At 67.0% G+C, this 57,671-nt stretch carries 45 protein-coding genes and 1 pseudogene (1 of these 46 running past the window's edge); 38 read left to right on the forward strand and 8 right to left on the reverse strand.

Annotated elements, in window-relative coordinates:
• The 13 genes from ACFV2O_RS21955 to ACFV2O_RS22015 form a co-directional block, all read left to right on the forward strand.
• On the forward strand, nucleotides 1-716 hold a 716-nt coding region (locus ACFV2O_RS21955), incomplete at its 5' end, for a hypothetical protein (protein WP_379253389.1).
• Nucleotides 716-1,540, forward strand: coding sequence for an ESX secretion-associated protein EspG (locus ACFV2O_RS21960; RefSeq protein WP_379253391.1), 825 nt, complete (start codon nucleotides 716-718; stop codon nucleotides 1,538-1,540). The genes ACFV2O_RS21955 and ACFV2O_RS21960, both read left to right, overlap by 1 nt.
• A gap of 41 nt (nucleotides 1,541-1,581) precedes the next feature.
• Nucleotides 1,582-3,183 (forward strand): hypothetical protein, encoded by a 1,602-nt coding sequence (locus tag ACFV2O_RS21965; RefSeq protein WP_379253392.1) that lies wholly within the window; start codon nucleotides 1,582-1,584, stop codon nucleotides 3,181-3,183.
• On the forward strand, nucleotides 3,180-3,962 hold the full coding sequence (locus ACFV2O_RS21970; protein WP_379253394.1) for an ESX secretion-associated protein EspG: 783 nt from the start codon (nucleotides 3,180-3,182) through the stop codon (nucleotides 3,960-3,962). Before ACFV2O_RS21965 ends, ACFV2O_RS21970 begins: the two co-directional genes overlap by 4 nt.
• Nucleotides 3,955-4,458, forward strand: a complete 504-nt coding sequence (locus ACFV2O_RS21975) for a hypothetical protein (RefSeq protein ID WP_379253395.1) — start codon at nucleotides 3,955-3,957, stop codon at nucleotides 4,456-4,458. The genes ACFV2O_RS21970 and ACFV2O_RS21975 overlap by 8 nt, the downstream gene beginning before the upstream one ends.
• Nucleotides 4,459-4,505: 47 nt before the next feature.
• Entirely contained in the window at nucleotides 4,506-4,751 is a 246-nt protein-coding gene (locus tag ACFV2O_RS21980) for a YbaB/EbfC family nucleoid-associated protein (protein ID WP_379253396.1), read from the forward strand.
• A 152-nt stretch (nucleotides 4,752-4,903) separates the two neighbouring features.
• Nucleotides 4,904-5,224 carry a type VII secretion target gene (locus tag ACFV2O_RS21985; protein ID WP_356967663.1) on the forward strand — a complete coding sequence of 107 codons (321 nt, stop codon included), beginning with the start codon at nucleotides 4,904-4,906 and terminating at the stop codon, nucleotides 5,222-5,224.
• Nucleotides 5,225-5,241: 17 nt separating this feature from the next.
• A complete protein-coding gene (locus ACFV2O_RS21990) occupies nucleotides 5,242-6,561 on the forward strand; it encodes a hypothetical protein (RefSeq protein WP_379253398.1) in 1,320 nt (439 codons plus the stop codon).
• A gap of 13 nt (nucleotides 6,562-6,574) precedes the next feature.
• Nucleotides 6,575-6,880, forward strand: a complete 306-nt coding sequence (locus ACFV2O_RS21995; RefSeq protein WP_379253399.1) for a PE domain-containing protein — start codon at nucleotides 6,575-6,577, stop codon at nucleotides 6,878-6,880.
• A 36-nt stretch (nucleotides 6,881-6,916) separates the two neighbouring features.
• Nucleotides 6,917-7,921 carry a PPE domain-containing protein gene (locus ACFV2O_RS22000; protein WP_379253400.1) on the forward strand — a complete coding sequence of 335 codons (1,005 nt, stop codon included), beginning with the start codon at nucleotides 6,917-6,919 and terminating at the stop codon, nucleotides 7,919-7,921.
• Nucleotides 7,918-8,700, forward strand: coding sequence for an ESX secretion-associated protein EspG (locus ACFV2O_RS22005; RefSeq protein ID WP_379253401.1), 783 nt, complete (start codon nucleotides 7,918-7,920; stop codon nucleotides 8,698-8,700). Before ACFV2O_RS22000 ends, ACFV2O_RS22005 begins: the two co-directional genes overlap by 4 nt.
• Before the next feature lie 78 nt (nucleotides 8,701-8,778).
• Entirely contained in the window at nucleotides 8,779-9,096 is a 318-nt protein-coding gene (locus ACFV2O_RS22010; protein ID WP_356967654.1) for a WXG100 family type VII secretion target, read from the forward strand.
• 42 nt (nucleotides 9,097-9,138) lie between these two features.
• On the forward strand, nucleotides 9,139-9,432 hold the full coding sequence (locus ACFV2O_RS22015; RefSeq protein ID WP_379253402.1) for a hypothetical protein: 294 nt from the start codon (nucleotides 9,139-9,141) through the stop codon (nucleotides 9,430-9,432).
• Nucleotides 9,433-9,489: 57 nt separating this feature from the next.
• Here the strand turns inward: ACFV2O_RS22015 and eccE are convergent, their stop codons facing one another.
• The gene (eccE, locus tag ACFV2O_RS22020) at nucleotides 9,490-11,253 is read right to left on the reverse strand and encodes a type VII secretion protein EccE (RefSeq protein ID WP_379253403.1); all 1,764 of its coding nucleotides are present in this window, start codon (nucleotides 11,251-11,253) and stop codon (nucleotides 9,490-9,492) included.
• Between eccE and eccB the strand changes: the two genes are divergently transcribed.
• The 11 genes from eccB to ACFV2O_RS22075 all read left to right on the forward strand — a co-directional run bounded on the left by eccB (nucleotide 11,199) and on the right by ACFV2O_RS22075 (nucleotide 34,149).
• Entirely contained in the window at nucleotides 11,199-12,782 is a 1,584-nt protein-coding gene (gene eccB / locus ACFV2O_RS22025; protein ID WP_379253404.1) for a type VII secretion protein EccB, read from the forward strand. The two genes, eccE and eccB, sit on opposite strands and share 55 nt — an antisense overlap.
• A gap of 110 nt (nucleotides 12,783-12,892) precedes the next feature.
• Nucleotides 12,893-13,975 carry a hypothetical protein gene (locus ACFV2O_RS22030; protein WP_379253405.1) on the forward strand — a complete coding sequence of 361 codons (1,083 nt, stop codon included), beginning with the start codon at nucleotides 12,893-12,895 and terminating at the stop codon, nucleotides 13,973-13,975.
• The gene (locus ACFV2O_RS22035) at nucleotides 13,972-14,436 is read left to right on the forward strand and encodes a YbaB/EbfC family DNA-binding protein (protein WP_379253406.1); all 465 of its coding nucleotides are present in this window, start codon (nucleotides 13,972-13,974) and stop codon (nucleotides 14,434-14,436) included. The genes ACFV2O_RS22030 and ACFV2O_RS22035 overlap by 4 nt, the downstream gene beginning before the upstream one ends.
• Entirely contained in the window at nucleotides 14,433-14,837 is a 405-nt protein-coding gene (locus tag ACFV2O_RS22040) for a YbaB/EbfC family nucleoid-associated protein (RefSeq protein WP_379253408.1), read from the forward strand. The genes ACFV2O_RS22035 and ACFV2O_RS22040 overlap by 4 nt, the downstream gene beginning before the upstream one ends.
• Before the next feature lie 101 nt (nucleotides 14,838-14,938).
• Entirely contained in the window at nucleotides 14,939-16,555 is a 1,617-nt protein-coding gene (locus tag ACFV2O_RS22045) for an MFS transporter (protein WP_379253409.1), read from the forward strand.
• A gap of 185 nt (nucleotides 16,556-16,740) precedes the next feature.
• Nucleotides 16,741-17,031, forward strand: coding sequence for a hypothetical protein (locus tag ACFV2O_RS22050; protein ID WP_379253410.1), 291 nt, complete (start codon nucleotides 16,741-16,743; stop codon nucleotides 17,029-17,031).
• A gap of 147 nt (nucleotides 17,032-17,178) precedes the next feature.
• The gene (locus tag ACFV2O_RS22055; RefSeq protein ID WP_356967639.1) at nucleotides 17,179-17,838 is read left to right on the forward strand and encodes a response regulator transcription factor; all 660 of its coding nucleotides are present in this window, start codon (nucleotides 17,179-17,181) and stop codon (nucleotides 17,836-17,838) included.
• 9 nt (nucleotides 17,839-17,847) lie between these two features.
• Complete coding sequence (locus ACFV2O_RS22060) at nucleotides 17,848-19,248, forward strand: sensor histidine kinase (protein WP_379253411.1); 1,401 nt, start codon at nucleotides 17,848-17,850, stop codon at nucleotides 19,246-19,248.
• Nucleotides 19,249-19,319: 71 nt separating this feature from the next.
• A complete protein-coding gene (locus ACFV2O_RS22065) occupies nucleotides 19,320-20,870 on the forward strand; it encodes a hypothetical protein (RefSeq protein WP_379253412.1) in 1,551 nt (516 codons plus the stop codon).
• Nucleotides 20,870-33,592: a C2 family cysteine protease gene (locus ACFV2O_RS22070; protein WP_379253413.1), complete on the forward strand. Its 12,723-nt coding sequence runs from the start codon at nucleotides 20,870-20,872 to the stop codon at nucleotides 33,590-33,592. Before ACFV2O_RS22065 ends, ACFV2O_RS22070 begins: the two co-directional genes overlap by 1 nt.
• A gap of 26 nt (nucleotides 33,593-33,618) precedes the next feature.
• Nucleotides 33,619-34,149: a type VII secretion system-associated protein gene (locus ACFV2O_RS22075; RefSeq protein WP_379253414.1), complete on the forward strand. Its 531-nt coding sequence runs from the start codon at nucleotides 33,619-33,621 to the stop codon at nucleotides 34,147-34,149.
• Nucleotides 34,150-34,194: 45 nt separating this feature from the next.
• Here ACFV2O_RS22075 and ACFV2O_RS22080 read toward each other — a convergent pair whose 3' ends face one another.
• Genes ACFV2O_RS22080 through eccD form a run of 4 tightly spaced genes read right to left on the reverse strand, consistent with a single transcriptional unit; the run spans nucleotide 34,195 to nucleotide 41,407 of the window.
• The gene (locus ACFV2O_RS22080) at nucleotides 34,195-34,488 is read right to left on the reverse strand and encodes a hypothetical protein (protein WP_379253415.1); all 294 of its coding nucleotides are present in this window, start codon (nucleotides 34,486-34,488) and stop codon (nucleotides 34,195-34,197) included.
• Between the two features lie 25 nt (nucleotides 34,489-34,513).
• Nucleotides 34,514-38,548, reverse strand: coding sequence for a type VII secretion protein EccCa (gene eccCa / locus ACFV2O_RS22085; protein ID WP_379253416.1), 4,035 nt, complete (start codon nucleotides 38,546-38,548; stop codon nucleotides 34,514-34,516).
• Between the two features lie 11 nt (nucleotides 38,549-38,559).
• Nucleotides 38,560-39,972, reverse strand: coding sequence for a type VII secretion-associated serine protease mycosin (mycP, locus tag ACFV2O_RS22090; protein WP_379253417.1), 1,413 nt, complete (start codon nucleotides 39,970-39,972; stop codon nucleotides 38,560-38,562).
• Nucleotides 39,950-41,407, reverse strand: a complete 1,458-nt coding sequence (eccD, locus tag ACFV2O_RS22095) for a type VII secretion integral membrane protein EccD (RefSeq protein ID WP_379253418.1) — start codon at nucleotides 41,405-41,407, stop codon at nucleotides 39,950-39,952. Before eccD ends, mycP begins: the two co-directional genes overlap by 23 nt.
• 226 nt (nucleotides 41,408-41,633) lie before the next feature.
• Here eccD and eccA point away from each other — a divergent pair, with 226 nt between their 5' ends.
• From eccA to ACFV2O_RS22160, 13 genes and pseudogenes are all read left to right on the forward strand, one after another.
• Nucleotides 41,634-43,454, forward strand: coding sequence for a type VII secretion AAA-ATPase EccA (gene eccA, locus ACFV2O_RS22100; RefSeq protein ID WP_356967624.1), 1,821 nt, complete (start codon nucleotides 41,634-41,636; stop codon nucleotides 43,452-43,454).
• A gap of 489 nt (nucleotides 43,455-43,943) precedes the next feature.
• Nucleotides 43,944-44,759 (forward strand): SDR family oxidoreductase, encoded by an 816-nt coding sequence (locus tag ACFV2O_RS22105; RefSeq protein ID WP_379253419.1) that lies wholly within the window; start codon nucleotides 43,944-43,946, stop codon nucleotides 44,757-44,759.
• A gap of 91 nt (nucleotides 44,760-44,850) precedes the next feature.
• The gene (locus ACFV2O_RS22110) at nucleotides 44,851-46,077 is read left to right on the forward strand and encodes an acyl-CoA dehydrogenase family protein (protein ID WP_356967620.1); all 1,227 of its coding nucleotides are present in this window, start codon (nucleotides 44,851-44,853) and stop codon (nucleotides 46,075-46,077) included.
• 11 nt (nucleotides 46,078-46,088) lie between these two features.
• Nucleotides 46,089-46,226, forward strand: coding sequence for a hypothetical protein (locus ACFV2O_RS22115; RefSeq protein ID WP_379253667.1), 138 nt, complete (start codon nucleotides 46,089-46,091; stop codon nucleotides 46,224-46,226).
• Complete coding sequence (locus ACFV2O_RS22120) at nucleotides 46,186-47,262, forward strand: phosphotransferase family protein (RefSeq protein ID WP_379253420.1); 1,077 nt, start codon at nucleotides 46,186-46,188, stop codon at nucleotides 47,260-47,262. The genes ACFV2O_RS22115 and ACFV2O_RS22120 overlap by 41 nt, the downstream gene beginning before the upstream one ends.
• 81 nt (nucleotides 47,263-47,343) lie before the next feature.
• Nucleotides 47,344-47,755, forward strand: a pseudogene (locus ACFV2O_RS22125) (alcohol dehydrogenase catalytic domain-containing protein); the annotation flags it as partial.
• A 96-nt stretch (nucleotides 47,756-47,851) separates the two neighbouring features.
• The gene (locus ACFV2O_RS22130; protein ID WP_379253655.1) at nucleotides 47,852-48,541 is read left to right on the forward strand and encodes a TetR/AcrR family transcriptional regulator; all 690 of its coding nucleotides are present in this window, start codon (nucleotides 47,852-47,854) and stop codon (nucleotides 48,539-48,541) included.
• Nucleotides 48,542-49,146: 605 nt separating this feature from the next.
• The gene (locus ACFV2O_RS22135) at nucleotides 49,147-50,031 is read left to right on the forward strand and encodes a hypothetical protein (protein ID WP_379253421.1); all 885 of its coding nucleotides are present in this window, start codon (nucleotides 49,147-49,149) and stop codon (nucleotides 50,029-50,031) included.
• 35 nt (nucleotides 50,032-50,066) lie between these two features.
• On the forward strand, nucleotides 50,067-50,990 hold the full coding sequence (locus ACFV2O_RS22140; RefSeq protein WP_364433993.1) for an alpha/beta hydrolase: 924 nt from the start codon (nucleotides 50,067-50,069) through the stop codon (nucleotides 50,988-50,990).
• Nucleotides 50,991-51,123: 133 nt separating this feature from the next.
• Nucleotides 51,124-51,834, forward strand: a complete 711-nt coding sequence (locus ACFV2O_RS22145; RefSeq protein ID WP_379253656.1) for a hypothetical protein — start codon at nucleotides 51,124-51,126, stop codon at nucleotides 51,832-51,834.
• A gap of 50 nt (nucleotides 51,835-51,884) precedes the next feature.
• A complete protein-coding gene (locus ACFV2O_RS22150) occupies nucleotides 51,885-52,220 on the forward strand; it encodes a hypothetical protein (protein WP_379253423.1) in 336 nt (111 codons plus the stop codon).
• 64 nt (nucleotides 52,221-52,284) lie between these two features.
• Entirely contained in the window at nucleotides 52,285-53,814 is a 1,530-nt protein-coding gene (locus tag ACFV2O_RS22155; RefSeq protein WP_379253424.1) for a long-chain fatty acid--CoA ligase, read from the forward strand.
• A gap of 144 nt (nucleotides 53,815-53,958) precedes the next feature.
• Entirely contained in the window at nucleotides 53,959-54,108 is a 150-nt protein-coding gene (locus ACFV2O_RS22160; protein ID WP_379253425.1) for a hypothetical protein, read from the forward strand.
• 386 nt (nucleotides 54,109-54,494) lie between these two features.
• Here ACFV2O_RS22160 and ACFV2O_RS22165 read toward each other — a convergent pair whose 3' ends face one another.
• From ACFV2O_RS22165 to ACFV2O_RS22175, 3 genes are all read right to left on the reverse strand, one after another.
• Nucleotides 54,495-54,728 (reverse strand): hypothetical protein, encoded by a 234-nt coding sequence (locus ACFV2O_RS22165; RefSeq protein ID WP_379253668.1) that lies wholly within the window; start codon nucleotides 54,726-54,728, stop codon nucleotides 54,495-54,497.
• Entirely contained in the window at nucleotides 54,662-55,009 is a 348-nt protein-coding gene (locus ACFV2O_RS22170) for a CSLREA domain-containing protein (RefSeq protein WP_379253427.1), read from the reverse strand. The genes ACFV2O_RS22165 and ACFV2O_RS22170 overlap by 67 nt, the downstream gene beginning before the upstream one ends.
• 153 nt (nucleotides 55,010-55,162) lie before the next feature.
• On the reverse strand, nucleotides 55,163-56,518 hold the full coding sequence (locus ACFV2O_RS22175; RefSeq protein WP_379253428.1) for an MFS transporter: 1,356 nt from the start codon (nucleotides 56,516-56,518) through the stop codon (nucleotides 55,163-55,165).
• Between the two features lie 533 nt (nucleotides 56,519-57,051).
• Here ACFV2O_RS22175 and ACFV2O_RS22180 point away from each other — a divergent pair.
• On the forward strand, nucleotides 57,052-57,671 hold the beginning of the coding sequence (locus ACFV2O_RS22180; RefSeq protein ID WP_379253430.1) for an ABC transporter substrate-binding protein. It continues 1,036 nt past the right edge of the window; 620 of the gene's 1,656 nt are visible here — the first part of the coding sequence; the start codon lies at nucleotides 57,052-57,054; its stop codon lies off the right edge, out of view.

The raw sequence follows: 57,671 nt of genomic DNA on the forward strand, positions 1-57,671 counted from the left end.
GGGGAACCGGAGACAACAACAACGGCAACAACAACGGCAGCGGCAACAACAGCGGCGCAGGCAACAACAGCGGCAAATCCAACGCAAACGGAAGCGGTGGCACAGGCGGCGGATCCGGAAGCGGACCCGGCGGCAGCGGCAACGGATCGGGCGCGGGTTCGGGCAGTGGAAACGGCGGGTCCAGTGGAAACGGCGGCCCGAGCGGCGCACCCTCGGGCGATCCCGGCCAAGGTACCGGTCCGAGCGGTGCCCCCGGGACCGGCTCCAGCGGCGCTCTCTCCGCCTCCGAGATGCTCAGTATGTTCTCGGAAGTGTTGCAGCTCATCACTTCCGGCATCACGACTCTCGCGCAACTCGGTAATCAACTTGCCGCCCAACTCGGCCCGGGATTGCAAGCGCTGACCAAAGCCGTCGAGGACGGCACCCTGACGGTGAAGCAGGCATTGGCCGAGGCTGCCGAGCGGATCGGCGAGGATATAGCTGAGGTCGAGGAGCTACTCCTCCCACCGGGTGCGACCGGGCCGGTGGACTCGCGGGCGCTGTTGCCCAGCCCGAACGAGGCGCTCGAACTACTTCAGCTGGGGGTACCAGGACGTGCGGCGGGCAATCAGCCCGCGGTATTCCAGGATTTCACGACGGCGAGGTCGACTGATGACGTCGTCGGCGCGCCCGGATCGGCGGGCGTCCCGGGTATCACGGCGGAGGGTGGCAACTGATGGCACGGACCTGGCGGCTCACCGGCCTCGAATACCTGGTGCTGCGTGAGCGATTGGTAGGACGCCGCACGAGCTGGCCGTTCGCCTACGTCGCCGACGTGAAGGGACATTTCGACTTCCAATTCGTCAAGGCTCGGGTCTGGGGTGAGCTGCAGGCCGCGTGGGACCCGGCGCTGGCCGAGGCGATGGTGAAGTCGATGCAGGCCGATGTGCGGATCGCGGTGCTCGCCAATGATGAGAGCGCTCCCCATGATCTGGCCCGGCAGTGGACGATGGCGGGCAAGCTGTTCGGCGACCGAGCGATCCTGGTCGAGGGATTCCGCGTGCGGTCGCCCTATAGTCACGACGAACTGGTGATCACCGAGTGCGATGCGTTGGAGCTCGCACGAGTGATCGTGGACAAGCTTCCCCCGATGGTGGCGGGCGGCCAGTCGCCGATCGAATTGCTGAGCTCGACGGCCGAGCCCGTGTTCGATCACTGGCACGGTCGCAGTTCGCTGTTCGACGAAGGCGACCGCGATGTCGACACCCGGAGCCGAGGTTGGCAGGCCGCGCCGAAATCCACGGTCGGACGGATCGAGATCACACACGGTCACTCGAATTTCGGCCCGAGCGGGCAGGTGACCAAGTGGATCTTCTGGGAAGACCATCCCGGCGATGGCCGCTACATCGTCGATGCCGGGCCGCCGGTGGCCGCGGTCGCGACCGATGCCGAGCGGCTGGTGCGGCTCATCGAACGGGAATGCGGTGAACTGCAGCGCGTCCGGGGAGACGAGTCGCGCGGTGGAATCTCGCGACTCAGCGTCTACGACGACGGCCGTTGAGACGACCGATCCGAACCGATTGCGCTGATAGGAGTTGCGACATGGCACTTGATTCCGATGTCTCGGACAACACCAAATGGGCGAGCTTGGGCGGCGCGGAGCTTCTGCTCGAGGCGGGGACGGCGCAGAAGTGCGCGCAGCACGTCGAGGACATGCTGAATGTCGTTGTCGGCGTGCACAGCTGGGTGCAGGGCAACTATGAACGCGCGAGTCCGGTGTTCGCCGCGTGCGCCTCGGGGGTGCAGATGTGGGCCCTGTTCAACTCCAAGATCGCCACCGAGTTGCTGGAACGCATGGATCGGCATCGCAACATCCTCACCAATATGGGCAACACGTTTCTCGCCGCGGGCAAGAAATACGCCCGCACCGAGCACAACTCGGCCGTGAGCTTCGAGGGGATCTCCTTCGACAACCCGCCGGGCACGCCACCCAGCGGAGCGCCCAAATCGGTGCAGATTCCCCGGCATTCGAACAAGCCGGATACCACGACGCTCTACGACCCGGCCTTGTTCTGGCCCGAGGCGGGCTCGCAGCTGGATTGGTCGATTTTGTACAACGTCGGCCAGTCGATCAATGCGCAGGCGGTCGCCGACGCGGGTGGTGTGTGGTACTGGCTGTCCAAGGGGTTGGACCGTGGTTTCGACACCCTGCGGACCGCCATCGCCGGTGCGTCGGATCAATGGACCGGCGCGGGTGCGGACGCGGCGATTCTGGCGACCACGCAGTACGTATTCGCCTCCGAGCAGCTCACGACGGATATGAATCTGTTGGGTGACTCGCTGGTGTTCAGCTCGGGCTGGCTGCAGCGGACGAAGAACGGCATGCCGCAGACCCCCGAACCACCGCCCTCGACGACCAGGACGCAGAACGACGCGGACCTGCTCCGGTTCCAAGAGCATTTCCAGACGCATTACACCGAGAACTACACGCATTTGACGACCCATATCGTGGCGCTACCGCAGCCGAACGAGGTGGTGACGCCGAGCCTGGACGTCGGCGGGACCGCGCCGATCGAGGCGCTCGACACGCCCGGTGCAGACGGGTCCGGCGGTGATTCCGGCGACGAGCCGCCGACCGGCCCTGACGACAACGGCGGTGACGCGACGCCCGTCGGCGACAATCCGACGGGCGGTGGCAACCCGCCCGTCGACGGCGGCGATCCCTCCTCCGGGCTCCCGAATCCCCAAACCGAAACGGGACCGAACACCTCGAACCTGCCGGAAGGGCTGAAGGACAAACCATTCGAGACGTTGAGCAACCTGCCCGACGACCTGACCTCGAAAGAATCGGGCAGCACCCCGTGGCTGATGAATTCCGCCCTCCTGCCGCCAGGAAACGTCCCGTTCGTCGGCAAGGGCGGTGGCGGCGGAGGTGGGACCGGTCGCGTATTCGCCCTGGAACAGCTGAAAAACCAGGAGGCCAAGCTGTTCCCCCGCCTCACCGCCGTTCCGGACGAGAAGTTGACCGGACGGGCCGGACCCGCTGGTGGGCGCGAACCGGGTGTCCCGTTCGGCGGTCACCCCGGCCGCCCGAATGGCGAGGAGAAGGAGAAGAAGCGGTCCGAGCTGCTGGATTCGACCGAGCATCTCGACGAGGCGCTCGGGCAGCCGGGGCTCGCGATCAGACCGGTGCTCGATCGGTGAGCCGCACCTGGCAGCTCACTGATACGGAACTGATCGCCCTGTGGGACAAGCTGTTCCAGGACCGGCTACCGTTGCCGCTGTTCGCGCTGAATCGTGGCGACAACACGCGGGACTGGGCGCGACTGGCGGCGGCGGCGCTGGCCGGGCTGGACGAGACGGCTGACGGCGCCCTGCACGCCGCGCTCACCCGGGTCGCCCACGCCGATATTCGGGTCACAGCGGTGGCGTTCGACCCGCGCGATTGCGGCGACCCCGCAGGGGAGCTTCGTCTGGTCGGAGCCCGGCAGGGCGACGTGGCGGTCCTGATTCGCCAGCTGCCCGGCGAAACGCGTTGGCACAGTGGCGGTTATGTGATCACCAGCGGCGATGCCGATCGGCTCGCCGGTGCGGTGGTCGGCGCGCTCCCCGCTCGGGCGGCCGGGCGCGGGCCGGATACTCCGTTGATCACCAGCCCGGCGAGCGCGGAGGCCGACCACCACTACGGCCGGTCTCCGGTCTACGACAACTATGCGGCCGATCACGCCAGCGCGGCGTGGCTGCGACGGCCCGCGGAGCGGCTCGGAGTGATCGAAACCCGTATGGGTAGTTCGATCTTCGGGCCGCGCGGCATCACGCCCTACCGCATCGAATGGCGAGATCTGGTCGACGACGGCCGCTACGCCGTCGCCGAGACGGCAGGACCGGTCGCGACAGCGGTCGATCGGACGGCGCTGGCGTCCATGATCGCCGCCGATATCGCGACCGTGTCACAGACCATGGAGGACGAGCGACGTGTCTGAACAACCCCCGAGAATCGACGCCGAGTGGTCCGCGGACTCGATGTTCGGCGCGACGATCCATGAGAGCCCGGTTTTCGACGGAGCCGAGGCCGGGCGAGACCCGGAGACGACGCTCGATCGGGACGCGCCGGAACTGGAAGCACCGAAATCTGATTTCACGCCCTATTCGACCGGCGAGGCCGCATTGCGCGGTGGCGACATCATGGTGAGCGCGACCGATTCGGCTGTGCCGCTGGCGGTTCGGCTCACCGCCGACCAACTCCGGCGCGACCCGGATGATCTCGGTGACGACATTCTGCGGTTGTGCAAGCTCGCGGCCAACCGGGCCGGCTTGCTCCGGCGTGCGTACCTGGCCGAGATCGGTGTCCCGGAATCGGCGCTGGACCTGCTCGAACTGCCGTCCCAGGACGCGGTCGAACACTACGAGCTCGCAGCGGAATCGGAGCACGGGTACGAGCCGCACAGCTGGCTCGACCGGGATGGAGATTCGTGGTGACAGATTTCGCTGCCCTCGAGGCGGGTGCTCGCGCACGACTGGATCGGATGCGACGGCTCGCCGCGGATCTCGCCGCGATCCGGGTCGACCACACCGATGCCGACGGGGCCATCACCGTGTCGGTCGACGGGGTGGGCCGACTGCTCGATGTCCGTCTGACACAGGCGATTGCGATGCTGTCGCCGTCCGAGTTCGAAAGGGTGCTCGTTGCCACCGCCGCTGCGGCGGTGCGGCGGGCTTTGGGAACGCGCGGACAACTGATCGATGAATTCAACGGTCAAGTGAACAGCTAGCGCTGCCCTGCCCGGAGGGCCGAGTCAACGGGCAGGTGAACAGCGGGGGTCGCCGCTCGCGCACCGCTTGCGGACACCGCGGCCCGAATTAGATTTCTGACGCGAGCCGTCTAGGTATCGAGATCACAGAACCAGCCCAGGAGGGTACCGCGATGAACGTCCTCAATGTGCAGCCGCAGACATTCCGCCGATACGGCGAGATTTCGGACGGGATGGCGGCGACGGTCGCCGTCGCGGGGGCCGTCGACCAGGCCGCTGTCATAGCGGCCATCGCTCCGACCTTCGGGTTGATCGGTCACGAATTCCTGACGAGTTTCGCCTACGCTCAGGCCAACCACTTCGCCGCACTGACCAAGCTCGTCGAAATCCTCACCACCACCGCCGATACCGCGCGGGTGGCCGCGGCGTCCTATGAACTGACCGAGCAGCACAGCGTCGCTTCGTTCGGTACGCTGACGGGCGCCGAACAGTGACTCCCGCGCAACCCTCTGTGGCGCCGCTACATCCGACCGTTCTCGACGCGCTCCGAAATACGCCGGCTGCTCCGATTCTCGATCAGCCGACCCAGCAGTTGCTGGCCGGCATCGGCTTGCCGCAGTTTCCCGCTCTTCCGCCGCTGCCGGGTCTGCCGGTCCTCCCGCCGCTCGACCCGGCGGCACTGTTCAAGCCGGTAACCGACCTGATCAGCGGCTACGGCAACGGCAACCTGGGCGCGGGGGAGTTCAATCCGCAGACGTTGATGCGGAATGTCACCGACGCGGTGCGCACCGCGATGCAGCTGGCCTCCACGGGCATTCAGCTGCTGCAGTCGATGGAGAGCTCAGGGGCAACGGCGGCGACGGCGGCGGCGGTCGACACCGTGGCGACGTCCGCATCGATCTCCGAGCAGGCCGCGCGGATCAACCTGACCACCGGTGGCGCCGCGGGCACCGTCGCTACCGGATATGCGCAAATGGCGGCGGTAGCGACGCGTTTCGCACTCACCACCGCAGCGCTCGGGCCCACGCTGGTGACGCCGCCCGGCCAGGCGGCGCTGCTGGCCACCGCCATCGAGGCGGGCACCGAGGCGACGGCGATCACCGCCCAGACCAAGGCGCAGTTGCTGGCGCAGTCGGCGGAGATGACCGAGGCGGGCAAGCCGGTGCCGACTCGCAGCCCGAAACGTGCGGACCTCGGCAAAGTCCAGCGTTCGCTCACCCAGACGGTTTCGGCGGCCGGTCCCTCGGCGCCGGATGTGTCGGCGGTCGGTTCGCGGTCCTCCTCGGGATCGGCGTTCGCCACCGCCGGGGTCGCGCCCTCCTCGCCGAACCAGCCCACCGTGACGCAGTTGCTGTCGCAATTGCAGCAGGTGGTGACGCCGTTGATCTCGGTCGCGCAGACCGTCGGCAAAGAGGTCACCGCGCAGTTCCCGGCCAAGCCTGGCGCCGACCCCGCGGCGCCGGCTCCGACGCGCTCCGCTGCGGCAGCCGCGCCGGTCGGGTCGACGAGCGGGGGAGCGGCGGTCGCCCCGGCGGCGGCTCCGCTGGGCGTGTGGCAAACCGAAGGCGTCATCGCGGCGACCGCGAGCCCGATCGGCACGCCGCTGATTTCGGCGTCGGCCTCCACGTACTCGCATGAAGTACTACCGCCTTTCGCACCCGGTGCCAGCTCGATCGGCGACGACCGGGCCCGCCCGGCGGGCGGCCGCCAGGAGTCGCCTGTCGATGCCCGCTATGGCGACGAACTGGTGGGAGGCCGCCTGCCCGAGACCGCAGCACCCATCATCGGCGTGGAAACGACCGCCGACCCGGATACGCCATTCAGCCTGTAAGAGGAGAACGTTGATGAGCAGCATCGCGATAGATCACCAACTCGCCAGGATGGCGGCCGGTCGGCTGGACATGCTGGCCGATGACCTGGAGGGCGGGCTACTTCAGCACAGTGACGCGCTGCGTCCGGTGCCGGCCGCCGCCGACCCGGTGTCGCGGCACACCGCGCAGGTGCTACGACAAGTCAGCGCTTCGTTCGAGCAGTCCTGCCTGGGGGGCGTCGGCGAACTGCGCAAGATCGCCGCGAACCTGCGTTCCCACGCCGACCTCGTCGGGGATTCCGATGACGACGCGGTGCAGTCGTTCCAGCGCCTGGCGTAGCACCGCGCGCCGACCACCGAGACGAGGAGTGACGCGATGGTCGAACTTCCGCACGCCGGTTTCACCGGCACGATGTGGGACGCCGTACCGGCCGAGCAGCTGGCACGCGAGCTGACGACCGGTCCCGGCGTCGTGCCGATGGCCGAGGCGGGGCTTGCCTACGCAGCGCTCGCACTGCACCTGGGTGAGGCCGGTGCCGAGTATCGCGCCATTCTCGCCATTGTCGGGAACGCGTGGGGATCGGATTCCAGCGCGGAGGGCATCGCCCGGTTGGCGCAGCTGGCCGACTGGTTCGACGATCTCACCACCGCCGCCGAGCACAATGCTGCCACGGCCGCCGAGCAGGCCGCGGCCTACGAGATCGCTCAGCTCACGATGCCGCACGTGGACGAGGTGGCGGCAGCGGTGCGGATGGCCGAGGAGACGGTCAGCGGCACGCTGCTCGGCGCACCGCTTGCCGGACTGTTCGACACTGCCGAGCATCAGGTCGATGCCTTGCGCGACCACGCCGCCCAGGTGATGCGCACCTACGAGGCGGGCAGTGCGAAGCTGTCCGCAGCGTGGGAGCAGGAGACGGCCCCCATCGTCTCCGCGGGAGCCGCCCTACTCGCCGAGCAGGCGCCGAAGCCGGTCGGCGACGGGTCATCGGGGCCGCCGCCCGACGCGCAGGCCGTTTCTTCTCCCGCACTGCGGGGTTCGCCAGTCGTCGACCTGTCGGCATTGACTCTCGCTCCGACTCCGACCCTGACAGTCGGCGGTGAGTCGCTGGTGATCACGCCGATCCCGCAACCCGTCTCGCCGATCGTGGCGGCAACGGCCGGCGCTCCTGTCGTGACAACGGCCTCGCAGGTATCGCCACCGTCGATGCTCGCGCCGCCCACGAATCCGCCGGGTCCGGTGTCGCCGCAAGCCGGTCAGCGGGCGGTGGCAGCCGAGGCCGGAGCTCTCGGCGAGCAGATCGTCGTCCAGGCCGGGATCGCCACCGCACCACCGGTTCTGGGCGGCGTAGCGCAGTCTCGTACCGCCGGGGCGTCGCAATGATGACCCTGACCGTCGATGCCGCCCTCGTCGTCGCCGAAACTCTCGGCGCGCAGATCCTTCCGGTGGTTCTCGCCCTTCGCACACAACACAGCGAGTACGCCGACTTCCTTGCCGCCCGCGTCGCCGCTGTCGCGGAGCTGCGTGCGCGCGGCGTGCTCGACGAGGACGGGAACGTCCTCGACGACGAGCTGACCACGGCGATATCCGCCCTGGCCCGTCCGGAAAGGCAACTGGCCCTACGGATCCGGCGCGCCGACGTGCATCGAATCTGTTTGGCCCGGCGCGGCCTGGACCACGCGGTGGCGGTGCGAGTGGGCGACGAAATCCAGATCGGCACCGTGTGGGGTGACGAGGATCCGGTCGTGCTGGCCCGGCCGCTGCTGGCCGCACTCGGCGCCCGCCCACCCGCGGACATCCCGGTGCTCGCCGCCCCCACCGCCGAACTGCGTCGACGGCTCGACGACACGGGAACCACCGAGGCCAGCGCCGCCTACCAGCTCGGCATGTCCGAATCGGACGCGCTGGCCCTGGGGCTGGCACTGCGCCAGTGTATTTCGGTCGCCGAGTTGGTGTGCTACTCCCACCGTGACGGCAGCGCGGAGCGATCGCCCGCCGCCGTCGCCGTGTACGACACCGCGGCCGGCCGGATCATCGGCGGCGGCAGCATGGCCCCTGACGGGCAACCGTGGACGACCTTGGCCCCCGGCAGTGATCGCCGGTTGGCCCATGTCGTGGGTGCGCAGATCGAAGCGCTGCCCGAGGGCCGCTGGATGCCGTAATCGGTACGCGCATCCACTCATCGTCCGGAGTCACTTCTCCGGAATTTTCAACACATCATCATCCGAAAGGAAATGTCAATGGCCGGCGCAGATGCCCTCCACCTTGATTTCGCCATATTTCAGAAGTATGCGAACGCGTACGCCGACGTGATCCCGCCCATCGACAAGAGCGTCGACAACCTCGAGGCCACAGTGATCGCCGCGAAGAAGGATTGGGAAGGTGAAGCCAATGTCGCGTTCACCAAATTCGCCGACGAACTGCAGGCGAGGATCCGCAAAGTGAATGTCGATCTGGGCCAGGTCTCGGAGGCGTTGCGTACCGGTGAAACGAAGGTCGCGGCAACCGAAAACGAGAGCATGGGCGGATTCACCACGCTGAACACGAATTACCTCTGACCGGAACCGACCGAAACCACTTCTGAGAACGGAACCAACACAATGTTGTACAACCCGCCGGGCGTGATCCAGCTGATCACCGATATGGACAACTACCACGCGGCCATCACCACGGAGCGGGAAAACGCGGAGAACGCGGCGACCTCGCTGGTGCGGGAGGGCTGGCAGAGCGGCGAAGGCGGCGCCGCCGGCTCGTTCCTGGCCAAGCACAAGACCCTGATCGCCGACCTGGACGAGCTGCTCGTACTGCTGAAGAAGGGACGTGACAACGTGCAGGCCGCGCTGGACAAGGCCCGGGCGACCGATCAGCACGTCGCGGACGACTTCGTCTGGTAGATCCGGCACCGAGGACTCCCCGGGGGCCCGCCGCCAACTGGCCGCGGGCCCCCGTTTTCATGCGGAACGCAGGGTCGGCTCTGATCGCGGCCCGACGTCGGTTTCGGCGTCGGTTCCAGCGCCCTCGAGGTACTCGACTTCCTCCCGGATCGAGACCACCTGGACGGTCAGTTCCTGGCCCGCGCTGCGAATGTGCACCCGCCCGGGCACGTCCGCCGATTCGATCAGCGCGACATCGGCGCCGAGCAGAACCGCCGCTGACTCCCGCGGCGAACGGACATGCACGGCCGTCGCTTCCGACACCTGTCCGGCCGAGGCGACACCGTCGAAAACGATCATCGTCGCCGTGGCCGTGTATCGCGCGCTACCGGAGGCGGGCAACGACAGCGCGGCAGGCGCGCCGACCGCCGCGACCAGGCATTCCCATTCACGGGGGCGAACGCTGTGCACGATCACCCGCGCACCCACCGCGATGGCGCGCAGCACCATCAGTTGGGTCAGCCGCAGCGACCCGACGATTTCCACCCGCCGGACCGCGGGCCCGAACAGTGGCACCGCGACACCGAGCCCGTCATCGGTAGCGCCGATCACTTGACCACACCCTACGGCCTGCACCGTGAATCGCGACATCGCCGCTGGTACCCCGCGTAGCGCGGCGGACGGCTCGAGGTTCCCGCCGTCGAGCAGGACCTGGCGCTGCAGTCCGCGCAACGGACGCAACCCGAGTTCGGCGGGCGGTTCCTCGGCGTCGTGATGACCGACGCCGGCCAGGTCGCGCCGCACGACCGCGCTCAGCGCGACCATGGCGCCGCGCCGGCCCGGCGAGTCCGATTCGACGGCCGGTGTCATGCGCAAGCGGGTCAGTACCGACTTGCCGGGCAGTGTCCACACCGCCGCCAGCATCTCCGGTTCGAGCCGGTGCGGCCGGACCGCGTAACCGGCCAATTCGATGCCGCCGCTGCGCAAGACGCGCCAATCCTCAGCCCACTGCTGTGGGTCGTTGTCGTGCAGGACCGCGGCATCCGCGGCCGCCAGTTCGTCGGCGGTGAGGATCGATACCCCGACGCCGCTGGCGGCGATGCGACCCGCGACCCGGCGCGTCGCGACCAGGGCGGTGCGGATCACGCCTTCCTGTGCGTTGCCCCGGTTGTCGATCGCGCCGACGTTGTCGAGCGGGTCGAAACGCAGGACCAGCCAGACGTTCTGGGTAGCGGCGGCAGGCAGTGGCCCGAGCAGCTTTTCATAGACCCGGACGACGTTGTGCGGGCCCTGGGTGCGGACACCGAGCGTGACAACGTCGACGGCGGCCAGCCGAATATCGAACTGGGACAGGCACCGCGCCACATCGGCGAGTGAGATGGCCGCGCCCGCCTCGATCCGAGCCGATCCGAGCAGGGTCGGCCGCACTACGGTGTCGCCGAGCCCGACCATGGTGATCAGGTGGCTGCCGTCCCAGCGCATGCCACAGCGGGCGCCACCGGAGTCCGGGATATCGACATCGAACGACTCGGGGCGTGGTTCATTACCACTACCGCGCCGGTTGCGCCACCAGAGCGAGCCGCGCATTCCCAGAATTCGCCAAACATTGGTTTTCCAAACTCGGACGCCACCGAGCAACGCAATTGTGATCCCGATGCCGAGCGCCACTCGAATATCTGCGCAGAGGGCGATGGCTATGGTGGCGGCCGTTGTTCCCGCAGCCGCTGAAGGCAGCACGATGGACAATGGAATCCGCGTGAACAGTTCGCTCGGACCCGAAGTCGGCGATGGCACAACAGGTGATTCCCGGGTATCTTCCGGCGGCATTATCTCGCTATTCATTCAGAACATCTCCATTCGGCGCTCGCCTGTGTGGTGCGGTAGCCTCTCATATGTCGTACGAGTGTGCACATTCAGGCACACGGTGTTCATGCGCACGTGTTCGTGCGCACGGAGGAGTTGAAATGCCGGCACAGTTGACGACCCGGGCGCAGGTCAATGGATACAGATTTCTGTTGCAGCGTTTCGAGCACGCGCTGGTTCGCCGCGATGTGCGAATGCTGCACGATCCCATGCGCATCCAATTCCGTTCGTTGCTGACGGGTTTGGTGCTGGCAGTGCTGGTGACGGCCGGCTGCGGCGTCCTGGCGTTCCTGCGGCCGCAGGGGCAACTCGGCGATGCCAAGATCATCATGGCCGGCGACAGCGGTGCCCTCTACGTCATGGTGGACAAGACCATGCACCCGGTGCTGAATCTGGCGTCGGCCAGGCTGATCACCGGCACCAGTGAATCACCGACGTCGGTGCAGGATTCCAAGCTGGCCTCGGTACCGCGCGGACCGATGCTCGGCATCCCCGGCGCACCCGCGTCGCTGCCGGGGGCGGTCGATCGCGATCGCTCCGAGTGGACGCTGTGCGAAGACGCGACCGACGGTCTGCGCAGTACGGTTCTCGACGGCGTGCCACAGCTCGGCCCGCAGATCCGGCCCGCCTCACCGGATGAGGCGGTGCTCGCGACCTATGACGGCGCCACCTACCTGATCTACGACGGCAAGCACGCACGCATCGATATGAGCAGTGATGCGGTCGTGGCTACCTTGCAGATTCGCGACATGCGGCCGCGGCCGATCGGTGCCGGACTGCTCAACGCGACCGTCGCCGCCCCCGAACTCCTCGCTCCGGCGATACCCGACGCTGGTGCGCCCAGCGCCGTGCGCGTCGCCAATGTCGTTGTGGGGTCGGTAATCCGGGTCCAAGGCGTCAACGGTGCGCAGCCGTATGTGGTGCTCGCCGACGGGGTGCAGAAGATTTCGGAGTTCACCGCGCAGGTACTGCGCACGTCGAACTCGATGGGGCATACCGTCATTCCGCTGCTGTCCCCGGACGCGATCGGCGGTCTGCCGGTGCTGAACACCCTGCCGATCGGGCAGTTCCCGGTCGGCGTCCCGTCCATCGTCGCCATGGATACCGATCCGGTGGCCTGCGCGAGCTGGGCGCGTAGCGCGAGCGACCAAGCCGCCACCCTGCGCTTGCTCGTCGGCCGGCAACTGCCGCTGGCGTCCGGCCGGACACCGGTGCGTCTCGTCGGGGGCGAGGCTGCCCACACGGCCTATATACCCGCTGCCAGCGGCGAATTCGTGCAGGCCACCGGTATCGAGCTGGACAGCACCCGGCGCGATGGCCTGTTCTATGTCACCGACACCGGTGTTCGATTCGGTATTCCGGACGCCGCGACGGCAGTCGTGCTCGGACAGACCGCCGAGCCGAAGCTGGTGCCGTGGCAGATCATCAGCCAACTGCCCGCCGGGCCGATGCTGGATCGCCGATCCGCCCTCATCGCCAGGGATGTCGTCCGCACCGGCGGGGCGTAGCCGGTGTCCGCGGGTGACGAGAAGGTGAACGGCTGTGGCGACCAGATCATGCCCGGTCGCCGCCCGTGCGTGGGCCGGGTACCTTCCGGGCAGTCGAGCGCGAAGGGAACTTGCTGATGCCGCGGATTGTGGGCAGGCGAAGCGATGGCGGCGTGGTTGTGGCTGCCGGCGGGGTGTGTGTCATCGTCGGATCCGACACCCTCGACGCCGCCGGGCACTGTGCGACACCGCCGGAGCAACTGCGGGTGATGTTGGTCAGCGCCACGGCCGACGACGGCGATTGCACCGTTACCGACGAGCCGATGCCCGCCGGTCTGCTGTCGGCGGCGCAGCTCGCGACGATCCTGGCCTGGGAGGTCGGGTTCGTCGAGGGCGAACCAGGCGACAGTGAGCGGCCCGGACTGAGCAGTGCCGAAACCGAGCTCTACCTACGCTATCGACCTGATACCGGGGACGACTATCCGAACAGGCCGGCCGTGGCGGAGGTCGACCGCCCGTTCTTCTCGCTCGAACCCGTCATCGTGCCCGCACCGGTCGGGCCGACCGATGCGCCCGAGTTCGCCGACTATGCGTCCGCGGCGCTGGTTCAGCTCTGCGCATCGATGGCCCATGTCGACGATCTGTCCGCTGCCGAGGTCGTCGGCGCGGCAGCCGAAGACCTGATCGACCGCGTCAGCTATGCCCAGACGGTCGAGGAGTTCTATCCGGCGCTGGCGCAGGCCGTTTCGGCGCAGACGGTGCCCGATCCCGCCGTCGAGGCGGCCGACGGCGTCGACCGCGACGAGATCCTGGGCTTCTTCGCCCGCCTGCTGGCGGAGCTGGATCGGCGGCGGCCCTGGCCCGGCCCGGTCACGGTCGCGGTCGACCCGCGCACCTGGCCGACGCCGGGGTCGAGCAGGCTCATCGGCTGGCTGGATATCGGCATCTCCGCCCTGGAGTGGGCGGTGAAGGCGGGCTTTGCGGCGGTTCCCGACGACGATCAGGCGGTGCTGGTCTTGCGTTTACGGAGCGGCCAGCTGATCGCGCTGGTGGGGGAGCAGGACCCGGACCCGGCGAGGTTCATGGTGCTGCTGCCCGATCTCGACGGCCAGCAAGACCCCGTGGCGGTGATCGCGTATCTATCGCGATACGCCGGACTGCGGGTCGAATTCGATGAACGGGCGGCAGCGATGGCAGAGGTGGCGGCACAGTGATACGACCGGAGAACGCGAGCACGGCGGCCGATGCCGCTGAACTGATCGATGCGGTGGGCCGGGCGCTGAGCCAGATGCGCAGTCTGCGCGGTGCGCGTGACGCGCTGACCGCGTCCGCCACCGTGGAACACGGCCGAATCACCGTCGTGGTCAATGCTTCGGGCTCGATCATCGAGACGTACTACGCCGACGACATCAACACCCTCAGCTATGGCCAAATCGCCCGCGCGACAGTGCAGGCGGCGCAGGCGGCGGCCGCTAAGGTGGCCGCCGAGCAGGAAACGCTCCTGGCCCCGGCGGCCGAGTTGCGGTTGCGAATGCCCAAGCCAGAGGATCTGTTCGAAGGGCTGGCAGCGCTGCGGGCGCAACTGCCGAAGCACATCCCCGCACCGCTTACTTCGCCGTCGCAAAACACGCTGAATGACTGTCGAAACGATAATCATCGGATTCTCGACCGATGACGCCCGACCGCCGAATTGTGAGCGCGACAGAAGGACTCGACACGATGGATGATGATTTCAACGCTGCCGTCGAGGAATTTCAGGCCAGGATGGCCGAAATCGCCGATCTGCAAGCCGAACGTGCGCTACTTGCCGGCGTCGCCACCACTGCGCGACGGCGGGTGCGCGTCACCGTGAATGCCGACGGGATCGCCACCGACATCAAGTTTTCCGGCGCGATCGGCGAATTGACCCCGGCGGAGCTCGCGGACGCGGTCACCGCGGCGTCGCGGGCGGCGGTGCTCGAGGTCGCGCGCAAAGCCAAGGAACTGATGGCACCGCTCGACATCGATCAGGCCGAGGCGCCCGAACCGGACGATCTGTTCGCCACAATCAACTCACTGCGCGATCACCTGGGCTGACGCCGACCGCAGTGGACCGGCACCGCGCCGATTGGCGGGATCGCCACCGATAGTCGAGACTTCGATCGGGGGTGGCCGAGCTATCGAGTCGAGGGCGCACCATGGCAGTCGAGATCAGCCGTCCAGGCCGAGTGACCCGGACGCAACCGGCGCTGCCGTCGAGCCGCGGGCGGCGCGCACTCGTCCTGTCGCTCGTCGGCGGCACCGGATTCCTGATCAGCCAGGACGTTTCGTTGCACAGCATCGCCGTGTCGACCTTGCTGCAGCAGCTGGGTGACCGGGACGTGCTCGAGTTCTCGCTGTGGATCCCGAAGTCTTATGTGTTGTCGCTCATCGTGTTTCTGCTCGTCGGTGGTGTGCTCACCGACCGATGCGGCGCCAAGCGAGTGCTGATTGCCGGGTATGTCACCTTTCTCGCTGGTCTGCTGGCCCACATGCTGCTGGCCGCGACCTCGATTCCCTTGCTGGTGGCCAGAATCGTCATGGGTGCGGGTGTCGCCGCAATCGTCCCAGCGTCGTTGTCGATCCTCGTGCTGGTCAGCAATGCCGGTCGGCAACGCGCCCAGGCGCTGCTGTTGTGGGCAGGCTGTCTGGCCGCGGGCGTGACAGTCGTTCCGCTGGTCAGCGGCCTGCTGTTGAACAATCTGTGGTGGCCCCGGGTCGCTCTCGCCGATGCCGTGGTCGCGGTGGCGCTGCTGGTCGGCATCGTCAAGTTCGTCCCGCGGTGCCCCGGCGATCCGCAAGCTCCGGTGGATTGGCCGGGTGTCGTTGCGGCGACGATAGGTTCAGGGCTGGTCGCGCTCGGTCTGTTCAAGGCGCCCGACTGGGGTTGGACCGCGGCTCCCGTCGTGGCGCTGTTGGGGGCAGGCGCCGTCCTCTTGGTTGTGGCGGCGGCCACCCGCCGTGGCGGCGAGTTGCCGCACGACATTCTGTTGCGAGCCGATCCGCGGGCGCAGCCCGCGATGTTCGCGCTGTCCGCGGCGGTCGTGGCGGAATTCGGCATTGTCTTCGTGACGATCCAATACCTGCAGGCGGTGCGTGGTACCGACCCGGTCGTGGCGGGCGCGCTCATCTTCCTGCCCGCCTGCGTGGCCTCCGCGCTGGGTGCCAAGGCCGGTGCGATGCTGCAACGCCGTACCGGCGCGACAACTCCGCTGATCATCGGCTTGACGATGGTGCTGGATGGCCTGGCTGTCGGTTTGACCGCGGACGCTGCGGGCAGCCTGGAGCGGATCGTGGGGATGGTCGCGGTGATGAGCGTGGGTATGGGCGTTGTCATGGCGGTCGCGCTCGATGCGATCGCTACCGCGCTGCCCCCGACTCGCAACGGCGTCCTGTTCGGGGCGCAGTCGGCCGTCGTCCAACTCGGTAGCCTGCTCGGTTTGGCAGTAGCCGGTGGTCTCGTGGACCAGGGATATCAAGCGGAGCTCGTCATTCCGGCCAAAGTCGCCGCGCACGAAAGCATCGTCGCGGTCGGGCAACCGCTCGGCAAGAACGTGGCAACGGCGGCCTCGGTTGACGACACACTCGGTGGGCCGCTCGCCCAAGCGGTGCAGAACGCGTTCTTGGTCGGCTACCGGCACGCATTGCTGGCCACCATCGTCGTGGTCGTGGTGATGATGGTCGTAACCGTCGCCCTGACCGCGCGCGCCCGCCGGCGGAGTGCTGGGAACTCGAGGGGTTGTCAAGAGATTCCAAAGAATATTCGAGATATGTAAATAATCGCAAAGTCGATATCAATAATTCGCGGCGAGGTTGATCGCTTTCGATGCGGTGCGCATAATTCATTTTCGGGGCGCATTGACTATTCTATCGAGAGGCTGGGGTTGTCGTGAAAGAGGTTGACGATGGCACTCCCGTTCCGCGCCGGATCCGGCCGAGTGCTGCCACGGCCCGATCGGCTGTGTCGCGAACCTCGGCCGAAGAGATCCTGACCCGCGCGCGCGCCGAACGGGCCCAACTCGAGCAGGGTCGCCACTTCTATGCCCAGCTTGTCGATCAGGCGGAACAGCTACACCACGAGATCCGTAGGCTGCACGAGGAGCAGCGCGAGGTCTATCGGCAGCTGAACAACCTGCGTCGACGATTCACCAGCCTGCCGCCCGTCCCCCGGCCGAGCGGCTATCCGCCGATCGCGGTCGCATCGGCCGCGCAGGCCGAGCCGCGCGCCGGTGCCGGTAGAGCGACTGCCTGACTTCGGATCGCCTCGATGAGGACCGTTGCCGGACAACAATGTTGACCGATCGGCGACGCTCCACTCCGCGACGGCAGGCGTGATCGTCTGCGGTAGTCTCACCTCGTGTTCAGGTGCGGGTCTGGACGTGTGGAAGGGACCGGGTTCGTGCGTGTGGTGGTGGTGGAGGACGACGCGGGCGTAGCCGGCGCTGTTGTCGACGGCCTCCGAGCGCACGGTTTCCCGGCCGTCGACCATTTGTCACACGGGCTCGATCTGCTGACTTCGCACGCAGGCTACGACGCGGTCGTGCTCGATATCGGGCTGCCCGATGTCAACGGTTACCTGGTGTTGCGCCAGCTCCGCAAGGTCAGCACGGTTCCGGTGATCATGCTGACCGCGGAGGGCGACGAGTTGGCGGTGGTGTCGTGCCTGCGTGCCGGAGCCGACGACTACATGGTCAAACCGCCGCGGCTCGGTGAACTCGCCGCCCGCCTGGAAGCGGTCGTGCGACGCAGGCAGACAACGGAGTCCGCTCCGGCCGTGGTGGTTACCGGTGATGTCGCGGTAGATCTGGGAGCTCGTTCCGTCGAGGTGGCCGGTCTGCCGGTACAGCTGACCCAGAAGGAATTCGCCATAGCACGCGTGCTGGTCGAGCGCGCGGGCGTCGCGGTGGCCCGGGACACGATCATGGACGAGATCTGGGGCGAGAAAACCCCGTCCACGTCTCGTTCGCTCGACGTTCACATGGGCGCGCTGCGGGCCAAACTGAACCGCCCAGGACTGATCGCCACCATTCACGGCTTCGGCTACCGCTGGACTCGGTGACCTCGCCGGATGCGCGTTCGGTTGGTCAGTGTATTCACGCTGCTGGCGGCGATCTGCATGATCTGCTTCGCGATCGGGATCGGGATGGAGTTGGCGTCGAGCCGGACCCAGGCGATGGTGATCGATCGGATCCAGGTCGCCAACCAGTTCGCGGCGACGGCGTCGGTTGATCCGGCACGCCTCGAGGGGGAGGCGCAGACCTATTTCGAGCAGACCGGCAACGGTGTCCTGGTGATCGCGGGCAGCGGCACGGTGATGGTCGATGTCGGGGTGAACCGCGCCGACCCACGGGTCATCGAGGTATCGAACAACGCACACCGGTTCATCCCGCCGGAGACGCTGTATCCGTGGAGTACGCACCCGATGGTGGTCGGCCAGCCCATCGGAACCTCGCAGCAAGCCGGCGGTGTGGTCGTCATCGCGATCTCGACCTCGGCGACTCGCCGTGGTATCACCGACAGTTGGATTCAACTCGCCTGCGTGACCGCCACCGCCCTGTTGGCGTTCGGCGGCGTGGCGCTCGGGGTATCAGGGTGGATCCTGCGACCGGTGTCCAAATTGCGCCGCGATGTCGACGCGCTGACCTCGACCTTGCCGGTGCGGCGCGCGGAGCCGGGGGGTTCCCCGTCCAGAGGCCGGGGGCCGCGGGAGATCGTCGAACTCGCGGTCGGTGTCGCGTCGATTACCCGAGCCGTCGCCGACCTGGCCGCGGCCGAGCGAAAACTGGTGGTCGATACGGCGCATTCGCTGCGAAATCCACTGGCCGCGCTCGCGGTTCGGTTGCAGGCCCTACAGCCGATGATCGCCCAGGATCACGCGTCGGCCACCTTCGCCGGTGTGGTGAGCGAAGTGGACCGGCTCACGGAGTTGCTGGACGGCTTGCTGGCCTCGGCGGTGGCCGATGCCGCGCCCGGACACGCCGCCGCGCGCTCGAACACGTCGGACTGTGACGCGGTAGCGGTGGCACGGGATCGAGTGGACGCTTGGCATGCCGCGTTCCAGCGCGCCGACATGACCCTCATCCTCGACGCGACTACCGAGGTTGCCGAAGCCGGTGTTCCGGCGAGTGTGCTCGCCCAGATTCTCGATGTCGCGCTGAGTAACTCCGTACGCTACGCGGGCCGAGATGCCCATACCGCGATCACCGTCAGCCAAGAATGCGAGTCGGTTGTCGTGTCGGTCCGCGACGACGGTGTCGGGGTGTCACCCGATGAGCTCGATCAGCTGACCACTCGATTCTTTCGCGGAGCACAGGCGACGGCCGGCGGTTCCGGTCTCGGCCTGCCGATCGCGGCGACCATGGCGGCCCAGTACGGGGGATTGTTCTTCGTCGACGTAGCCGAACCGTGCGGTCTGGTCGTCACGGCCAGCTTTCCGGCTGCGGTCGCGCCGAATCTTACATCCGGGTGAACGCCTGAAGGTTTGGTGAACTCCGTCGGCGCGCCGCGCGAGCGACACGAGGGCGACGGCACGATCGCCCTGTGGCACCTAACCCTGACGCCGGTAGCAACCCGTTCCTTTCGCTGTTCGGTGAGTCGGGGCGGTTCGAGTTGCCGGCGGGGTTGTCGTTCTTGGATCTGGGTGAGGACTGGCAATCGTCGGGATTGCCCTGGGATCTCGATGGCGAAGGCAAGCCCGAAGACGGAAAGCGCGTCAAGGACGCGGATAAGGACGACAAAGATAAGAAAGATAAAGACGAGAAGAATCCGAAGGGCGACAGGGACGATCGCGCCCCGGCGCCAGGAGGCGGGTCCGGCAAGGGCGGCTCGGGGAAGCCCGCGCCGAAAGGCGGCGGTGCGGGGCCGAGCGGCGGCCCACCGGTCAACAACCGCCCGAGCGGTGGGAACCCGAACACTGGCGGCAAGCCCAACAGCGGTTCGAACCCCTACGGCGGCCCGGCCAATTACAACGCCGGTGGCGACCCGATCAAGGTCGACCCGCAGGATCTGATCAACAAGGGTAAGCGGCTCGCCGAACTGCCGAGCGCACCGAAGGGTCTGTTCGACATTCTCAGCACACTGAGCGACTCCTTGCAGCGGCTGGGAAGTCCTTGGGGGGCGGACGAGTTCGGTAAACAGTTCGCCGAGGGCGCGACAGGCTATTCGGCATCGGCCGAAGCGCTGGTGGGCAACGCGAGTCTGGAATCGGACGCCACCGGGGCGATTCCGATCTTCGGACAGCTACTGGTCAACTATGGCACCACAATCGAGCAGGCGGGCAGAGCATTCGCCGCGGGCGAGGACCTGTACGCCCAGTGGATTCTGAAGAACTACGTAGACGAGAACGCCAGTGGCGACCCCGGTCCGTACAAGGGCCCGCTCAGCTCCGAACCGAACTTCGGCAAGAACACCGGAAACAACAACCCGTCCGGCCTGCCGCCGGGTGATCAGGACCAGCAGTCCGGCAATGGAGGCGGACAGAATTCGGGTGGATCCACCGGCGGTGGTTCTGATCCCGCTGGTTCCTCGGCCGGTGACCCGGATGCCGACCGGCCGAACATGCCTTCCACGCCGAATCTCGCGGCTACCGGTACTCGCGATCCTGCCGCGCCACTGAGCGTAGAGGCTTCCTCCTCGAACCCGATCGACGCACTCGCGACGCCGGGACCGACGCTCGGCGGCATCCCGGCACACCCCGGCGTGCCCGCACTCCCTGGTGCTCTCGGTCCGAACGTGTACCGCGCGACCGATCCGGGAACGGTTGTGCCGGTTGACAAGACCGGTGGTCCGACGACGGGCGGCAAGGGTGGAGGCATTCCGTCGGCGCCGCTGCCGCGGGTGCTCGGGGCGGCCTATGACGGGGAGAAGCTGGTGCCGAAAGCCGGTGGCATCGGCGCCCAGTCGCGTGCGGGCGTACTGCCCCAGGCCGCGATGCCGGGGATGCCGGGGACGCCCGCGATGGGGAGTAGTGGTCAGTCGGTCTCTGGCAAGGAGAAGCGGCAAGAGCGTCGTGAGCCGCCGGTCGAGGAACAGTTCGAGCCCGACGCCGCCGACCCGTGGCATGGGCCCGGTCTGCGAGACGGCGGCCGGTGATGTCGATTCCCGATGCGGTACGGCAATCCGATATCAACCTGCCCGAGGACCTGCGGTGGTTGAGCTGGGTCGCCGGTAGCGCTTGGCCGGAGGGCAGCGAGAACGGCATGTTCGCCCTCGCCGACGCCTGGTCGGACGCCTCGGCGGGATTGACCGGGCTGGTCTCGGCTCTCGACGACGCGGTGGACGATATCCTCTCGGCGTATCCGTCGGCCGGTTCGGGTTCGGCCATGTCGCGCACCCTGCGGAACCTCACCGATGAGTCGGATCAGGCCTCGTTGCAAGCTATCGCCAAATCACTCGGTCAGCTTGCTGATTCGTGCGATCAGGTCGGTTGCGCGATTCAACAGAACAAGATCATGATCATCGTCGGCCTCGTCCAGTTGGTCTACGAGATCGCGCTCGCGTGGCTGTTCCCGCCGACCGCCGGCCCGACGCAGGCGGCGTTGATCGGGTGGTACCGCATTGTCTTCCAATACCTGAAGCAGCTGTTGCGGCAGATGCTCGTCGCCGCGCTGAAAGCCATGGGGCAGCAGGTGATTCTGACGCTCCTGATCCAGCTGGGACAAATGGCGGCCGGACATCGCGACGGTGTCAACGGTAAGGATTTGTGGTTCGCGGCGCTGGGCGGCGCGCTGGGTGGTGCGTTCGGCGCGATGTTCGGCAAGCTCGGTGGTGATCTGTTCGAGCTCCTGGGCGGAAAGATCACCCGTTCGCAATTCGACAGCAGGTTCCAGCAGCTCATGCGCGGCGCCGTCGAGGGCGGCGCCGGTGGTGTCGGCGGAATGATCGGCGGTGGCATCGCCAACCAGGTCATCAACGGTGGCGAATTCGAACTGGACCCGAGGATGCTCGGCGCCGGTGCCGCGGGCGCGTTCAGCTCCGGCGCGGGACGTTGGCGTGGCGCCGGCGCCGGCAAAGTGCACGTCGATCCCGTCGGCGGCCCGCGCAGTCCGGCCGGATCGACACCACCGACCAAAGTGCCGCCCTCGGATACCGGGCCCGCGGCTGCACCCAAGAGCGTTTCGGACTCGCCGAATGGCAACGCGGGGAGAGGGAGTGGCGCGCAGCCGAACGAATCGCTGTCCGAACACCGCAGTGGGTCCTCGGCATCCAACCAGGGCGGTGATCAGACCGATGACTCGATCGTGAGCTCAACGCACCGGAACACCGCCGAGGACAACCTGTCGCAGCAGTCGTCGTCCGCGAAATCGGGTGGTGACGACTCTTCCGCACCGAACACCGGTCACGCGCTCGCGAACCATGAACAATCGGAATCGACTGCACAACGACAGTCTTCCGAGCCGGCCGAGCCCGCGTCGCAGCAGCACGACGGCGGTCAGCTCGTACCGCAGCCGCACAACGCGGCAACCGCATCCCAGCAGGCGGCGTCGAACGCCACCGGCGGGGACAAGTCCCCGAGTTCGTCGCCATCCGCCCAACGTGGCGCGGACACCAAAGTTGTTGCAAGCCGAGACGACATGCCGACGGCACCGAGGAACGACGTATCCGGTGACCACTCGGCGCGTGCGCAACCGCGGGCGGGTGGCGCACTCGATGCTCCGGAGTCCATTCAAGCGAAACAAGTCGACTCGACCGTCGCGACCAAGTCGGACGAGGTGCCTTCGAACCCGGTCCAGCGGCGTGCGGAATTCGCGCAACCCGAGATCGATTCGGTGTCCCCGAACCGGCCGGACGCTCCGCAGGGAACCCGGCCGACCTTTGAGAATTCGGCCGCGGCAACCGACAAGACAACACCGGTCAAGGAACCAGCCGGTGCTCCGAATCCCCAGGGCGACAAAGGGGAGAAGGCTCCGGCGCGCGACACCTCGGCATCGCCCGTGGCCGAACCGCGGGCCCGCGCGGGCGCCAAAGGCATAAAGGGCGTCAGCGACGACCTGGCTCTCGTCGGAAGGATCGACGAGGCCACCGGCCTGCGCTGGCGGCTGGTCGAGACATCGCTGCTCGATCCGGCCTGGCCGGGCGGCAAGGCCTTCATCCGGGAAGTCCTGGGCTTCGAGCAGACAATGCAGATGCTCCGTGGCAACAAGTCCCCGCACGAAGGCCGGGAGCTGTTCCGGCCATTCCAGGACGGCGACTTGCCGATGCGCCCTGGCTTCGGCCAGAAGAAGACGGCCGTCACCGACGATCTCGGCGAGGGCGCGGGCGGCGGCGTCCGCGGTTACGACGAACGGAACTCCCGGGGTGTGTTCCGGTTCAACACCGACGAGCTGCCCGATCACCGGTACACGATCGACAAGGACGGCCTCTGGTCCAAAGCCTCCGATCCGGAATCCAACGGTAAGCCGGATCCCGAATCGGACGTGATCCCGCGCAAGGGCGCCACGACGATCGAGGTGCCGCGCCAGGGCCCGATTCTGAAGCGCTGGGCCGAAATATCCGCGCCCGCAATGCGGACCGTGGTCGGTGACCATGACGGCAACTGGTACGTCGGCAAGAACCTGCATCACGAGCAATTCCACAACGCGGGCGTCTACGTGGCTTTCCAAGCGCAATTCGTCAACGGGAAAATGGTCGCGGTGCACGACTGGGCAGGTGCGTACCAGCCCTCGCCGACTCGGGTGAAAGCCGCGCTGGAAAAGCTCGGGATCTACGGCGACCTGGACCATTACGACCAGCAGGGACGCAAGTACACCGATTCCGATCGCGAGGGGTGGACGCAGGCCGCCGAACCGACGCCGACTTCGCGAAAGACGTCTGCGACAGAGGTTGATTCGACTGAGCCGCCCGAGCCGTTCACCCGTGCCGTCTCCGATGAGCCGCAGCGGGACTTCCTCCGGGAAGCCGAAGACATCACCCGGATGTACAAGCGTGAAGATTGGGAGAACGCCACACCCGAGGACCTGCGGGAGGCGCTGCGAGGCAGCGTCCACCACGATGCGCGCGACGCGGAAAGCGTTGCGAAATATCACCGCGCGGTGACCGCCGCCGTCGAAACCATCCGGCGGGGGACAACGAAGTTCGACGACGACGGTGCGGAGGTGGCGCCGGGCAAGGTCCTGCGCTGGACCCAGGTCATGGGCACGATGGGAATGCGCGAGGGCCCCATCAATATGGACGCGGGCGAGGGCAAGACGTTCGTCTTCCTCGCCGATTCGATTCTGAAGGCCGCCGCCGGTGACTCGGTGCACGTTTTCACCACTCGCGACACTCTGGCCAACGATGCGGTCAACCTGTACAAACAGGTTCTCGGGGTGCTAGGTCCGGACGTGTTCAACGTGGTCAGGATGAATCCGAACGGCGCCGACGAGACCGGCCTCGATCCGGCGAAGCCGACCATCTATATCGGCACCCTCGACGATGCGGCATTCGGGCAACTCCGTGGCAAGTTCATGCGCGGCGATATCGCCGTCATCGACGAACTCGACGAGGCGCTGTACTACGCCGACACCACCTGGATCATCTCCGACGGCCCCAGCCTGGCCGCGGATCCGCATATCGCCTCCCGCATCATGGCGGCTCGGCACTTCCTCGACAATCGGCTTGCTTCCGGGGATCTGAGCCCCGCGGACTTCGATCGGACGGGCGGGCAGATCGGCGGCCCGGCGAAGCTCAACGCCGAAGGCGCCGAGAAGGTCAGAAGGCTGCTCGCCGAGGAGGATCCAGGTGCGAGCCCCGACGACCTCGCCGTCCAGATCGACCGGGTGAATTCCGCCGCCTCGGCGCACTGGGAGTTCGTCGAGAACGACCACTACATCGTGCACCGAGGTGGCGACGGCGTCGACAAGGTCTACATCATCGACCAAACCACCCACAAAGTGATGTTCGATCCGGCGACCTCGACCGAGAGCCGGTGGAACGGCGGTTTGGCGCAGGCCATCGAGGCCAAGCACGGGATCACGATCCGGGGCGACTCGGTGTCTTCACAAAGCCTCACCGCCAAGACCATGCTCGCGGAGCGGTACGAATGGCTCTCGGGCGCTTCGGGCACGGCCGAGGGGGTGTCCGGCCACCTCGTCGACAACTACGGGATGAAGCCGGTAGTCACAGTTCCGCGCTTCACGGAATCGAAACTGGACACTCTCGAGGCGAATCTGGCTCCGAACCAGTCGGCCAAGCACGATGCGATCGCCGACAAACTCATCGGTCGGCACCGTGCCCAGGCGCGTCCCGAACTGGTGATCACCAACCGCAACAGTGAGGTCGCCGAGATCTCGGTCCGGTTGAAGCTCGCGGATATTCCGCACGAGGTCGTCGATGCCCGGTGGTTCGCCGACCGGGGCCCCACCGCGGAAGCCGACCTGAAAGCGATCTTCGACAAGGCCGGTCAGCTCGGCAAGATCCTGATCATCAACCGTCAAGGCGGCCGTGGCGTCGATATCGAGATCAGCGATGCCGTCAACGCGGCCGGTGGCCTGCATGTCAGCATTTCGGGCAAGTCGGATGTGCGTGACATCGATATCCAGGCCGAGAACCGCGCCGCGCGCAACGGCCAGCAGGGCAGTGTCGAATACTTCCTGGCCGCCGATGACGCGCTGTTCGCCACCGCTCCGCACCACGCCCAGACCATAATCCGCTACACCGACGCGATCACCAGCCATGAGAACGCGACCGTCCGGCTCGATGAGGCACGGGCCACAAAGGACCTCGCGGAGCGTGCCGATGCCGTGGGTAGCACCGTGCGAACCCGCACGGTCCGGGACACGGCCCTCGGCGAGTACACCATCGCGCGGGACGCGCACCGGGCGGCGACGGCCGAACGCGAAGCCGCCGAGGCCGCGGTGCGGGCCGCGGCGTCGCACCTGCAAGCGGAAAACGCCGCACGGCGGATGGGCCGCACCGTGCTGCCGCCGACCGCCGTCGTCGCGAACGCCACGAGCGTGGCAGCACACACATCCGCACGGGACCTGGATATCCCGTCGCCGATACCCGAGCAGGCGGACCTCGGGCAGCAGGATACCGATGTCTCTCAGTCGGCTGCCGGTTCGTTCTCGGACGACCTGACCGGTGCCGAACTGCCGCAGCTGTTCGGCGACGATCAGTTCGGTCCGCCGGCGCCGCTCGCCGTCGTCGACTTCCCGGGCCTGTTCGTAACCGACACCACAGGGCATCTGGTCGCGATCGGGACCGAGGAAATGCCGGTGGTGCGGACCTATTCGCACGAGCAGAGCCTCGTGCACGAAATCGAACATCCGATCTCCGGTCCGGTGGCGCTCGACAGCGTACTGGTGGCTGAGCTTTTCACCACCCGGACACGCGATGACGGCACGGTGGTGGTGAGCTCGACGGCGACGGGGGCGCATGTCGTCACCGCCGGAAAAGCGTCGATGTTGCCCGCCGGGTCCGTCTACGGACGTCCTGATCCGCTCGACTCGACCAAGTTCACGCTGTACGGCGGGTCGACTGTCGGCTGGTTGTCCGTGGACGCGAATCGGATCGGCGTGACGCCGCGCCGGGCGACCGGCCCGCTCCAGCGTGACGATGTCCCCGAGGCGGCGATTGTCAACGGCCACGTACCCGCGCCGGCGGTAGTGTTCGCGGACCCGCGGAGTCGTGTGCTGGGCGAGCGGCTGGCGGAGTTGGCCGACGAGATCAAAGCCAGTCGCAACGATGCCGTACTGCGTGACGAGTTGACGGCGCGGCGGACGGCATTGCACGACGAGTTGGAGAATCACTTCGCGACGCTGCCGGTGGAGCAGCGCACCATCGCTGTGGCACGCGCGAAGCAGCTGGGGAGCATCGATCGGCACACGGTGAAACTTGCTGCCGAGCATCAAATTTCACTCGAGACGGCGCGCGCGGAGATGAAGGCCGAGCTGGTCGCGGTGCTCGCGGGCAAAGATATCGCCGTCCGGATCTTCGAGGAGTCGCTGCTGGAAGTGCTGCGGGATGGCCGGTTCAAAACGATATTCGATCTGGGCGACACCGGCACCGGAATGAATGACCGAGCGCTGCTCGAAGCCCGCTGGTTCGGCCATGACGTGAATGACCATCCGATCGATGAGCGGGCCGTCTACGGGTACGTTCGCGTAGGCGGTGAACAGCCGGTCGGCGAGCTGAACGACGAACGATTGAATGCCTACGGCGACGTCGTGGTCGTCCTGAAGTCCACGGTGCGGGCCCGCACGACGGTGTGCGTGGGAGATTCCATCGAGCATCAGCAAAATGTCTATCCTTCGAGCCTCGAGGACCCCGCACCGGAGTCCTTCGGCGTCTACCCGCCACGCAGGCCCGGCCTGCCGAGCGCCCATGTCGGCCTGCGGCGAGACCTGACGCATCCGGATTTCCGGAAGTGGGGGTATGTGGAGGCGCAGGTGCACGGTGGCGTCACCACTGCCGACATCGATCATGTGGTCTTCGAGTGGGAGCCGGAATCAGCCCTGCGGGATCAGCTCCGTGCGGCCGGAATTCCCTGGAAGGTACTCGAGTACACGGCCCCGCCGATAGTGAACAAGCCGGGGCAGGCGGACCCCGCGATCAGCAGCGGATGGAAAACCTATCTCAACTCCTCGCGCGTAACCGATGATCCGAATGCGCTGCACGGCAAGAACTTCCTGGGCGTCACGGTCAATTTCACCTTCGCCGACGTGGTAACCCAGGACCTGATCGGACCGGCGGGGACGCCGATCGGCGTCAGTTACAAGCACGTCGAGTCGGAGATCGAGGGGGCCGAGCGCTGGGCGGGTGCGCAGCAGTGGCACGACAAGGTGGTGCGTACCCGGCCCGGTCAAACCGGCAAGGATGTCTTCGCTGGTCAGACCAGGGTCGGGCACGAGGTCGTCGCGGCGCCGTGGGCGGCCCAATACGGCGGGGTCGGCCGGGAACCGATTTTCGTCAACGCCCACGCTGGTCCGAACGCCTTCGAGATCCGGCTGCGAACCGGAACGACGCTCGAGGTGAGCGGCGCGACATTCGCCAAGCTCGTCGAGCAGTCCCCGGCGCTGGAAGCCGCGCGCGCCGCCGGCGGTCCGAGCTCGGTCGTGCTGGTCGCGTGTGAGCCTGCGAAAGGTTCGGCGGCCACCGACTTCGCGGCTACGCTGCACCAGAGGTTTCCGGCCGCGCCGGTGCACGCCGCCGCCAGCGCGGTCTGGATCTCCAACTGGCGGAACCCGGCCGTGCCCACTGTTCGTTACCGCTACCTCGCCGCCGACAACAATGCCGGGTGGGTGAGTTTGCACAGCGACGGCACCCGCGTCGAGCACGCCGGCACCCGCTATCCCACCGGCGCGACCGGATCGTCCACGACCGTCGCCACCGAGCTCGCAGGGTCGAATTCATCGGTTTCCAGCCGCAATCCGATCGTGCGGCAATGGAAAGAAGTCCTCGATCCACCGGTGAGCTCGCCCCTGACGACGACCACCGCGGAAGGCGTGCGCGGCGCGAGCAAGCAGCGCACCGAGTTCGAAGTCTCGGACGTACTCAGCCGAGCCCTGCTCGACAAGAACGGCACAACGATCGGAGTGTCGTTCGTCCTCAAGTCGGAGGGGCAGCGCGAGGCGATCAAGTGGGCGCGCGCGGCATCCGGGCAGGACATGGTGGTACTGACCGACAGCGGTCAGGACGTGGACGACGTCACCAAACGGCGCTTGGTATTCGGCAAGGATGTCGTCGACGCGCCATGGAAGACCGACTATGCCCAGGACGGTCCGGGTCCGGTCTATATCGACGCGCACGCGGACTCGAAGGGGTTCATGGTCGAGATCATCTGGAAGAAGGGGACGAAGCAGGAGTCGACTCGATCGGTGCGGGTCGACGGTGCCAACTACGCCAAGATCGTGAAGGCCGCCGAGTACTTCCAGGAGGCGCTGCGGACGGGTGGTCAGGCGACGGACCGGTCGTTGGTGCTGATCTCGTGCAAGGCGGGCAAACGGACGGCGGCGACCGATTTCGCGCTGGCGATGCGCGATCTGCTGCCCACCGCCCCGGTGCACGCGGGCGCGGGCGTGGTGATGGTCAGCGTCAAGAAGGCGGGGAAGACCTTCGCCACTCTCGGCGTCAACGACAACCGGGGCTGGGTCACCATCGGTTCCGATGGCGCGAAGGTGGTGCAGGAGAACACGATCAAGCATGCGCCCGCCGCGGTGAGCGGGACACCCGGGCGGTCTACGGGGACGCGGACCGGCGCGGTGCCCGAGGTGCCCGAGGTGGCCGACACTTCCGCGGAGTCCGGGGCACTCGTCGCCCCCGCGGTGAGCAGTGGCTGGCGCACGTATCTGAACTCGTGGCGGGTATCCAACGATCCGGACGTCCTGCACGGCAAGAACGCCTTCGAGTTGCCGATCAATTTCACCTACGCCGACGTCGTCGCGCACGAGATGTTCGGATCGACCGGAGCATTGACCGGTGTCTGCTTCCAGCACGTCGATCTGGAACTCGACGCGAATCGACGCTGGGCGGCCGCGACGGAGTGGCACGACAAGGTAGTGCGCACCCAGCCGGGGCAGACCGGGAAGCAGGCCTTCCACGGTCCGCTGAGGGTCGGACAGGAGGTGGTCGACGCGCCGTGGGTCGCCGAGTTCACCCGGACCGGACATCGACCGGTCTTCGTCACCGCCCACGCGGGTCCGAATACGTTCGAGATCCGGCTTCGGACCGGAACCACGCTCGAGGTGAACGGCACGACGTTCGCGAAGATCGTCGAGTGGTCGGGACTGCGAGGCCCGCTGAGCGTCGGTGCGGCGACCTCGATCGTTCTGCTGGCCTGCAAACCCGCAAAGGGTTCGGCGGCAACGAAGTTCGCGCGCACACTGCACCAGAACTTCCCGCATGTGCCGGTTCATGCCGCCGCTACCTCGGTGTGGCAGTCGACCATGCGTTATCCGGCACGGCCGGATGTCAACTATCGCCTGATCGCGGCGGACCGCAACGCCGGTTGGGTGACATTGCACAGCAACGGCACTCGAACAGACCATGCGTCCACTCGCTACCCAGCCCCGGCCGCCGCTTCGAGCGGCGTGGTCGACTCCGGATCGACCATCCATGGCGCGCTCAGCGCTCCCCTGCGTTTTTCCTCGGACCAGGAAGTCACCGAGGTGGTCGCGGCGGCAACTCCCGAGGAGGCGGCCGCGAACGACGCTCGACTGTGGAAGTGGCTGACCCGCAACATGTTCGACGACGCGTTCGACCACGCGGTGCGTGGACGCACGCTGCGCGACGGGTCCGGTCTCGAAGAACTGGCCGATCTCGAGGATATGTCCGAGGATGCCCGGCACCCGGCGCCGGGCGCGGGCTTGCTCGCCGACAACGCCGAGATCCATTGGAGTGATGACGAACTCGCCGCGCTGTTCGCCGACCCGGACGAAGGCTCGACGGCAACGGCGCTGAGCCCACCCGCCGCGATGGCGGAGCATCACCCACCGACCACGGAAACCCTGGGGGCGTTGCCGTTGCACGTCGCCCCGGCCGCCGAGGCGTTCGTTCGCGGCGATCGATGCGTGCTGATCGACGGACTCGGTACCGCGCACCGGCTCGACGTCGGCAGCGGCTGGCGCGCCGTGCAGGGAACGTTCAGCCATCCTGGCACCGGAGCCGAATACATCGGGCTGGTTCCGCTGGATCAGAAGCACGATGCCAGTCCGATCCGGATCCGTAAGACGTTGCTCGCCGAGGCATTCGAGGAGAATGCCGCCACATTCTTCTGGGAGACCACCTACTTCCTGGCCCGTGCCGGTATCGGAATCGACGGGTCCGGCGACACCCAGGTCTGGCTACCTCCGCGTGCCGTTGTGGCGGTGAAACACGCGCAGAATCCCGGTGGGACATCGGATCCGAGCCGGACGATGCTCGGGCGTCCGAAGGCAGCTACCTGGCACACCCTGGACAGCGACATCCTCGGTCCACTCGTGCCCGAGCTGCGCCGGTCGAACAATCCCCTCTGGGATGAGATCAGTGGCCCCCGGGTGTCGGACGTGCGGCAGGGCGCGCTGGGCAACTGCTTCCTGGCCGCCAACATGATGGCGCTGGCCCGCAGCTCGCTGCCCTTGCTCCGCGAAATGATGACCGATCTCGGTGACTCCGTCGCCGTCCGGTTCTTCGACAAGAACGGTGACGCGGCTTGGGTGCGGGTCTCCAAAGATCTCTATGTCAACGGCGACAACAGCACTCGCTACGCCGCCGACCTGGGCGTGTTGTGGCCCGCGGTCCTGGAGAAGGCCTACGCGGTCTTCGTCGGTGAATTCGGCTACGCCGGACTCGACGGCGGCAGTCCCGGCACCACCGCCGCGACGATGCTGCCCGCCACGCTGCCCGGCGGATTGCGGTTCCAGCCGTCCCGGGCGGTCACCGATGCCTATTTCCATCATCCGATGCGGATGGACATCGACGAGCTCCGCAGCCTGGCCGGCAACGATGACGAGTTCGCTCGCGCGGTCTGCGCATTGCGTGGCGAGTGGGAAGATCGGGTGCGCGATCATCGCGCACGCGAGGCGAATCCGATGGGCACCGACGCGGATCGCGCACAGGTGCTGGCACTGGTGGCCGGCAATGGGAACGACGTGTGGGCGGCCGTGCGTGAGTTCTACCGGCTGATCCGGCCGGACAACCCCGGCTCGACCGAGGGGTTCCGGCGCTTCCTGAACCATGAGTTGAGCCCGCAGCAGCGCACGCGCTGGACTTCGAACATCGAGCGCCTCGTCGATTCCGTGGACCGGGCGGCGTCCTGGCGCACCCGTGAGCTGGACGAGCAGACCGGCAGGCACATCGCCGAACGCGTCTACTTCGCTTTGGGCCGAGGCGATCTGGTGATGCTGGGTACGCGCAACTGGGGTCGCGACGACACCGTTCGATTCCCAGGCCTGGCGGGCAATCACGGCTACACGGCACTCGGCGTGCAGCGAGATGAGGACGGCCGCCCGGTGGCGTTGCGGCTGCGTAACCCATGGGGCACGAACAGATCGGCACAACCTCCGCTGCCCGGAATCACCTTCCAGGCCGACGGGGTGGTGGACGTGGAACTGCGGCATCTCAACAAATTCGCCACCCTCGCGATCTGTGGTCCGGGTGCACGGGGACTGTTCGGACTCGACCGGCTCGCCCCGCCGGGCGCCGACGATCTGGTCGGAACTCATTCGGAGGCACCGGAACCGGCACAGTCGGCCGACGCAGCCGAACTTCTCGGCGTCGAGTTGCCCGGCGCCGACGAGGGCGACGGTCACGCGGTCGCGCACGTCTCGCATCCGATCGATTGGAAGAAGCACCTCGGTGTACTCGGACAGCTGGGCGGTGGAAACAAGTTGTCCGGCACCGCGGACCACACCGTGGTGCGGTTCCGCGCGAAGAATCTGATCCAGGAGCCGATCCTCGATCAGCAGGGCCGCACGGTGGGCATCACCTTCCTCTACGGGCCCGACGAATTGGAGGTGCTGCGTACCTGGGGGAACGCGCCGAACGGCCACGGGATGGTCTTCCGCACTCGGCCGGGCGAAGCCGGGTCCGCCGCGCTCGCCGGTGACCGGAATCGGATCGGGTTGGACCGGTTCGTCCCGGCTCCGTGGGTGGCCGAGTACCAGGAGGGCAAGCCGGGTCCGTTCTACATCTCGGTGCACGCCGACAGCCGCGGTTTCGAAGTCCGCTCGCGCGGCGGGCGGTCGATCGCCGTCGACGGTGCGACCTTCGCTGCCATCGTGCAGGCGTCGCCGGCCTTTCAGGCGGCAATGACATCGGGTCCGTCGCGGTCGGTCGTCATGATCGCTTGTGCGGTAGCGAACGGCTCGGCGGGCGAGGAGTTCTCGGCCGCACTGCACCAGACTTTCCCCGACCGCCGGATCTACGGGTCTCGCGGCGATGTCGATGTCCATGCGGAGAGTGGTCGCGGGGTGGGCCTGCTGGCCGCCGGCGACAACGCGGGGTGGATGTCCTACCTGAACGCCGTCGCGACCGACCACGCCGCGACGAGGTACGGCGCTCCGGCCACCGATGGCAGGGCGGCATTCGTCGAACAGACGGCGAATGACACCGATATCGTCGACTGGGTCGAGCAGTTGCGCTCGACGGAGGCATTTTTCGGTGAGGAACCGTACTTCGGGGTGACCAGCGACGACCGGGTAATCGGCTTCTTCGGCGCGGACGTACTCGTCAACCCGATGCTCGATCACCGCGGCGACACGATCGGCGTCAGTTTTCATCAGCCAGACCATCTCGCGGGCGAGCTGTTGTGGGCGCGGACGGAGAATTTCCACAACGTGGTCACCAGAATGCGCGACGGCGACGACGATTTGAGTGTGGTGGTGCAACGAATCCTGCGTGAAGAGTCGTCGCGCACCGAAAACGTCCGTGCGCCGTGGGCCCTCGACTATGCGAACGGGAAGAATGGACCGGTATATATCAGTGCGCACGCCGATGCGAACCTCTTCGAAATCAACCTGCGATCCGGGGTTACCATCGACGTCGACGGGAGGACCTTTGCCTCGATCGTCCAGTCCGCGCACCCTTTCGGCGCCGCGCTTGCCTCCGGGCTCGCCGCCGCGCTGGGGACGCCGAAATCGTTCGTCTTGATGGCATGCAAGGCGGCAGCGGGCGTTGCGGGATCCGGTTTCGCCGAGGTCTTCGGCAGGGTGTTCCCGGGGCGCCCGGTCCATGCGAGCACCGGCACCGTCAACTTTCATGTCCTGCGGGTCGACAAGGAGGAGGGGCCGCCGATACGGATCAGCTGGCTGGGTGCGAGCCACAATGCCGGCTGGATGTCCTATCGCAACGGCCAGCAGATCCGGCACGACCATACCCGGCACCCACCGCCACACCCCGATTCGACCGAATCCAGCTGAGAAGACTGATCGAGAAGGGCTCATCAATGACCGAGCAGAGCAACGACAACGACGCGGAATGGCTGTTCCTGATCGATCCGGGCTGGCAGCCCGCCGACGAGGACGATCGCCCGCCCGCACACGCGGTGCTGGGTGGCTGGTTCGTCGATACCGACGGCACAGCAGGCGAATTCCAGCCCAATCCGGATTATCGCCCCGCCGACGAGGGGTCGTTCATCGATCCGATCGACGCGACATTGCGGCTGGTCCTGGAGAAGCGGGCCGAACCGGGCCAGCTGCTGGCGACCCTGCGCGGTGCGGTGGTCGGTGTCGCGGTCGACGAGAACGGCAATCCGGTCGTCGCGGCGTCCCCGGATCAGATCCCCTGCGTGCTGGTGACCTCGGCGCCCGAGCACCGCAGGCACGCGCAGGTCGAAGGCTGGACCGAGGTCTCGATGGCCGAACTCGCCGCGGCGCTGCCGGAGGAGGGCATCGATGTCCTGATCAATCCCGGCGCTCCCGCATCGATGCGGCTGCTCGCCGGCGCGGTCAAGGCGGCGGTCGCGGTCGCGACCTGAGCGTGTGGTCGCTGAGCGGGCGTGCGCCGGCTCAGCGACCGTCGTTCAGAACCGGGATTCCTCGAAAGCGTCGGATCGGCGGCGCATTTCGGCGATTTGCTCGGGCGTCAGGAGCCGGTCGGGTACCGGTTCGTCGCGACGCGTGAAGCCCGGCCGGGCGAGCAGTGCGGCCAGGGCGAGTACCTGGAGATCAGCCGGCGCCACCGTGTAGCGACCCGCGGCATCGACCATGCGCGCGTCGACGACGATGCACACGCTGCCGACCGCGACGACCGGAGCTCGATCGCCGCGCTCGGCCACGATCCTCGGCAGGTGCGTGGGGACGCTCGGCTCGTTCATCACAGGCCTTTCCGATCGGACCGGATCACAGGGCGGGCAGCTGACAGATCTGGACGAGCTCGCGCCCACGCGTGCGTGACACCAGCATGCCCCGGCCCGGCGGATACTGCGCCGGGCGCACGTCACCGAGCAGCACACCCTCGTCCTTGGGGGTGCTCATCAGAATGCCGTCGACCGACATGTCCTTGAGCGGGCCAAGGACATTGTCGTAGAGCGCACGCGACGCGCCACCGGCTCGCCGCGCGATCACCACATGCAGGCCGATATCGCGGGCCTGCGGGAGCAGATCGATCAGCGGCAGCAGCGGATTGTTCGACGCCACCATGTCGTAGTCGTCGACGATCACATAGACCTCCGGGCCGGTCCACCAGCTGCGTTCCCGAAGCTGCGTGGGGGTGATGTCGGCGCCCGGCATCCGCTGGGACACAAATCCCGCGACCTCTTTGAGGGTCGGGACCGAGGTTTGCGCCGAAGTCGAATATCCGGCCAGGTGCGGGCCATCGATGGCGCCGAGCATGGTGCGGCGGTAGTCGACCATAATGACCCGGGCATCGTTCGGGCTGCAATTCTCCACGATTCCCTGCGCGATATTGCGCAGCAGTGTGGTCTTGCCGCACCCGACGTCGGCGAAGACCAGCAGGTGCGGTTGCTCCTGGAAGTCGAGCACCATCGGCGCCAGTTCCGATTCGCTCAGTCCGATCAGGACCCGCTTGTTGTCCAGGAGCAGGCCCTGCGCTCGTGCGGTTTCCAGCACCTGTGCCCGGTCCAGTTCCAGCGGGAGTTGGCGCACGGGGGGTGCGTGGCGGTCACCATAGACCCGCGCCAAGGCTTCCTTGGCCGCGGCGACGCCCTCGGCGAGGGTCCTCGGGTCGACGTCGGTGTCGAGGCGGGGCAGCGCGATCAACATGTGCAGTTTGTCGGGAGTCATGCCGCGGCCCGGGCGATTGATCGGAACGCCCACTGCCGCACGGCGATCCATCTCCGAGTCCGACGGGTCGCCGAGGCGCAGTTCGATCCTGGTGCCGATCTGGTCCTTCACCACCGGCCGGATCTCGGCCCACCGGTTGGCGCCGAGCACGAGGTGGATGCCGTAGGACAGACCGCGCGCGGCCAAACCGAGCACCTGGCCTTCGACGATGTCGAAATCCTCCCGGAACGCCGCCCAGCCGTCGATGACGAGGAAGACATCGCCGAACAGGTCGGCCGAGAGCGGGTGCGCCGCGCGTTCGTCCTCGGGCAGCTGGGCGAGCCGCGCCTTCAGTTTCCGGAAGTCGCGCATGTTCTCGATGCCGAGGTCGAGAAAGCGGCGTTCACGCTGCCGCAACAGCATGCTGAGCTCGGCCACTGTCCGCCGGACGCGGTCGCCTTCGAGGCGACCTGCCGCCGACCCCACGTGCGGGAGACCGGTGAGCGCGGACAAGGTGCCGCCACCGAAATCGAGGCAGTAGAACTGCACCTGCTCGGGGGTGTGGGTCGCCGCCGCGGCCGTGATGATGGTGCGCAGGGTGGTCGACTTGCCCGACTGCGGCCCACCGACCACCGCGATATTGCCCTGGGCGCCGGCCAGATCGATCGTGAGGACATCGCGCCGCTGCTCGTAGGGCTTGTCGACGATGCCGATCGGCAACCACAGATTGCCGTTGCGGTTGCTCTCCGAACGCCAATCCTGTTCGGGCAGCAGCATATCCACGGTGGGCGAGATGTCGAGCGGCGGCAGCCAGACTTCGTGCGCGGGTCTGCCGTGCCCGGTCAACCGCTCGACCACCACCTGCAGCAGTGACTGCTCGTGCGTGGGGGCGGGGGCTTCGGTCGCGGTCTCGCCGAGCAGTTCGCTCAGGTCCGGCAGTTCCACCGGGACCGGCTGCGCCGCGCGGACCGCGACGGCCGCGGCGGTGAAGAGGTCGACCGCGCCCGCTGTGCCGGTCGCCTCGGCGACGGCACGGTCACCGGCGGGCGGCACATAGGTGCCCGACACGTAGGTCGCGTTGAACCGCAGCGGGTCCGAGGAGTCGCTCTTGAGATATCCGGCGCCGGGTTGACCGGGCAGGTGATAGGCATCGGTGATGCCGAGCACCTGGCGGGACTCGCCGGCGGAGAAGGTGCGCAGGCCGATTCGGTAGGACAGGTGCGAGTCCAGACCACGCAGCCGGTTCTCCTCGAGGCGCTGCGATGCCAGCAGGAGATGCACCCGCAGCGATCGCCCGAGCCGGCCGATCATTACGAACAGTTCCGCGAAATCCGGTTTCTGCGACAGCAATTCGGAGAACTCGTCGACGATGATGAACAGCGCGGGCAGTGGATCGAGCTGGGCTCCGTTGGTGCGCGCCTTCTCGTATTCGGTGACGTTGGCGAAGTTCCCGGTCGCTCGGAGCAGTTCCTGACGGCGGGTCAATTCACCGGCGAGAGCGTCACGCATGCGGTCGACCATCGAGAGTTCTTCCTCGAGATTGGTGATCACCGCGGAAACATGGGGGAGAGGGTCGAGGCCGAGGAAGGTCGCACCGCCCTTGAAGTCGACCAGGACGAGGTTGAGCAGATCCGGCGAATGGGTGGTCACCATCGACAACACCAGCGTGCGCAGGAATTCCGACTTGCCCGAACCTGTGGCACCGATACACAGTCCGTGCGGGCCCATGCCGCTCTCCGCGGATTCCTTGATGTCGATCTCGACGGGCGTGCCGTCGGGAGTGACGCCGATCGGAACACGGAGGCGTTCGCGCGCGGATCGAGGCCGCCACACGGACTCGGCGTCGATCGTCGCGGCGTCGGGAATCGACAGCAGCGACATCAGACCGGGATCGCCGGAGACGTCGTCGCCGAGATTGACGATCTGGGCGGTGGTGGCGATCCGGAACCGAGCCATGGCGCGCGCGAAGGTGGCGGCCACCTCGGGGCTCAGCCGATCGGGACCCGCGAAATTCTCCACCGACCCGCCGGTGCGCGCGCCGATCACGTCCTCGTCGACGACCAATTGCAGGCCGCGCCGGACCGCGAGCCCGGCTGGTGGCGCGGTCAGGTCCAAGACGGTGACCGAGTCGAGGCCCGCGTCGCTGATCGTGCGCTCGGAACCGCTGACATAGCCGTCGTCGATGACGACGACCACGTGCAGCCGGCCCGCGGTCGGCGGTGCGTTGCGCAGGAACCGGCCGCGCTCGAGCAGGTCCTCGCTCAACGCGGTCTCCAGCTCCGATAGCGACTCGTAAACCATGCGCGCCGCACCGATCCCGTCGCGGTCTCGCGGATGCTGCAGGTGTGGAAGCCATTTCGTCCAACGCCAGGCGTCCGCATCGGGGTCGGCGGTGACGATGGCAAAGATCATGAAGTCCGGACCGTGAAAAGTCGCCAGCTCCATCAGCATCGACCGGAGCAGCGCGCGCCCGTGCTCCCGCGGGCCTTCGATGTTGACCGCGGGGAACGCGCGCAGCGAGATGGCGGTCGGCAGGCCGTGCACGACCGAGTGAGTGCGCACGAACCGGCGCAGCGCCACCGTCGCCACCGGTTCCAGGTCTTCCAGCGGGCCGGTCTCGGGCCTGGCCAGCTTGGTGGCGATGCGATGGCTGCCGACGCCGATCCGGACATGCCCGAAATCGGAATCGCCGGGCCGGCGTTCCCACATCCGCCGTGTGCCGATCAGGGCGTGCAGGTCGACCGGGTGGGGGTGGCTCCAGATCAACGCCGCCCGCTGCGCAGCGCCGGTGCCGCGGACGTCACGGCGCAATTGATCGAGGTAGCGGAAATAGTCCTTGCGTTCCTCATTGAGCTCGGCGGCCTTCTTGCCACCGCCACCGGTGCGACCGGCGAACATGCCGACCATCGACATCAGCATCATCATCGGAAACATCATGGCCATGGGGTTGGTCAGCATCGACCGGCCGCTCATGGTGAACATCAGCGCCATCATGCCGACCATGGCGACCACCATGATCAGCGGAAGCAGGCGCTGCCACAGCGGGCCTGGCACCGGCGCGGTGATCTCCGGCGGTGCGTTGAGCACCACGTCGCCGCCGGGCGGCCGCGGCGGGGCGATCCGGGCCAGCCGAATGAAACCTTGTGTACTCATGGCTGTTCCGTTCAGTCGTCGCCGGGCAGAACGAGCGGCATGCGCTGCTTGCGGCGGAAGGGGATCGACAGCGTCGAGAAGATGGCGAGCAGGGTCAGGCAGATCGCGGCGCCCGTCACGCCGATGCGCCGCGGCCACGGGTTCACCGGTGCGATCGGGGCCGGGCCCGCGATCTGTTCGCCGGCCGCCGGATCATGGAGCGGCGGATTCGGCAGTACGGCGGTGAGCGCGGCTACCGGATCGACCATGCCCGCGCCGATCCGGGCGTCGTGGCCGTCGCCGGGGGCATGCGCCGTGCCGATGATGCGATCCATCACCTCTTTGGCGGACAGCTGCGGAAAGCGTGCGCGCACAAGGGCCGCCAGGCCTGCGACGTAGGCGCTGGAAAAGCTGGTTCCCGCCACCGGCGATACCTGACCGTCGGCTTGTGGGGTGCCGTTGACCAGGCCGGTGCCACCAGGTTTGCTGTCGAGTGAAATCAGGTTGCTGCCGGGGGCGGCCACCGAGACCCACGGCCCGTACAGCGTGAACGGCGACGGCGAGCCGTCCGGCTCGACCGAGGCCACCGAAAGGACATAGGGCGAGAACCACGCGGGCGTCGCGATCGTTCTGACCGAATCCCAGCCGGCGCCGTTCTGCTGCTTGCACGCGCCCTGCGATTGCAGGTTTCCCGCCGCCGCTACCACGAGGACATCGCGGTCGTAAGCGTATTTCAATGCGGCGCCGAGCATCCCGTCCACCGGGCCGGCACCGGCGGGCCGGCAGGACACTTCGGAGATGTTGACGACCGTTGCGTGCAGATCCACCGCGCGGACCACGGCATGCGCCAGGGTGGCGACGGTGCCGTACCCACCGGCCGACATGCCATCGGGCCGGTCATTGCCGTAGCTGTTCTTGGCTTGATAGGCCAGGCTGGTCTGCCGGATCGCGAGCACCGTGGCTCCCGGCGCGACACCGGCGAAACCATCGCCACCGTCCGGGGACGGGTGTGCGGCGATGATCCCGGCGACCAGGGTGCCGTGCCCGTCGCAGTCGGTCGTGCCGTCGGAATCGGAGACGTAGTCCCCGCCCGCGTCGACCGTCAACCGCGGATGGCGAGTGACTCCGGTGTCGATCACCGCGACAACCTGTCCCGCGCCGCGACCGAATTCCCAGGCGGCGGCGAGCCCGAGCGCCTTTTGGGCGGCGGGCACCCCAGCCGGAGGTGGTCCCGTCCAGTTGGGTTCCGAGCACAGCAGTCGCTGTTGCGAGGGTTCCGGCGGGGCCACCGGGGCGCCGGTGATCAGCAGGCCCGGATCGACCCCGGGCGGAGCGACGGCCCTGGCTGGACCGGTGGGCAGCAACGCCGCCGTGATCGTAAGTGCCGCGACGGCGAGCGCGGCCGGTGCCGATCGTGCGTGGTCACGCATTGCGGGCCAGGGCATAGACGTCGATGATCCAGAACACCAGTGGCCCGATCAGGCAGATCATGAGGTACTCCAGCAGCTCGCCGGCCCGCTGCACGACCGGCGAGATCTCGAGCTTCGGCCCGGCCACCCCGATCAGCAGCGCGAGTGCCGCGACGACGAGCAGCGCGCCCGCAGCGGGCAACGCGGCATCGGTGAGTTGGGTGCCGAGCAGCACCATCGGCGGGATCAGCGCCGAGCAGCCGCCGAGCACCAGCAGCGCGGCCTGGGTGAGGTCGGAGAAGGCACGCCCGCGCCGGGCCAGCACGATGCCGACCGCGACCGCCAGCAACGCGGTCTGCCAGAGGTGGTCCCGGGCCGTCGCGACCACCATGATCGTCGCGATCACCGTCACCGTCACGATCCCGGCGATCATCCCGGACTGATAGTCGTTGGCCCGGCGGGCCCGTTCGCCCAGCCCGGCCGCCGAGGGAATCGAGGTCGCGCCGATCGCGCCGATGCCCTCGATGGTCGGTCGGGGCTCATGGTCGCGCGGATCGATCACTCCGCCCGCGGTCGGCACCGGCGGCACCGGCAGCCGCGCTGCCGCGACCGCGATCCGCGGCGTCAGCGTGATGCCGAGCAGTGCGAAAAAGACGACTCCGGCCGCGGTTTTGGACGGTGCCACCTGCCATACCGTGGTCGTACCCGCGGCGCCGAGGCCGAACGCCGCGATCGTGATGACGGCGGTGAACATGGTTGGGCGCACCGCGATCACCCGCATCGCGATCGTCGCGAGCAGTATCGTGACGGCGCAACTCAGCAGCAGGTGCGGTGCGCCCGGCAGACCGGGCACGAGCGCCGCGGCCCCGGCGCCCATCAGCAGCAACCCGCACAGCGCCAGGACCGTGGCGGCCAGTGTCGCGGCATACCACCGGGCGACGAGCCCGGCTCCGACCAGGACTAGGAGCCCGAACCCGCTGCCCGCCGCCCCGGCCCATCCGCCGGCCCCGTGTCCCGCCGCGTACAGCAACAGGAGGCAGGCGCTCGCGACCGCGGCGATCGCGCCGCCGAGCCCGGCCAGGCCCGCGGACTCGGCGGTCCAGCCGCGAAACGAGTTGTCGGTCAGCCGGGCCACGGCGTCGATTACGTCATCGAAGAGCGCGGGGGAGTCGACCGAATCCACTGCGGCCAGCACCAGCAGGTCGCCGTCGAAGACCTCGGCCTCGGTGAGCGTCCGGACCGGGTCGATCGCGGTGTGGCCCAGCCGGGACAGCGTCCAGTGCCGGGCGACCAGCGGCCCGTCCTCCTCGTGTTCGGACAGGTCCGGATTGCGAGAGGCGATGAGTGTCACCACATCTGGAATGAAATTGGCGATCGGGATCGTGGCGGGCAGCGCGACATCGACCTGAGTATTCCCGCCGATCACCGAGACTCTGCACAGCTGCGGCTCGATCGCCGTTGACTCGATCACGTGATGACTCCCGAATTCCCTGGTTACGACGATCAGGAAGGTAGCAATCACGGTGCCGCGCGGCGGTGGCCCGACGCGGAGTTCGCTTTGTCGTAACCCGCGGTGTGGCAACGACATGCGGTTATCGCGTCGAGCCCGCGCGGCGGGGTGAACTGTCCGTGAATGGCCGGTGCTCGCCGTCCGGGTTCGCTGGGCTGGACAGCCGAGTCCGCGCTAATTTCCGGGCATGTCAGCGATTCGGCAAGCGCAACAGGTCTTCGATGCGGGCGTCCTCTCGCTCGGTCTGATGGTCGACGGCCAGCAAGCCGCGAAGAATCTCGAGTACGCCAAAGTCGCCTTCCGCCGGGCGACCGAGCTCGATCCCGACATGTGCGACGCCTGGCTCGGGCGCGTCGCGGCCGGGGACGCCACCCAGGAAGTGCTACGCCAGTTACACCGCACCTCGACTACTTCGCATCTGCGTGAGCAGCGCCGTCTCGGTCTCCCGCCGCGGCAACTGGCCGGTCGGTTCCAGATCGGCCAGTACATCGACTATCCGATCGCCAGCCTCACCGAGATCTGGCTCGCCCAGGCGATGCATCTTGTCGAGGACCGGGATTTCGATGCGGCCGAACGCGTTCTCGACGAACTCGACGAGCGTCGCAGGCAGCTGACCGAGGATCCCGACCGTGCCGTCGACGACAAGGTCTGCGCCTATGCGCGCGGCGTGCTCTATTTCACCGGTCAACTGTGGCAAGAGGTGATGGGCGTGCTGGCCGGGTCGGCCGACTGGCAGGACCAATACATGGCGGCCGGCGCGCACGTCATGGTCGGCACCGCCTGCGCCCACCTCGGCCTCTTCGGCGAGGCGACCCGCAGGCTGGAACTGGCCGAGCGCGGCCCGATTCCGGCGGCCCGGACCGCGGCCATGTACTGCCGTGGGCTGGCGTTGCGCGAACAAGGCCACGAGGACGAGGCGCGGGCGTTGTTCGAGACCGTCTACACGCAGGTCCCCGGGTTCGCCGCCAACGCCACCGCGATGCGCGATCCCAAGTTCCGGATCATGGTGACCACCAAGGAACAGATCGAATCACGCACCGACCGTTGGGATCCGGCGTCCGCGCCGTCGCTGGCGGAGGCGGCCGAGGAGGAACAGCATCACAGGGCCGAGCTGATCCTGGCCGCCGCCCGCGCGGAACTGGCGGCGCAGATCGGCCTGGGTGCGGTCAAGGTGCAGGTCGCCAAGCTGCAGTCCTCGGCGATGATGGCCAAGATCAGGGCCGAGAAGGGCCTCAACAGCATGCCCCGCGGCCAGCATCTCGCCTTCACCGGCCCGCCTGGCACCGGCAAGACCACCATCGCCAGGGTGGTGGCCAAGATCTACTGCGGGCTCGGGTTGCTGAAAACCGACAAGGTCGTGGAGGCCAAACGATCCGACTTCGTCGGCCAGCACCTGGGTTCGACCGCGATCAAATCCAACCAGCTGATCGATTCGGCCATGGACGGCGTGCTGTTCGTCGACGAGGCCTACACCCTGATCCAGGCGGGCCTTTCCGGTGGTGACGCCTTCGGGCGCGAGGCCGTCGACACCCTGCTGGCGCGGATGGAGAACGATCGCGACCGCCTTGTCGTCATCATCGCAGGCTACGACGGCGAGATCGACCGCTTCCTGGCCAGCAACGACGGCCTGTCCTCCCGCTTCGCCAAGCGCGTGAAGTTCGACTCCTACTCGCCCGGCGAACTCTGCGAGATAGCCCAATTCATCGCCGCCAGACGCGATTCTGCCGTATCCGACGATGCGGTCGAACTGTTGCGCGAGTCGTGCGCGACGCTCTACGCCACCGAAGGCACCGACCAGAGCGGCCTGCCCCGCCGCGGCGTCGACCTCGCCGGCAACGGTCGATTCATCCGAAATGTCATCGAAAGTGCAGAGGAAGAGCGCGAATACCGCCTAGCCATGGACGACAGCCTCGACCACCGCGCGCTCGACGAAGAAACCTTGATGCGCATCGAGGCCGACGATATGCGCAAGGCACTGGAAGTGGTGCTCTCAACCCTGATGCCCTGAGTGCAAACACAACTGGAAGTAGCAGCATCTCGCCGAGCTTGTTGCTGGCCAGACGGCGAAGTTCGCCAACTTGTACGACGTCAGCCACGAGCGCGAGGACGTCGCGCGACTTGTGTCGGAACGGTCGAGGCGGATGCCGGGAACCTTCCACCAGCTACCGCGAGACAGGTATGAAACAGCATGAAGTCACCTCTTTCGTGACCCGTCTGCTGATTCCTTCGACATCTATCGAAGCGCACCTTGGTTGCTTCGCGCCACCCTGCGCGTTCGCAGGGAGCGGGGGTGGGTGGCGTGACCAACGGAGGTGTGGTCATGTCCGGCTCGCGATGAGGCGGCACTGGAGCCGATTCTCGGCGCGTGGCAGTGCTTGAAACTGACGTCGACTTCAACTATACAGATGTCAGGGGCCGCATCGGGTCCAGCTGGTAGTAGGAGCCGTCCGTTCGGATGTGGCGGCGCGCCCCCATCGACACGAAAGCAGGTTCGGTAGTGCAGGTTGCAGGCAAGGTCGCCATTGTCACCGGTGGCGGCGGAGGCATCGGCGGCGCTATCGCGCGGGCTCTCGTCGGTGCGGGTACCCGCGTAGTCGTCGCAGACCTGCACGCATCTACCGCTCAGGCCGTCGCCGACCGGATCAACGCCGACCATCCCGGTACCGCGGTGTCCGCCGGCGCGGACGTATCGGACACCGAGGCGATTCGCCAACTCATCGCGTTGGCTGACAAGCACTTCGGTCCCGTCGACATGTACTTCGCCAACGCCGGAATCGTCGGTGCGCCTGGGCTCGAGGCCGACGAAGCCGCCTGGAGCCTGGCGATCGACGTGAACCTGCGCGCCCACATCCGGGCCGCGCAGTTGCTGGTCCCGGCATGGGTGGAGCGGGGTGCGGGCTACTTCGTCAGCACCGCCTCCGCGGCGGGGCTGCTCACCCAGATCGGGTCGGCCACCTACGCGGTCACCAAGCACGCCGCGGTCGGTTTCGCCGAGTGGCTCAGCGTCACCTACGGAGACCAAGGGGTGCGGGTCAGCTGCCTGTGCCCACAGGGCGTCAATACGAAGCTGCTGTTCGGTGGGGAGTCCGGGGAAGTCCTCGGCGCCGCGGCAACCCGCGCCGTCACCAGCGCCGGTGAGGTGCTCGAACCGGCCCAGGTCGCGGCCGACGTGATCGCCGCGATCGACGACGAGCGTTTCCTGATCCTGCCGCACCCGCAGGTGCTGGACATGTACCGGCACAAGGCCGCCGACTACGACCGATGGCTGCGCGGCATGCGGCGCTACCAGACGAAGGTGCTGGCGCAGGACTGAGGTCCTCCCGCGGCATCGACCTCGTCGAGGCTGACGTCGGCCACAACGAGCGCCGCACCCCCGATTCCCTCCGGACCCGTCAGGAGTTCTCATGTCCCTGTTCGACATCTCCGAACGCGCCCAGCAGTTGCAGAACGAACTGCTGGATTTCATGGATGCACACGTATACCCGGCCGAGACCGTGTACGAGGAGCAGATGCGCGCGGCCGGCGATCCACATTTCCATCCGCCGATACTCGAGGAACTCAAGGCCGAGGCGAGAAGGCGGGGCCTGTGGAACCTCTTCCATCCACATCCTGCCACCGGTGCCGGACTGACCAACCTCGAGTACGCGCCGCTGGCGGAGATCATGGGCCGCAGCCACATCGCGCCCGAGGCGTGCAACTGCAACGCCCCCGACACCGGCAACATGGAGGTCCTCGAGCTCTTCGGCACCGAGAAGCACAAAGAGAAGTATCTGAAACCCCTGCTCGACGGCACTATGGCGTCCGCGTTCGCGATGACGGAGCCGGGTGTGGCCAGCTCCGATGCCACCAATGTCGAACTGTCTATGGTCAAGGACGGTGACGAATACGTCCTCAACGGCCGGAAGTGGTTCGCCTCCAACGCCCTCCACAAGAACTGCAAGGTCATGATCGTCATGGGCAAGACCGATCCGGCCGCCCCGACGCACCGGCAGCAGTCGATGATGGTGGTACCGATCGACGCACCCGGTGTGACCGTGCTGCGCAACTTGCCGGTCTTCGGTTACGCCGACCGAGAAGGTCACGCCGAGATCGACTTCAAGGACGTACGGGTTCCGGTCGAGGACCTCCTCAAAGGCGAGGGAGAGGGCTTCGCGATCAGCCAGGCCCGGCTGGGCCCCGGTCGCATCCACCACTGCATGCGTGCCATCGGCGCGGCCGAGCGCGCGCTGGAACTGATGTGCAAGCGCGCCCAGTCGCGCGTCACGTTCGGCAAGCCGATCGCCGACAATGCCAACATCCAGGACTGGATCGCCGAAGCGCGCATCGACATCGAGATGATCCGGCTACTCACCCTCAAGGCCGCATATCTGATGGACACCGTCGGTAACAAGGAAGCACAGACCGAGATCGCCGCGATCAAGGTCGCCGCCCCGGCCATCGCGCTGAAGATCGTGGACCGGGCCATCCAAGTGCACGGTGGCGCGGGCGTCACCGACGACTTCCCGCTCGCCATGTCGTACGCACACCTGCGGACCCTGCGCCTGGCCGACGGCCCGGACGAAGTGCACAAGCGCGCTATCGCCCGCCGCGAACTGCGCCAGTACCGCGACCTGCGACCGGACGGTATCTGAGCATGACTCCCATGCCGTCGCGTGCCAGAGCGTCTTTTCTGGATCTGAGCGGCAGAACCGCGATCGTCACCGGCGCTTCGCGCGGCATCGGCGGCCAGCGGCTCGGCGATGTGGCGCCTTACCGGAACGGAGCGACGCTCGGTGCCTGAGACCTCGGCGCGAGATGTGATCGGCATCGATCCGACGGCGGTCACCCGCTGGTTCGGCGACCTCGGGATCGAGTTCGCCGGCCGGCTGGGCTTCCACCGGATCGGTCTCGGTCAGTCCAATCTCACTTACCTCGTGCGGGACGACGACGGTCGGCGCTGGGTGCTGCGCCGGCCCCCATTGGGGCACCTGTTGGCCTCGGCACACGACGTCGCGCGGGAGGCGCGGATCATGTCCGCGCTCGCGGGCACTTGCGTCCCTGCACCGCGGATCCTCGGTGTCGCGGAGAATTCCGCGATCTCCGACGTGCCGTTGGTGCTGATGAACTTCATCGACGGCCAGGTCGTCGACACGATGGAGATCGCGGAGTCACTTCCTCAGCGACGGCGTCGCGAGATCGCGGAGTCCCTGCCGCGCGCCCTCGCGCAAATCCACGCCGTCGACCTGGAGCAGACCGGACTGTCCGATTTGGCGAGCCACAAGCCGTACGCGCGACGCCAACTCGCGCGGTGGTCCGGCCAGTGGGAGAAGTCCAAGACCCGGGAATTGCCCGAACTCGACGATCTGACCCGCAGGCTGATGGCCGCGGTGCCCCAGCAGACCGAACTCGCGCTCGTGCACGGCGACTTCCACCTGCGCAACGTGATCGTCGCCCACACGAGCGGCGAGGTCGTCGGCGTGCTGGACTGGGAACTGTCCACGCTCGGAGATCCGTTGGCCGACATGGGTTCCATGCTCGCCTACTGGCCCGAGCCGGGGGAGGACACGGGGGGAGACTTCCCGGTCTCCACACTCGCGGGATTCCCGAACCGGGACGAACTCGCCCGGATGTACCTCGACGAGACCGGCCGGGACCCGCAGGCGCTGAAGTTCTGGCACGCGCTCGGTCTGTGGAAGGTGGCGATCATCGCCGAAGGTGTCCTGCGCCGGGCGATGGACACTCCCGCGAACAAGGCCGCAGCCGGCACCCCGACCGTCGAGCGCATCGATGCTCTGGTCCACAAGGCCATCGCCATCGCCGACGCCGCGGGGATCTGAATCCCCGACCATCGGCACTTGTCAGGAGAAACTTATATGAAGGCATGACGCGTCAACGAACTCGGCGAGCCGCGGGACGTCCTGAAGCTCGAGGACGTCGCCCAGCCGACCGCCGGTGACGGACAGGCAGGGTGAAGGTGTTGGCTGCTCCGGCCAACTTCCCAAACGTGCTGCTCGGTCGCGGCCAGTACCAGGTCAAGCCGCCACTGCCGTTCACTCCGGGTGTCGAGCTCTGCGGCGAGGTCGTCGCGGTCGGAGCCGGTGTCGGACGCGCCGTGGTCGGTGATCGGGTCGTCGGCACCACCGCACTGCCGAGCAGCGCATTCGCGGAGTACGCGCTGATAAACCGAGCGCAGACTTCGTGCAAGCAGTCAAGGAGTTCACCGGCGGCCACGGCGCGGATGTCGTTTCCGACCCGGTCGGCGGCGACGCCTACAGCGGGTCGACCAAGTGCATCGCCTTCGAAGGCCGGATCGTCGCGATCGGCTTCGCCCTGAACCGTGGCTCCGCCGCAATGGTCGACGTCGCCTGCGGTTCGCCGCGGCATGATCTGGCGAGCTCCGATGGTTGCGTTGCTATAACTGTTCCCATGTCACGATCGACCGCCGGGGAAGAACCCGAGGGCCCGCCGCCGTCCATGGCGAACTCCGCGCTGCTGCGCGAGCTTCCGGCTACCGGTCGGGGATTGCGGACGCGCTCGGCCTTGATCGCAGCTGCCCGTACGGTGTTCGAGCGTTCGGGCTACCTCGACACCCGGCTGGTCGACATCACCACAGAGGCCAAATGCTCGTCCGGCACCTTCTATACGTACTTCTCCAGCAAGGAGGAGATCTTCGCGGCTGTCCTCGAGTTGGCGCAGGAAGACATGATGCATCCAGGAATGCCGCATCTGGACCCCGACGCCGACCCGGCTGGGATCATCGAGGCGAGCAACCGGGCGTACTTCGAGGCGTACAGGCGCAATGCCAAGCTGATGGCGTTGCTCGAACAGGTAGCCAGCATCGACCCGGAGTTCCGCAAACTGCGTCAGCGGCGCGCGGAGGCGTTCGTTCGGCGAAACGCCCGCAGCATCGAGTCCCTGCAGGCGCGGGGACTCGCGGACACGGAGGTCGATCCGCTGTTGGCCTCGCGCGCACTGTCCGGGATGATCAGTCGGCTCGCGTTCGACTACTTCGTGACCGGTGAAGACGCATCGGAGGATCTGAGGGTCGACCTGGACGAACTGACGCGCATCGGAACCCGGTTATGGGTCAACGCGCTGCGCATCTCCCCGCTGTGAGCCAGGCCCGTCCGAGCCGCACAAAGCACCTTTCAGGCGACCTCCGCGCTGAATGGTGCTCATCATTTCCCGCCTTTTCCGGTCGTTTCTGTGTGATTTCGTGTGTCGTGTGACCGGTCGCAGGCCGGTGTGCCAGACGGTGGTACTCGAACTTTCGGCGAACGGCGAACCGTCGTCTTCGACAATATAGCTCCCGGCCCACCGGCCGGGGTCGCCCCCGACAAGGTCGTCGAAGCCCCCGGGAGCCCTGCGGGTCGAGCGACAGCCGACACCGGCGCCTCCGGGAGTTCCGCCGTTCCGGCAGGACCGTAGATGACGTTGATTTCGGCTCAAGACTTGACGTAGGTCACAACTTGATGTTGAGTTCAGCTTCAATGTTCGGCCCGCCGGAGGGAGGGTCGAAGCCTAGATCCGAAACACGACGATCGAGGGAACTGCATGGCCCCACTCCTGACTGTGAACGATCTGTCTCGCAGGCTTCTGGTCGCGGGCAGGCCGCTTCGCGAGGTCGGTGTCGCACCCGCCGCAAGCGAGGGCGCCGGCCCGGTCGGCGAGCTGCGATGAGTTCCGTGACCTTTCTGCCAGTCGAATTCGAAAGAATGACGATGTCCACTGTTTCGCCGGAGACCGCCCGGCTCACCTTCCGTGCTCTCGAACTGATTCACGGGATGATCTACTTCAGCCCGCACGGGCAGGAGTGCTATGCCGAAATCGGCTTGCAGGGGCGGGCCCCGACATATTTCGCGCCCCGCTCGGCAGCGATGGGCCCGGTACCCGCGGAAGTCGCCGTCGCGACATTCTTCAACTTCAATCCGGTGGCGGTGCGCTCCGCGCTGCCCGCGGCCTGGCACACCGCCACGCCCGGGCACGTCCTGGAGGCACGGTACGAGGCCGTCGACCGCTCGCTGCGCCAAGCATGGGGCGACGACGTCGACGGTCCAACGGTTCGGGAGGCGGCCGATCTCGCACGCCGTGCCGCCGAACGCGCCTGCGATCGGCCTCAGGGACGTCCGCTGTTCGCCGGACACGCGCAGCTGCCGTGGCCGGACGCTCCGCACCTGGTGCTGTGGCACGCGCAGACTCTGCTGCGCGAATTCCGAGGCGACGGACACGTCGCGCTGCTGTTCACCGAAGGCCTCGATGGGATGGAGGCGCTGATCACGCATGCCGCGACGGGGGCCATCAGCGCGGAAGCCCTCCGCGTCAGCCGGTACTGGAGCGAAGAGGAGTGGGCCGCAGGCATCGAGCGGTTGCGTGCTCGCGGGTGGCTTCTGGATGGGCCCGGACTCGCCCTCAGCGAGGAAGGGCGGCGGCGCCGGCAATCGATCGAGGACCGGACTGACCAGCTCGCCGTGTACGCGTACGAAGCAATCGGATCGGAGGGGTGTTCGCGTCTAGGCGAGTTGGGCATGCCGCTGACGAAGGCGGTTGCGCAGGCCGATCTGGGTTTCCCGGCCGAGCTGATCGCCCGGTACCGGGACGGCCGGTGACCGGGGCGCCGAGGCTCGAGCAGGAGGAGGTGCGGATGACGGTCGATGTTGCGGCGTGGCAGGCGCTCGGATCTCGGCGGATCGCCACGAACGGGATCGAACTGCGGGTCGTCGATCATGGCGAGGGACCGGTGGTTGTCCTCTGCCACGGATTTCCCGAACTCGCATTCTCGTGGCGTCATCAGGTTTTCGCCCTCGCCGAGGCCGGGTATCGCGTGATCGCCCCGGATATGCGCGGCTACGGAGGCAGCTCGCGGCCGTCCGAGATCGAGGACTACGACGTATTGACGATCTGCGCCGACCTGGTGGGACTGTTGAACGCCCTGGGCGTGGAGGATGCCGTGTTCATCGGACACGACTGGGGTGCCGCGGTGGTCTGGCAGATGGCATTGGCCTATCCCGGCCGGGTGCGGGCGGTGGCTGGACTGAGCGTTCCACCGGCGCCGCGCGCGCCGGTTCCACCGCTGGGGATTCTGCGTTCCCGGCTGGGAGATTCGTTCTACATGTGCTGGTTCCAGGAGCCGGGAGTCGCGGATGCCATGCTCGCGCAGGACGTTCGATGGACACTCCTCAATAACGACACTCCCTCGCCGCAGGCTCTGGCACGGCGGCCGAGCGGAGAACTACCGCGTCCCCCGTGGTTGTCGGAGGACGAGCTGCGGGTATTCGTTGAGGCGTTCGAGCACACGGGCTTCAGCGGAGGACTGAACTACTACCGGAACATGGACCGGAATTGGGAGCTCACGGCCCCGCTCGACGGTCACGTCATCACGCAGCCCTCGCTTTTCCTGACCGGTTCCAAAGATGCGGTTCGCATGTTCATGCCGGCCGAAACGATGACATCGGTCCTCGCGGATCTGCGCGAAAACATTGTGATCGCAGGCGCCGGCCATTGGATTCAGCAGGAGCGACCAGCGGAAGTCAACGAGGCGCTGGTCAAATTCCTCGATTCCATCTGATGTGGATGGAGTCGGGCGCGATGCGCGGGAGCGGTCGAAGACGGTTTCGTCGGCGGAACCGAATCGAATCGCACCCGTGCGTGTTCGCAGTCTCTCGAACGTCTGGTTCGAGGCACATAGAAGAAGGAAAAAGATGAGGAAAACGATTGCAGCAGCGTCGCTGCTCGTCTCGACGCTCGGCATAACCGCCGGAACAGTATCGGCGGCACCGGCCGATACCGCGGCGGTCGGTTACAAGGTATCGGTCGGAGAGCGGTCATCGGTGATCGATCTCGCGGCCGGCTCGATTGCCGTCGAAGAGGGGGTGCTGAAGATCAAGGCCCCCGGCGGTGCTGTAGTGGCGGGTTCGGAATTGTCTTTCCGGGTCGATGATTTCGTCTTCCCGATCGCCGCCGAAATCCGCGACCGCACTGCTACCTTGACGCCGCAGTTCGACCTCGAGCACGCCGCCTACAAGCCGGTGGCGCTGCCCTACGAAGACCAGGCTCCCTGGAAGACCCAGTACGACCGGGAACAAGCCGCTTGGGCGCGACTGTCCTCCACGATCCTCATGGGCGCGACGATCGGTACCGCCGTCGGCGGCATCGGCGGCGCGGCTGTCGGTTGCGTGCTGGGCGGGATCGCCGGGGCGACCGTCGCTTCCGCGGCGATTATCGGCTTGTTCGGAGGCTTCATTCCGGCAGCCGCCATCGGATGTGTGGGCGGAATCATGGCCCTCGGCGCGCTGGGGACGTTGGCAGGCCAGATTCTCGTCACCGCTCCGGTCGCGATCATGGCGGCAGTCCAGTACTTCACGACGATCAACCAGCCGATGCCGGCCCCGGCCCCGGCCCCGGCGAAGTGACGCCAACCCTGCCCAGCCGGTTTCGCCGGCTGGGCAGGGTCTGGGCTTTCATGACAGACTTCGCCGCCACGAAGCTGCCGAACCTCGGCTGGAGTGCGGACGAGGCCTCTCCGGTAGCGGTCATCGAGGCGAGCAACCGTGCCTACTTCGAGGCGTGCCCTCGAAGAGGAAACCTCGCTGGACGACCTCGTTCGAACGGCTACCCGCCTGTGGGCCAACGTGTTGAAAATCGACGGGGCCGCGAGCTGAGTGAACTGGCCGGGGACCGCGTCGTCACCGGAAATACCGGCGCAGTCCCGGTGCGACCGTTAGCGGCTGTTCTGGTCGCATCACACGGTTTCCTTGCCGATGCGGTTGTCGCAGATTTCCCTTTTGACAGTTATTGAACTTGACGCCGAGTTCAATTACGGTGCGAGGGGGATTACCAGCTAGGCCAGAAGGAGGAATCGGATGGTCAACGTCGCCGGTCCGATGTGGAAGAACGCGCTCGATCGGCCCGAGGCGATCGCGATCAGGGCGCAGGGCGAGGAATGGAGCTATGGCCGGCTGAAGGACTCGGTGGCGGCCTTCGCGGGTGCACTGCGCGCCGCCGGGATCGACAGTCGCGACCGCGTACTGCTGGTGGCCCCGAGCGTCCCCGAATTCGTTGTTGCCTACATGGGCGCGCACCTCGTCGGCGCCATCGTCATCACCATGAACACGATGGCGACCGGAGCCGAAATCGGTTATGTCCTCGACGATTCCACGGCACGCTTGGTGATCGCGTGGCACGAGGCGACGACATCGGCCGACACGGCCACGCGGGAGCGCGGACTCCCGCTCTGGGTGCTCGAGCCGGGCGCACAGCGTGATCGGACGGAGCCGCTGTCCGAACCCGTCGATCTCGCCCCGGATGATGTCGCGGTTCTGCTGTATACCTCCGGTACCACCGGGAAGCCGAAGGGCGTAGAGCTCACGATCGCCAACCTGCACGCCGCGTCGACGATCTTGATCGACTACCTCGGGGTGACCAGCGAGGAGCGGATGGGCACCGCGCTGCCGCTGTTCCACGTATTCGGACAGTCGGTCGTCATGAATACCGCTCTGCACCTGGGTGCGTCGCTGTCGCTGCTGTCGCGGTTCGATCCCGGCCGCATGCTCGAGATGGTGCGCGCGGACGAGATCACCCTGATGTCGGGTGTCCCGACGATGTGGAACGCGATGCTGCACGCCGGAGGGGACTTCGGGCCCGAGCAGTTCGGGAGTCTGCGGATGGCTTCGTCGGGCGGTGCCTCACTCCCCGGGGAGGTCATCCGAGCTTTTCGCGCCCGGTTCGGCTGCGAGATCATGGAAGGCTATGGGCTTACCGAATCGTCGGGAATAGCGACGTTCAACCCCGTCGGGAAGGGCCCGAGGGTGGGTTCTGTGGGTCTTCCGTTGCCCGGCATGCGAATCGAAGTCCGGGACGCCTCGGGCTCGGTACTCGCTCCCGGCGAGGTAGGCGAGTTGTACCTGTCCGGTCCGACGATCATGCGGGGATACTGGAACCGGCCGGAGGCCACCGCATCCGACCTGCGCGACGGCTGGCTCGCCACCGGGGATCTCGGCAAGGTCGATGACGACGGCTATGTCTACATCATCGACCGGGCCAAGGACATGATCATCCGGGGCGGCTACAACGTCTATCCCCGTGAAGTCGAGGAAGTGTTGTACGGGCACCCCGATATCGTCGAAGCGGCGGTGATCGGTGTGCCCGACGAGCACTACGGCGAGGAGGTCGCCGCGGTGATCGCCCTGGCGCCCGGAGCGGAGCCGACACCGGATGAACTGCGGAGTTGGGCCAAGGAGCAGCTGTCGGCATACAAGGTTCCACACCTGTTCGCGTTCGTGGACCAGTTGCCGAAGGGCGCCACCGGAAAGATCCTGAAGCGGGCGATCGACTGGAAGTCGCTGCCAGGCCTGAACGATCCGGCGGACAGGGGAGCGGTTGCCCGTCGGTGAGCTGGGCGGCTTACGCCATCGAGGTCTCCCCGCGCCTTGATGGGTGTGACGCAGGTGTCGGCAGGACAGGCCTGTCGTCCCTGCGTCACCCGGCTCGTGAAGTCTGTGCCGAGCCGTGCGCGCACTCTGATATGGAAGATGTGGGTGCGACGCAGAAAGTTGCTGGAACCGACTCTGACGACCTTGCCGCACGGGCCGCACAGCCTCGCTCGTGATCTGGTGACGGGGTCGCAGCGTCAGCGGCTGTTGTTCGGTGTGACCGTCGTTGTCGCGGATCGCGGCTATCTCATCTGATGATCGATCATCTCGAGCAGGTGATGAGGCAGGCGCTCTCCGAACCACTCGAGGCCCTCCGGCGCTGGATCCGGGCGTATCGCACCCTGTTGCGTGAGGAACCATAGTTTGCCCGCTCGTTCTATTTGGAGACCGCCGTGGCCGGGTCGCGTGCGGTCGAGTCCTTCGAACGATGCCAGCGCTGGTTCGCCGGATTCATCCGGTCATGGCGGGAAGCGGCAGGCCCCGTCGATCCGCCCATCCCCGCCTTCGCATATCTGGCGGTGACCGATGCGGCCAACGAGGCCGTGCGCCGGATCTTGCGTGACGGCGGGGATTTGCTCGCGCTCGAGGACGCGGTGATGTACATCCACCGCGCATTACTCGGGCCGGTTACGCCTGCCGAACTAGGACACGACTCTGTCGCCTGCCTCGGTGAGCTCGCAGGAAGCGTCGTCGCTGGTGTTGCCACCCTCGGAGACAATCCGCGCGAACGCCGTGGCGCAGTTGGCCGATGCGATACCGGAGGTGTTCGCCCTGATGGTGGAGTTCCGCACGGTCGGCGCGGTGAGGTTCAGGTCTCCCGTGGTCGGATCGGCGTTGCGGCCCTGCACTTTCTGCGGGTCGGGCGGTATCGCCAAACATAGCGGCCGACCGGCACCACGATCGTGCTGCCCGGACGGGCATTGGCCACCTGCACCGCGGCGCGCAGGGTGCAGGTGCCAGAAGCCGTGCGGCACAATCCGCTTCCAGGATCGGCCGCGGTTTCGTCCGCAGTGGTGTCGACTGTGATCACCACCGGCGTATCCCCACCGGGCGCGCCGTCGGCGTGGGCCGTTCCGGGGAATCCGCCTGCGGTTCCAACGGCCAGGGCTGTGATGGCGGCAGCGCCGGCCGCCGCGGCGGATGTTCTCGTCCTCATGAGGGTCTCTGATCAATCATGAACCTGAAGTTGTAAACGCTCGCGTATAAGTCAGGTACGTGAGCGTTTACAACTATGCGGCAGGTCAACGCCCAGTGGCGGCGTTTACGTGAATCCTGTTGGCAGTTATCCAGATCGACCGGACGACGCTGATCAGGACGGCACGGAGACGGAGGCGTTCCCGCCGGCCGTCGCGGGCTGCTCGGCCGACACGGTTTCCGGCAGTGCCCATGCGCAGCCGAGCGTGCACAGCGCCATGACCATGAGGAAGGCGGAGACCGATGCTGTCGAACCGGTTGCCGCCAGCAGCGCGGTCATGAGGAAGGGCGTGCCACCACTGACCAGGATGGCGGCCAGCTGGTAGGACAGCGTTATGCCGGAGTAGCGGATTCGGGGCTCGAACAGTTCCGCGAGATACGCCGCCAACGGGCCGTACACCAGCCCGGAGCCGATGCCGCTGCCGACGGTGGTCGCAATCATGATCGCCGTGAGTGAGCCGCTACCCACCAGCCAGAAGAAGGGGAATGCCCACAGCGCCATGAGCGCTGCCCCGATCAGAATCAATGGGCGGCGACCCACACGGTCGGACAGCGAGCCGGCGAGATAGATGATGGGCACTCCGATGGCCGAGGAGAGCAGAGAGACGGCCAGCAGGCTGTTGCGGGCCAGGCCGAGTTCGCGCACACCGTAATCGAGCACACCGGCGACGCTGATGTAGAAGATGGCGTTTGTTCCGAACAACAGCCCGGCGCCGAGCAGAACCCGCTTCGAGCGCGTGCGCAGTACTTCGAGAATCGGGGCCTGCGCGACCGCGGTCGAGGCCACGGCGGCTTTGGTTTGCAGCCGGCGGAACTCGGGGGAGTCCTCGATGCGGAGTTGGATGAACAGCACCACCGGGAACAGCGCGGCGCTGGCCAGGAACGGGATACGCCAACCCCAGCTCAGAAAGTCGGCACCCTTGACGTGTGCGCTGACCAGAAGGAACGCGCCGGTGCCCAGTAGCAGGCCCAAGGGCACGCCCATCTGGCCGAAGGTGCCCGCTTGGCCCTTGCGGTTCGGCTTGGTGGTTTCGGTGAGCAGCAGGGTGACCCCGCCCCACTGGCCTCCCACGGCGATGCCCTGGAGGAACCGCAATGCCACCAGCAGAATCGGCGCGGCCACGCCGATCGTCTTGGAGGTGGGCAGCAGGCCGATCGTGCAGGTGGATGCGGCGACCAGGATCAGGCACGAGACCAGTGCCGGCTTGCGGCCGAAGGTGTCGCCGATGTGCCCGAAGATCAGTCCGCCCAGTGGCCGTGCGATGAAGCCCGCCCAGAAGGTGCTGAAGGACAGCAAGGTGCCCATCAGCGGCGACGCATGGGGAAAGAACAGCTTGCCGAATACCAAGGCAGCGGCTGTTCCGTAGATAAAGAAGTCGTACCATTCGATCGAACTGCCCACCAGGGCAGCGGCCATGAGGCGCCGTAATTTCTTCTGGTCCGGGCTGCCGGAATCCGAATTCGGAGTCATACCTATCTCCAGGGTGAGAAACGAACCTGATGTGACGCGGGTCACCGTCAGTGGTCGGCACGCTACTTGAAGTTGACGTCGTATTCAATAGATTCCGCGAGATTCTCGGCATGCACTCCGGCATGGGCCGGTCCGGGGTGTGATGCTCACGCGGCTGTGTGAGCGGGGAACCGGCCGGGCGCTGGACCACACGGTGATCCCGTTCCACCGTGCGGAGACCGGGCATTCCTGGTTTCACGAAAACTGAACGATTCTCGAAGACGAGCTTGGTTGTTCCGGCTACCGGCGCTGTGCAGACTGCACTGTGGATCGCCGGTGCGGTCCGCTGTCCGTCGAGCGGTGAAGGAGCGTGACCATGCGATTCGCGGTGTCCACGCGCTCGGCGGTGCGGCAGGCGTTCGCCGACTGTTGTCGCTGACGCGAAACCACTTCGCGCGCCGCCCCGGACGGTTTGTTCCCGGGGTTCTCGGCCACCACTTCGCCACCCACGGCATTCGCCGCAAGGGGACGGCCACTCGTCAGGAGTTTGTCAGATGTCATCACGCAGGTTCTCGAGGGCGGCGGCGCTCATCGCCGTCACCATCACCGCCGCGGTGCTGGCCGGATGCGCGGCGCCGGCCAACCGGGTCGCGGGCGGCGGCGACGGCGGCACGCCGGTCGCGGGCGGGACATTGCGGTTCGCGGTGCTGGACGCACCGGCCAACCTCGATCCGCATTCGGGCAGTTCCTACCCCGAATCGCTGATCACCAGCAATATCACCGACAAGCTGACCTACCAGAACCCCGAGACCGGCGCCATCGAACCGTGGCTGGCCACCTCATGGGACATCGATCCCGAGCTCACCCGATTCACCTTCCATCTGCGCGACGACGTCACCTTCAGCGACGGGTCGAAATTCACCGCGGATTCGGTGAAGGAGAACTTCGACCTGCTCGGTTTCGGCAACAAGGAACTCGGCATCGTGCCGGTGACCGCGTACTGGGTCGGCTACTCCGGCACCCGCGTGCTCGACCCGCGCACCGTCGAGGTAGCCTTCACCCGCCCGAATGCGGGCTTCCTGCAGGCGCTCTCGCTCTACTTCTCCGGCATCCTCGGGCACACCACCCTGCAGCTGCCCAAAGAGCAGCGCAGCTTGCCGCAGAATCTGGTCAC

Source organism: Nocardia sp. NPDC059691 (assembly GCF_042733915.1).
Lineage (GTDB): Bacteria > Actinomycetota > Actinomycetes > Mycobacteriales > Mycobacteriaceae > Nocardia > Nocardia sichangensis.

What these genes read in the sequence shown, in the direction of transcription:
- ACFV2O_RS21985 (WP_356967663.1), top strand. Translation starts at nt 4,904, where the DNA reads ATGAACGTCCTCAATGTGCAGCCGCAGACATTCCGCCGATACGGCGAG.
- eccCa (WP_379253416.1), bottom strand. Translation starts at nt 38,548, where the DNA reads ATGAGTACACAAGGTTTCATTCGGCTGGCCCGGATCGCCCCGCCGCGG.
- ACFV2O_RS22015 (WP_379253402.1), top strand. Translation starts at nt 9,139, where the DNA reads ATGTTGTACAACCCGCCGGGCGTGATCCAGCTGATCACCGATATGGAC.
- ACFV2O_RS22075 (WP_379253414.1), top strand. Translation starts at nt 33,619, where the DNA reads ATGACCGAGCAGAGCAACGACAACGACGCGGAATGGCTGTTCCTGATC.
- mycP (WP_379253417.1), bottom strand. Translation starts at nt 39,972, where the DNA reads ATGCCCTGGCCCGCAATGCGTGACCACGCACGATCGGCACCGGCCGCG.
- ACFV2O_RS22060 (WP_379253411.1), top strand. Translation starts at nt 17,848, where the DNA reads ATGCGCGTTCGGTTGGTCAGTGTATTCACGCTGCTGGCGGCGATCTGC.
- ACFV2O_RS22005 (WP_379253401.1), top strand. Translation starts at nt 7,918, where the DNA reads ATGATGACCCTGACCGTCGATGCCGCCCTCGTCGTCGCCGAAACTCTC.
- ACFV2O_RS22110 (WP_356967620.1), top strand. Translation starts at nt 44,851, where the DNA reads ATGTCCCTGTTCGACATCTCCGAACGCGCCCAGCAGTTGCAGAACGAA.
- ACFV2O_RS22010 (WP_356967654.1), top strand. Translation starts at nt 8,779, where the DNA reads ATGGCCGGCGCAGATGCCCTCCACCTTGATTTCGCCATATTTCAGAAG.
- ACFV2O_RS21965 (WP_379253392.1), top strand. Translation starts at nt 1,582, where the DNA reads ATGGCACTTGATTCCGATGTCTCGGACAACACCAAATGGGCGAGCTTG.
- ACFV2O_RS22115 (WP_379253667.1), top strand. Translation starts at nt 46,089, where the DNA reads ATGCCGTCGCGTGCCAGAGCGTCTTTTCTGGATCTGAGCGGCAGAACC.
- ACFV2O_RS21995 (WP_379253399.1), top strand. Translation starts at nt 6,575, where the DNA reads ATGAGCAGCATCGCGATAGATCACCAACTCGCCAGGATGGCGGCCGGT.
- ACFV2O_RS22150 (WP_379253423.1), top strand. Translation starts at nt 51,885, where the DNA reads ATGACAGACTTCGCCGCCACGAAGCTGCCGAACCTCGGCTGGAGTGCG.
- ACFV2O_RS22140 (WP_364433993.1), top strand. Translation starts at nt 50,067, where the DNA reads ATGACGGTCGATGTTGCGGCGTGGCAGGCGCTCGGATCTCGGCGGATC.
- ACFV2O_RS22145 (WP_379253656.1), top strand. Translation starts at nt 51,124, where the DNA reads ATGAGGAAAACGATTGCAGCAGCGTCGCTGCTCGTCTCGACGCTCGGC.
- ACFV2O_RS22135 (WP_379253421.1), top strand. Translation starts at nt 49,147, where the DNA reads ATGTCCACTGTTTCGCCGGAGACCGCCCGGCTCACCTTCCGTGCTCTC.
- ACFV2O_RS22045 (WP_379253409.1), top strand. Translation starts at nt 14,939, where the DNA reads ATGGCAGTCGAGATCAGCCGTCCAGGCCGAGTGACCCGGACGCAACCG.
- ACFV2O_RS22170 (WP_379253427.1), bottom strand. Translation starts at nt 55,009, where the DNA reads ATGAGGACGAGAACATCCGCCGCGGCGGCCGGCGCTGCCGCCATCACA.
- eccA (WP_356967624.1), top strand. Translation starts at nt 41,634, where the DNA reads ATGTCAGCGATTCGGCAAGCGCAACAGGTCTTCGATGCGGGCGTCCTC.
- ACFV2O_RS22070 (WP_379253413.1), top strand. Translation starts at nt 20,870, where the DNA reads ATGTCGATTCCCGATGCGGTACGGCAATCCGATATCAACCTGCCCGAG.
- ACFV2O_RS22080 (WP_379253415.1), bottom strand. Translation starts at nt 34,488, where the DNA reads ATGAACGAGCCGAGCGTCCCCACGCACCTGCCGAGGATCGTGGCCGAG.
- ACFV2O_RS22155 (WP_379253424.1), top strand. Translation starts at nt 52,285, where the DNA reads ATGGTCAACGTCGCCGGTCCGATGTGGAAGAACGCGCTCGATCGGCCC.
- ACFV2O_RS22040 (WP_379253408.1), top strand. Translation starts at nt 14,433, where the DNA reads ATGACGCCCGACCGCCGAATTGTGAGCGCGACAGAAGGACTCGACACG.
- ACFV2O_RS21960 (WP_379253391.1), top strand. Translation starts at nt 716, where the DNA reads ATGGCACGGACCTGGCGGCTCACCGGCCTCGAATACCTGGTGCTGCGT.
- eccE (WP_379253403.1), bottom strand. Translation starts at nt 11,253, where the DNA reads ATGAATAGCGAGATAATGCCGCCGGAAGATACCCGGGAATCACCTGTT.
- ACFV2O_RS22175 (WP_379253428.1), bottom strand. Translation starts at nt 56,518, where the DNA reads ATGACTCCGAATTCGGATTCCGGCAGCCCGGACCAGAAGAAATTACGG.
- eccB (WP_379253404.1), top strand. Translation starts at nt 11,199, where the DNA reads ATGGCACAACAGGTGATTCCCGGGTATCTTCCGGCGGCATTATCTCGC.
- ACFV2O_RS22000 (WP_379253400.1), top strand. Translation starts at nt 6,917, where the DNA reads ATGGTCGAACTTCCGCACGCCGGTTTCACCGGCACGATGTGGGACGCC.
- ACFV2O_RS22130 (WP_379253655.1), top strand. Translation starts at nt 47,852, where the DNA reads ATGTCACGATCGACCGCCGGGGAAGAACCCGAGGGCCCGCCGCCGTCC.
- ACFV2O_RS21980 (WP_379253396.1), top strand. Translation starts at nt 4,506, where the DNA reads ATGCGACGGCTCGCCGCGGATCTCGCCGCGATCCGGGTCGACCACACC.
- ACFV2O_RS22120 (WP_379253420.1), top strand. Translation starts at nt 46,186, where the DNA reads ATGTGGCGCCTTACCGGAACGGAGCGACGCTCGGTGCCTGAGACCTCG.